The 57,671-nt window shown below is 74.2% G+C and carries 48 protein-coding genes (1 of these 48 running past the window's edge); 32 read left to right on the forward strand and 16 right to left on the reverse strand.

Features of this window, described 5'->3' with window-relative positions:
• The 8 genes from ACL03H_RS10505 to ACL03H_RS10540 all read left to right on the forward strand — a co-directional run.
• Positions 1–376: the final stretch of a hypothetical protein gene (locus tag ACL03H_RS10505; RefSeq protein WP_412810961.1), read on the forward strand. It extends 587 nt beyond the left edge of the window; 376 of the gene's 963 nt are visible here — the last part of the coding sequence; its start codon lies off the left edge, out of view; its stop codon occupies positions 374–376.
• Between the two features lie 182 nt (positions 377–558).
• Positions 559–2,040: an aldehyde dehydrogenase family protein gene (locus tag ACL03H_RS10510; protein ID WP_412811041.1), complete on the forward strand. Its 1,482-nt coding sequence runs from the start codon at positions 559–561 to the stop codon at positions 2,038–2,040.
• A gap of 194 nt (positions 2,041–2,234) precedes the next feature.
• Complete coding sequence (dhaK, locus tag ACL03H_RS10515) at positions 2,235–3,230, forward strand: dihydroxyacetone kinase subunit DhaK (protein ID WP_412810962.1); 996 nt, start codon at positions 2,235–2,237, stop codon at positions 3,228–3,230.
• 34 nt (positions 3,231–3,264) lie between these two features.
• Positions 3,265–3,900, forward strand: a complete 636-nt coding sequence (dhaL, locus tag ACL03H_RS10520; protein ID WP_412810963.1) for a dihydroxyacetone kinase subunit DhaL — start codon at positions 3,265–3,267, stop codon at positions 3,898–3,900.
• Complete coding sequence (gene dhaM, locus ACL03H_RS10525) at positions 3,897–4,574, forward strand: dihydroxyacetone kinase phosphoryl donor subunit DhaM (RefSeq protein ID WP_412810964.1); 678 nt, start codon at positions 3,897–3,899, stop codon at positions 4,572–4,574. The genes dhaL and dhaM overlap by 4 nt, the downstream gene beginning before the upstream one ends.
• Before the next feature lie 101 nt (positions 4,575–4,675).
• Positions 4,676–5,644, forward strand: coding sequence for a DUF3558 domain-containing protein (locus tag ACL03H_RS10530; protein ID WP_412810965.1), 969 nt, complete (start codon positions 4,676–4,678; stop codon positions 5,642–5,644).
• Between the two features lie 29 nt (positions 5,645–5,673).
• On the forward strand, positions 5,674–5,991 hold the full coding sequence (locus ACL03H_RS10535) for a hypothetical protein (protein WP_412810966.1): 318 nt from the start codon (positions 5,674–5,676) through the stop codon (positions 5,989–5,991).
• A gap of 204 nt (positions 5,992–6,195) precedes the next feature.
• Complete coding sequence (locus ACL03H_RS10540) at positions 6,196–6,945, forward strand: alpha/beta hydrolase (RefSeq protein WP_412810967.1); 750 nt, start codon at positions 6,196–6,198, stop codon at positions 6,943–6,945.
• Positions 6,946–6,980: 35 nt separating this feature from the next.
• Here the strand turns inward: ACL03H_RS10540 and ACL03H_RS10545 are convergent, their stop codons facing one another.
• The 6 genes from ACL03H_RS10545 to ACL03H_RS10570 form a co-directional block, all read right to left on the reverse strand.
• Complete coding sequence (locus ACL03H_RS10545; protein ID WP_412810968.1) at positions 6,981–8,159, reverse strand: class I SAM-dependent methyltransferase; 1,179 nt, start codon at positions 8,157–8,159, stop codon at positions 6,981–6,983.
• Positions 8,160–8,269: 110 nt separating this feature from the next.
• Positions 8,270–9,052: an enoyl-CoA hydratase/isomerase family protein gene (locus ACL03H_RS10550; protein WP_412810969.1), complete on the reverse strand. Its 783-nt coding sequence runs from the start codon at positions 9,050–9,052 to the stop codon at positions 8,270–8,272.
• A gap of 207 nt (positions 9,053–9,259) precedes the next feature.
• The gene (locus ACL03H_RS10555; RefSeq protein ID WP_412811042.1) at positions 9,260–10,024 is read right to left on the reverse strand and encodes an ABC transporter ATP-binding protein; all 765 of its coding nucleotides are present in this window, start codon (positions 10,022–10,024) and stop codon (positions 9,260–9,262) included.
• Positions 10,025–10,373: 349 nt separating this feature from the next.
• Positions 10,374–10,877, reverse strand: coding sequence for a rhodanese-like domain-containing protein (locus tag ACL03H_RS10560; protein WP_412810970.1), 504 nt, complete (start codon positions 10,875–10,877; stop codon positions 10,374–10,376).
• A complete protein-coding gene (locus ACL03H_RS10565) occupies positions 10,874–11,464 on the reverse strand; it encodes a cysteine dioxygenase (protein ID WP_412810971.1) in 591 nt (196 codons plus the stop codon). The genes ACL03H_RS10560 and ACL03H_RS10565 overlap by 4 nt, the downstream gene beginning before the upstream one ends.
• Before the next feature lie 284 nt (positions 11,465–11,748).
• A complete protein-coding gene (locus tag ACL03H_RS10570; RefSeq protein WP_412810972.1) occupies positions 11,749–13,020 on the reverse strand; it encodes a neutral zinc metallopeptidase in 1,272 nt (423 codons plus the stop codon).
• Between the two features lie 94 nt (positions 13,021–13,114).
• Here ACL03H_RS10570 and glgP point away from each other — a divergent pair, with 94 nt between their 5' ends.
• The gene (gene glgP / locus ACL03H_RS10575; RefSeq protein ID WP_412810973.1) at positions 13,115–15,664 is read left to right on the forward strand and encodes an alpha-glucan family phosphorylase; all 2,550 of its coding nucleotides are present in this window, start codon (positions 13,115–13,117) and stop codon (positions 15,662–15,664) included.
• Between the two features lie 19 nt (positions 15,665–15,683).
• Here glgP and ACL03H_RS10580 read toward each other — a convergent pair whose 3' ends face one another.
• Entirely contained in the window at positions 15,684–16,841 is a 1,158-nt protein-coding gene (locus ACL03H_RS10580) for a hypothetical protein (RefSeq protein WP_412810974.1), read from the reverse strand.
• Positions 16,842–17,068: 227 nt separating this feature from the next.
• Between ACL03H_RS10580 and ACL03H_RS10585 the strand changes: the two genes are divergently transcribed.
• The 3 genes from ACL03H_RS10585 (at position 17,069) to hrpA (ending at position 23,333) form a co-directional block, all read left to right on the forward strand.
• Complete coding sequence (locus tag ACL03H_RS10585; protein ID WP_412810975.1) at positions 17,069–18,529, forward strand: neutral zinc metallopeptidase; 1,461 nt, start codon at positions 17,069–17,071, stop codon at positions 18,527–18,529.
• A 43-nt stretch (positions 18,530–18,572) separates the two neighbouring features.
• Positions 18,573–19,307 (forward strand): tyrosine-protein phosphatase, encoded by a 735-nt coding sequence (locus tag ACL03H_RS10590; RefSeq protein WP_412810976.1) that lies wholly within the window; start codon positions 18,573–18,575, stop codon positions 19,305–19,307.
• Positions 19,308–19,379: 72 nt separating this feature from the next.
• On the forward strand, positions 19,380–23,333 hold the full coding sequence (hrpA, locus tag ACL03H_RS10595; RefSeq protein ID WP_412810977.1) for an ATP-dependent RNA helicase HrpA: 3,954 nt from the start codon (positions 19,380–19,382) through the stop codon (positions 23,331–23,333).
• 7 nt (positions 23,334–23,340) lie between these two features.
• Here the strand turns inward: hrpA and ACL03H_RS10600 are convergent, their stop codons facing one another.
• Positions 23,341–24,186, reverse strand: a complete 846-nt coding sequence (locus tag ACL03H_RS10600) for a DegV family protein (RefSeq protein ID WP_412810978.1) — start codon at positions 24,184–24,186, stop codon at positions 23,341–23,343.
• Between the two features lie 303 nt (positions 24,187–24,489).
• Between ACL03H_RS10600 and ACL03H_RS10605 the strand changes: the two genes are divergently transcribed.
• On the forward strand, positions 24,490–25,272 hold the full coding sequence (locus ACL03H_RS10605; protein ID WP_412810979.1) for an electron transfer flavoprotein subunit beta/FixA family protein: 783 nt from the start codon (positions 24,490–24,492) through the stop codon (positions 25,270–25,272).
• A gap of 27 nt (positions 25,273–25,299) precedes the next feature.
• Complete coding sequence (locus tag ACL03H_RS10610; protein ID WP_412810980.1) at positions 25,300–26,259, forward strand: electron transfer flavoprotein subunit alpha/FixB family protein; 960 nt, start codon at positions 25,300–25,302, stop codon at positions 26,257–26,259.
• 157 nt (positions 26,260–26,416) lie between these two features.
• Here the strand turns inward: ACL03H_RS10610 and rnhA are convergent, their stop codons facing one another.
• Positions 26,417–26,878 (reverse strand): ribonuclease HI, encoded by a 462-nt coding sequence (rnhA, locus tag ACL03H_RS10615; RefSeq protein WP_412810981.1) that lies wholly within the window; start codon positions 26,876–26,878, stop codon positions 26,417–26,419.
• 475 nt (positions 26,879–27,353) lie between these two features.
• On the opposite strand from rnhA, the gene ACL03H_RS10620 reads away from it, so the two are divergent.
• From ACL03H_RS10620 to mnmA, 3 genes are read left to right on the forward strand one after another with little or no spacing between them, the layout of a single operon-like run.
• Positions 27,354–28,751, forward strand: coding sequence for an MFS transporter (locus tag ACL03H_RS10620; protein WP_412810982.1), 1,398 nt, complete (start codon positions 27,354–27,356; stop codon positions 28,749–28,751).
• A 37-nt stretch (positions 28,752–28,788) separates the two neighbouring features.
• Positions 28,789–30,018: a cysteine desulfurase family protein gene (locus ACL03H_RS10625; RefSeq protein ID WP_412810983.1), complete on the forward strand. Its 1,230-nt coding sequence runs from the start codon at positions 28,789–28,791 to the stop codon at positions 30,016–30,018.
• 3 nt (positions 30,019–30,021) lie between these two features.
• Positions 30,022–31,110 (forward strand): tRNA 2-thiouridine(34) synthase MnmA, encoded by a 1,089-nt coding sequence (gene mnmA / locus ACL03H_RS10630; protein WP_412810984.1) that lies wholly within the window; start codon positions 30,022–30,024, stop codon positions 31,108–31,110.
• A 103-nt stretch (positions 31,111–31,213) separates the two neighbouring features.
• On the opposite strand, the gene ACL03H_RS10635 is transcribed toward mnmA, so the two are convergent.
• Positions 31,214–32,179 carry an ABC transporter substrate-binding protein gene (locus tag ACL03H_RS10635; RefSeq protein WP_412810985.1) on the reverse strand — a complete coding sequence of 322 codons (966 nt, stop codon included), beginning with the start codon at positions 32,177–32,179 and terminating at the stop codon, positions 31,214–31,216.
• A 128-nt stretch (positions 32,180–32,307) separates the two neighbouring features.
• Between ACL03H_RS10635 and ACL03H_RS10640 the strand changes: the two genes are divergently transcribed.
• From ACL03H_RS10640 to ligA, 4 genes are all read left to right on the forward strand, one after another.
• Complete coding sequence (locus ACL03H_RS10640; RefSeq protein WP_412810986.1) at positions 32,308–33,339, forward strand: methionine synthase; 1,032 nt, start codon at positions 32,308–32,310, stop codon at positions 33,337–33,339.
• 91 nt (positions 33,340–33,430) lie between these two features.
• Positions 33,431–34,480 carry a DUF6461 domain-containing protein gene (locus ACL03H_RS10645; protein ID WP_412810987.1) on the forward strand — a complete coding sequence of 350 codons (1,050 nt, stop codon included), beginning with the start codon at positions 33,431–33,433 and terminating at the stop codon, positions 34,478–34,480.
• Positions 34,481–34,570: 90 nt separating this feature from the next.
• Entirely contained in the window at positions 34,571–35,254 is a 684-nt protein-coding gene (locus ACL03H_RS10650) for a hypothetical protein (RefSeq protein WP_412810988.1), read from the forward strand.
• 119 nt (positions 35,255–35,373) lie between these two features.
• Positions 35,374–37,581 (forward strand): NAD-dependent DNA ligase LigA, encoded by a 2,208-nt coding sequence (gene ligA, locus ACL03H_RS10655; protein ID WP_412810989.1) that lies wholly within the window; start codon positions 35,374–35,376, stop codon positions 37,579–37,581.
• Positions 37,582–38,064: 483 nt separating this feature from the next.
• Here ligA and ACL03H_RS10660 read toward each other — a convergent pair whose 3' ends face one another.
• Positions 38,065–38,718 (reverse strand): ACT domain-containing protein, encoded by a 654-nt coding sequence (locus ACL03H_RS10660; protein WP_412811043.1) that lies wholly within the window; start codon positions 38,716–38,718, stop codon positions 38,065–38,067.
• Between the two features lie 355 nt (positions 38,719–39,073).
• Between ACL03H_RS10660 and gatC the strand changes: the two genes are divergently transcribed.
• From gatC to gatB, 4 genes are read left to right on the forward strand one after another with little or no spacing between them, the layout of a single operon-like run.
• The gene (gatC, locus tag ACL03H_RS10665) at positions 39,074–39,373 is read left to right on the forward strand and encodes an Asp-tRNA(Asn)/Glu-tRNA(Gln) amidotransferase subunit GatC (RefSeq protein ID WP_412810990.1); all 300 of its coding nucleotides are present in this window, start codon (positions 39,074–39,076) and stop codon (positions 39,371–39,373) included.
• Positions 39,373–40,908 (forward strand): Asp-tRNA(Asn)/Glu-tRNA(Gln) amidotransferase subunit GatA, encoded by a 1,536-nt coding sequence (gatA, locus tag ACL03H_RS10670; protein WP_412810991.1) that lies wholly within the window; start codon positions 39,373–39,375, stop codon positions 40,906–40,908. The genes gatC and gatA overlap by 1 nt, the downstream gene beginning before the upstream one ends.
• Positions 40,908–41,111 carry a hypothetical protein gene (locus ACL03H_RS10675; RefSeq protein ID WP_412810992.1) on the forward strand — a complete coding sequence of 68 codons (204 nt, stop codon included), beginning with the start codon at positions 40,908–40,910 and terminating at the stop codon, positions 41,109–41,111. Before gatA ends, ACL03H_RS10675 begins: the two co-directional genes overlap by 1 nt.
• Complete coding sequence (gene gatB / locus ACL03H_RS10680) at positions 41,108–42,613, forward strand: Asp-tRNA(Asn)/Glu-tRNA(Gln) amidotransferase subunit GatB (protein WP_412810993.1); 1,506 nt, start codon at positions 41,108–41,110, stop codon at positions 42,611–42,613. Before ACL03H_RS10675 ends, gatB begins: the two co-directional genes overlap by 4 nt.
• A 200-nt stretch (positions 42,614–42,813) precedes the next feature.
• On the opposite strand, the gene ACL03H_RS10685 is transcribed toward gatB, so the two are convergent.
• Both ACL03H_RS10685 and ACL03H_RS10690 read right to left on the reverse strand, forming a co-directional pair.
• Complete coding sequence (locus ACL03H_RS10685; RefSeq protein ID WP_459561773.1) at positions 42,814–44,304, reverse strand: potassium/proton antiporter; 1,491 nt, start codon at positions 44,302–44,304, stop codon at positions 42,814–42,816.
• A gap of 105 nt (positions 44,305–44,409) precedes the next feature.
• Entirely contained in the window at positions 44,410–45,588 is a 1,179-nt protein-coding gene (locus tag ACL03H_RS10690; protein WP_412810995.1) for a PQQ-dependent sugar dehydrogenase, read from the reverse strand.
• A 387-nt stretch (positions 45,589–45,975) separates the two neighbouring features.
• Here ACL03H_RS10690 and ACL03H_RS10695 point away from each other — a divergent pair, with 387 nt between their 5' ends.
• Complete coding sequence (locus ACL03H_RS10695; protein ID WP_412810996.1) at positions 45,976–46,689, forward strand: DoxX family protein; 714 nt, start codon at positions 45,976–45,978, stop codon at positions 46,687–46,689.
• A 93-nt stretch (positions 46,690–46,782) separates the two neighbouring features.
• Here the strand turns inward: ACL03H_RS10695 and ilvD are convergent, their stop codons facing one another.
• Positions 46,783–48,627: a dihydroxy-acid dehydratase gene (gene ilvD, locus ACL03H_RS10700; RefSeq protein WP_412810997.1), complete on the reverse strand. Its 1,845-nt coding sequence runs from the start codon at positions 48,625–48,627 to the stop codon at positions 46,783–46,785.
• Positions 48,628–48,770: 143 nt separating this feature from the next.
• A complete protein-coding gene (locus tag ACL03H_RS10705) occupies positions 48,771–49,565 on the reverse strand; it encodes a PH domain-containing protein (protein ID WP_412810998.1) in 795 nt (264 codons plus the stop codon).
• Positions 49,566–49,956: 391 nt separating this feature from the next.
• Between ACL03H_RS10705 and ACL03H_RS10710 the strand changes: the two genes are divergently transcribed.
• The 3 genes from ACL03H_RS10710 (at position 49,957) to ilvC (ending at position 53,554) form a co-directional block, all read left to right on the forward strand.
• On the forward strand, positions 49,957–51,789 hold the full coding sequence (locus tag ACL03H_RS10710; RefSeq protein ID WP_412810999.1) for an acetolactate synthase large subunit: 1,833 nt from the start codon (positions 49,957–49,959) through the stop codon (positions 51,787–51,789).
• A 136-nt stretch (positions 51,790–51,925) separates the two neighbouring features.
• A complete protein-coding gene (gene ilvN / locus ACL03H_RS10715) occupies positions 51,926–52,432 on the forward strand; it encodes an acetolactate synthase small subunit (protein WP_412811000.1) in 507 nt (168 codons plus the stop codon).
• Between the two features lie 126 nt (positions 52,433–52,558).
• Complete coding sequence (gene ilvC, locus ACL03H_RS10720) at positions 52,559–53,554, forward strand: ketol-acid reductoisomerase (protein WP_412811001.1); 996 nt, start codon at positions 52,559–52,561, stop codon at positions 53,552–53,554.
• A gap of 116 nt (positions 53,555–53,670) precedes the next feature.
• On the opposite strand, the gene ACL03H_RS10725 is transcribed toward ilvC, so the two are convergent.
• The gene (locus ACL03H_RS10725; protein ID WP_412811002.1) at positions 53,671–54,531 is read right to left on the reverse strand and encodes a LysR family transcriptional regulator; all 861 of its coding nucleotides are present in this window, start codon (positions 54,529–54,531) and stop codon (positions 53,671–53,673) included.
• A 68-nt stretch (positions 54,532–54,599) separates the two neighbouring features.
• On the opposite strand from ACL03H_RS10725, the gene ACL03H_RS10730 reads away from it, so the two are divergent.
• The 3 genes from ACL03H_RS10730 (at position 54,600) to serA (ending at position 57,652) form a co-directional block, all read left to right on the forward strand.
• The gene (locus tag ACL03H_RS10730; protein WP_412811003.1) at positions 54,600–55,577 is read left to right on the forward strand and encodes an EamA family transporter; all 978 of its coding nucleotides are present in this window, start codon (positions 54,600–54,602) and stop codon (positions 55,575–55,577) included.
• 10 nt (positions 55,578–55,587) lie between these two features.
• Positions 55,588–55,848, forward strand: coding sequence for a DUF397 domain-containing protein (locus tag ACL03H_RS10735; RefSeq protein WP_412811004.1), 261 nt, complete (start codon positions 55,588–55,590; stop codon positions 55,846–55,848).
• Positions 55,849–56,062: 214 nt separating this feature from the next.
• Positions 56,063–57,652 (forward strand): phosphoglycerate dehydrogenase, encoded by a 1,590-nt coding sequence (gene serA, locus ACL03H_RS10740; RefSeq protein ID WP_412811005.1) that lies wholly within the window; start codon positions 56,063–56,065, stop codon positions 57,650–57,652.
• The last annotated feature ends 19 nt before the right edge of the window (positions 57,653–57,671 follow it).

A 57,671-nucleotide genomic window follows, 5' to 3' on the forward strand; every position in this document is an offset into this window, starting at 1 on the left:
CTCGATGCTCACCCCGGTGGAGGCCCGCGACGCGCTCGCCGGGGTCACCTCGCCCGCCGAGGCGCGCGGGCTGTTCCGCTGCGGCTGGTCCGGGGACAACGGGATGTCCGCCGCGGTCCGCTTCGACGCGGGCCGGGTGGAGACAGGGCCGGTGCCGCCCGCCGACCTCGGCGGCGGGACGTTCGGCTCGGTGCTGCCCGGCAGCATCCCCGGCGGCTGCCGGGTGCAGTGGGTGCACCGGGGTGACACCACCCCCGCCCGGGACGACGAGCTCGCCGAGGTGTCGATCATCAACTCCGGTCGGCTTCCCCTGGACCCCTGCGCGCACGCGATCGGTGCCGCCCGCGCGGCGCGCGCCAAGCTCCCCCGGGGCTGAGCGCCGTTCCCGGCCGGTTCGCGGCGGGGTGCGGAACTTCGCGTCGTTCACTTGCCCCGCCCCGCTTTCCCCACCGGTATCTGCCGCGGGACGCGGGATTTCCGTAGGCTGCCGACTCACAACGACCATTGCAACGGTGGGAGGCAGCCATGACCCGGACCGCCGGCGGAGACGCCGACACGATGGCCGCGGCGCACCCCGAACGCGCCGCGTTCGACTCGCTCGATCCGCGCACCGGGGAAGTCGTGGGCCGGCATCCGCTGCACGATGCCGCGGAGGTCGCGGAGATCGTCGAGTCCGCCAGGGTGGCCGGCCGGTGGTGGTCGGAGCTGGGCTTCGCCGAACGCCGCAAACGCCTGGACCGCTGGCGGGTCCGGCTGGTCCGCGGCCTCGACGAGCTCGCCCAGGTGATCTGTTCGGAGACCGGCAAGCCGCTCGACGACGCCCGCCTGGAGCTCGTCCTCGTCATCGACCACCTGCACTGGGCGGCGAACAAGGCGGAGAAGGTGTTGCGGCGACGCAAGGTCGCTTCCGGGTTGCTGATGGCCAACCAGGCCGCCACCGTCGAGTACCACCCCTACGGCGTGGTCGGGGTGATCGGCCCGTGGAACTACCCGGCGTTCACGCCGATGGGTTCGATCGCCTACGCGCTCGCCGCGGGCAACTCGGTGGTCTTCAAACCGAGCGAGCTGACCCCCGGCGTCGGTCGCTGGCTGGTGGACAGCTTCGCGGAGGTCGTCCCGGAACACCCGGTGCTGGCGCTGACCACCGGATTCGGTGAGACGGGCGCCGCGCTGTGCGCGTCCGGCGTGGACAAGGTGGCGTTCACCGGCTCCACGGAGACCGGCAAGCGGGTGATGACGTCCTGCGCGCAGACGTTGACGCCGGTGCTGGTGGAGTGCGGCGGCAAGGACGCGCTGATCGTGGACGCCGACGCCGACCTGCGCGCCGCGGCGGAAGCCGCGGTGTGGGGCGGCATGTCCAACGCCGGGCAGACCTGCATCGGCGTGGAGCGGGTCTTCGTCGTCGAGGCGGTCGCGGACCGCTTCCTGGAGCTGCTGACCGAGCGCGCGAAGAAGCTGCGACCCGGTGGTGAGCCCGGCGCCGACCTGGGGCCGATCACGATGCCCTCGCAGGTCGAGGTGATCCGCGGGCACGTGGACGAGGCGCTGGACGCGGGAGCGCGGGCCGTGGTGGGCGGCAAGGACTCGGTCCGGCCTCCGTTCGTGGAGCCGGTGGTGCTCGTGGACGTCCCCGCCGGTGCGGCGGCTGCCGTGGAGGAGACCTTCGGCCCGACCCTCGTGGTGGAGCGGGTGCGCGACGCCGAGGAGGGCGTCGAACGCGCCAACGCGGGTCGCTACGGGCTGGGCGGCACGGTGTTCTCCCGTTCCCGGGGCGTGGAGCTGGGGCGGAAGCTGCGCGCGGGGATGGTGGCGGTCAACTCGGTCATCTCCTTCGCGGCGGTGCCCGCGCTGCCGTTCGGCGGGGTCGGGGACTCGGGTTTCGGGCGCATCCACGGCGAGGACGGGCTGCGCGAGTTCGCCCGCTCGCAGTCGATGACCAGGACCAAGTACCGGATGCCGCTGAACCCGATGACCTTCGCCCGGACGAAGGGGACCGTCGCCGCGCTCACCCGCCTGGTCCGGCTCGCCCGCGGTCGCTGACGCGCACCGGCGCCGCGCGTGGTCGTGGCGTCGCGCCGCGGCGCCCGCGCCGCGTAACCTGCCCGCTCGGGCCGGTCGGGTGTGCGCGGTCGCCGGGTGGGGATGCGATGAAGCCGCCCTTGCGGGCACATTCGATCGGAGTCCCCACCGCGCACGCGGTGCGGGGGTGTGAACCGGCGGCGAGGAGGCCCACGGTGAAGAAGATCATCAACGATCCGTCGACGCTGGTCGCGGACGCGTTGAACGGCATGGCCGCCGCGTACCCGGAGCTGCTGCGGGTCCGGACCGATCCGGCGCTGGTCGTGCGCGCCGACGCGCCGCTGAGCGGGAAGGTGGCGCTGATCTCCGGCGGGGGCTCCGGGCACGAACCGCTGCACGGCGGGTTCGTGGGCGCGGGGATGCTCACGGCCGCGGTGCCGGGGGCCGTGTTCACCTCGCCGACCCCGGACGCGGTGCAGGCGGCGATCACCGAGACGGAGTCCGGTGCGGGGGCGCTGCTGGTGGTCAAGAACTACACCGGTGATGTGCTGAACTTCGAGACCGCCGCGGAGCTGGCGGGGCTGGAGGGCACCGACGTCCGGGCGGTCATCGTGGACGACGACGTGGCCGTGAAGGACTCGACGCACACGGCGGGCCGCCGCGGCGTCGGCGGCACCGTGCTGGTGGAGAAGATCGTCGGCGCGGCCGCCGAGCGCGGCGAGGACTTGGAGCGGTGCGAGGCCCTCGCCCGGCGCGTGGTCTCCCAGGTGCGCTCGATGGGCGTGGCGCTGACCGGTCCGACGGTCCCGCACGCGGGTGAGCCCAGCTTCACGCTCGCCGAGGACGAGATGGAGATCGGCATCGGCATCCACGGCGAGCCCGGCAGGCAGCGGCTGCCGCTGGAGCGCGCCGACGGCATCGTCGCGAAGCTGCTCGAACCGGTCCTGGAGGACTTGCCGTTCGGCGCGGGCGACGACGTGCTGCTGTTCACCAACTCGATGGGCGCGACGCCGCTGATCGAGCTGTACGCGGCGCACGGGATCGCCGAGCGGTTGCTGGCCGACCGCGGGGTGCGGGTCCGCCGGCGGCTGGTCGGCCCGTACACGACGAGCCTGGACATGCAGGGCATGAGCCTGACGGTGCTGAAGCTGGACGAGGAGCTCACCGAGCTGTGGGACGCGCCGGTGCGCACCGCCGCCCTGAACTGGTGAGACGACGGGTCGCAGACGAGGACGGGTGAACGGGATGGGCTGCACGGCAGAGGACGTGGTCGCCGCGGTGCGGGCGGGCGCGGCGGTGATGGCCGAGCACCGCGACGAGTTGATCAACTTGGACCGGGTGATCGGGGACGCCGACCACGGCGAGAACATGGATCGCGGTTTCCGCGCGGTTCGGGTCAAGCTGGACGAGGTGGAGCCGGAAACGCCGGGCGCGGTGCTCAAGCTGGTCGCCACCACGTTGATCTCCACGGTGGGCGGCGCCTCGGGACCGCTGTACGGCACGGCGTTCCTGCGCGCGGCCACCGCCGTGGGCGCGGCCCCCGAGCTGGACGGACCCGCGGTGGCGGCGGCGCTGCGGGCCGGGCTGGAGGGCGTCGTGGCCCGCGGCAAGGCCGTCGCGGAGGACAAGACGATGGTGGACGCGCTGATCCCGGCGGTGGGCGCGGCGCGCGCGGGCGCCGAGGAGGGCGCCGGGCCCGCCCGGGTGCTCGCGGTGGCGGCCGAGGCCGCGCACGCCGGGGCGGCGGCCACCGAACCGCTCGTGGCCCGCAAGGGGCGGGCCTCCTACCTGGGCGAGCGCAGCGCGGGGCACGTCGATCCCGGTGCGCGCTCGACCGCGTTGCTGCTGTCCGCCTTCGCCGATTCGAGGTCGCCGGAATGAGCGTCGGACTGGTCATCGTCTCGCACAGCGAGCGGCTCGCCGCCGGGGTCGCGGAGCTCGCCGCGCAGATGGCCCCGGACGTGCGGGTGGTCCCGGCCGGCGGCCTGGCCGGTGGCGACATCGGCACCGACTTCGAGAAGGTGACCGCCGCGCTCTCCGATGCCGACACCGGTTCCGGGGTGGTGCTGCTCTACGACCTGGGCAGCGCGCAGATGACCGCGGAGATGGCGGTCGAGGCCCTGGGCGATCCCGGTACCGCCGTCGTCGCGGACGCCCCGCTGGTCGAGGGCGCGGTGGCGGCCGCGGTGGCGGCGCAGGGCGGCAAGGACCTCGACGCGGTGACCCGGGCCGCGACCGGAGCCGGAGTGGGTTCGGAGGCGGAGCAGGCCCTCGCGGCCGAGGAGGGCGAGCCGATCACCGAGGAGTTCGAGCTGCGCAACGAGGTGGGGCTGCACGCCCGTCCCGCCGCGATGCTGGCCCGCTGCCTGGCCGGGCTGCGGGCCGACGTGCGGGTGCGGGTGCGCGGTTCGGAGGCGGACGCCGCGAGCGTGCTCGGCCTGATGGGGCTCGGGGCCCGCAAGGGTGACCGGGCGACCCTGGTGGCCACCGGGGCCGACGCGGAGGAAGCGGTGCGACGCATCCTCGCCCTGGTCGCGGACGACTTCGGCGAGTAGGTCCACTGCGGACCGCTCGTCGCGGAGCGGGGCCGCCGCGCGGGTGCCGCGCCCGGCCCGCCGTGCGCGACGGCGTTGCCGGGGGCATCTAGGGTGGGGCGATGCCGCCGCGCTTCCGCTTCCCGGGTCTCCTGGTGCTGCTGTCGTCGCTGCTGGCCGCCGGTTGCACCGGGCTCGCGCAGCCGAGGCCGGAACCGCCGCGGCCCGGCCCGGCCACCGCGGCGGAGGCGCTCGGCGATCCGCGCACCGCGGACCCCTGCTCGCTGATCGACCCGGCGGCGCTGTCCGGGTTCGGCGAGGTGCGCGACGCGGGCACCGTGTCGCTGGACTACTGCCTGCTGCGGGTGCACCGCCCGGACGGATCGCTGGCGCAGCTCAAGGTCGGGGAACTCGCGCGGGAGACCGGGGACGAGGCCGATCCGGTGGTCGAGGCGGGGTCGCTGCGGATCGCCCGGGAGGCGCCGCTGCCGGGCCACTGCACCCGCCGGGTCCTGTTCGGCGACGACACCGCGGCGCTGGTCAGCGCCGACCAGCTCACCGGCGGACCGGGCTCGGAGCTGTGCGGGATCGCGGAGGCCGGGGCGCGCGGCGCCGTGGCCGCGATCGATTCCGGGCGGGTGCGCCACCGCGACTACCCGCCGAACTCGCTGGCGCTGCTCGACCCCTGCCGGACGTTGCCCACCGAGGTGGTGCGCGAGGTTCCCGGACTGGAGCGGGCCGAACCCGTTGCCTCCCCGGCCGGTCACCAGTGCCAGTGGGGGCCGGACGACGCCACCGCGCCCCGGGTGCGGTTGGTGCACGCGGCCGGTGATCCGCCCGCGGTGCTGCACGGTTCGGCGGTGCGGGAGGAGATCGCGGGCCGGAGCACCGTGACGAGCGTCGTCGGCGGCGATCCTCGGATCCCGCTGTGCTCGGCGGAGACCGGGCACCTGCCGTTCGGCGAGCCGGGCAGCGGGCAGGTCGAGGTGGCGATGCTGGTGGTGGCCTACCCGGACGGCGACGGCCTGGAGGCCTGCGAGTTCGCCCGCGGTCTCGCCGAGCGGGCCTGGCCGGGGTTGCCGAAGCCCTAGCGCTGGTGGCGGCCCGTTACGGTGGTGGTGTGCCGCGCCGCAACCGCCAGCAACGCCCGACCGGCAGCTCCGCGCCGGGGCGCGAGTTCCGCTCTCCGGGGCCCGCGTACGGCTGGTCGCGGGTGGAGGAGGGGCCGGACGGCGAGTGGCTGGTGCGCACCGTGCCCGCCGCGCAGGCCGGGAAGACCTACCGCTGCCCCGGCTGCGATCACGAGGTGCGGCCCGGGGTGGCGCACGTGGTGGCGTGGCCCGCCGACGAGCAGGGCGATGTCGCCGACCGGCGGCACTGGCACAGCGGCTGCTGGAAGGCGCGGGCCCGCAGGGGCCCCACCCGCCGCTGGTCCTGACCGGCTCCGCCCGCGCGGACCGGTTCGTGGAAGCCGCTGCTCGGCGCGCCTCGGGATCGGTTCCCGGTGCGGGGCGGCCGTCGTGCTCGGGTCCGCGCCGCGGTCGGCGGGACGGGGACGAGAACCGCCGGTGCTGGACCCCGGGCGCGGGCGACGGGGATCTCACAGCGGTGCGAGCGCGGCGGCGTGGCAGGATCGGGGGTGATGAGCACCGAGATCCGCGCCAACACCGCGCTGCCCGCGAAGCGGGAGCAGATCACCTTGCACACCGCCGACGAGCTGCGGCTGATCGGTGAGCTGGCGCTGCCGGAGAGCGGTGCTCCGCGGGCGACGCTGGTCTGCCTGCACCCGCTGCCGACGCACGGCGGCATGATGGACTCGCACCTCTACCGCAAGGCCGCGTTCCGGCTGCCCGCGCTCGCGGACCTCGCGGTGCTGCGGTTCAACACCCGGGGCACCGTCAGCGAGGCGGGGCGCAGCGAGGGCGAGTTCGACGCGGGGAACGCGGAGCGGTTCGACGTGGCCGCGGCGCTGGAGTTCGCCGAGTTCCACGACCTGCCGAACGTGTGGCTCCTCGGCTGGTCCTTCGGCACCGACCTCACCCTGGTGCACGGGCTGGACCCGGTGGTGCGCGGGGCGATCCTGCTCTCGCCGCCGCTGCGCTGGAGCACCGAGGAGCACCTGCGCGCCTGGGGCGAGTCGGGCAAGCCGGTGCACGCGCTGGTGCCGGAGTTCGACGACTACCTCCGCCCGGAGGAGGCGCGCCGCCGGTTCGCGGCGATCCCGCAGGCCGAGGTCAGCGGTTTCGCGGACACCAAGCACCTCTGGGTGGGCAAGGCCGAAGCGGCGCTGGACGCCATCGTGGACATCGTGGCTCCCGAGGTGGCGACGCCCTTGCCGCGCACCTGGGACGGCCCCTGCGAAACCCGCCAGGTCACCATCGTCAACCAGTAGCGGGCCCGCCCCGGAACCGCGGCGGGCCGGGGCGGTCAGCCGCGTTCGGCCCGGCAGAGGTAGGCGCGCGGGGTGCTGCCGATGCGGGTGAGCACGAGGGTGGCCTCGGCGCTGCCGCGGGGCTTGAGCCTGCGGCGCAGCGCGTCGGGATCGACGTCCACCCCGCGCGCCATGATCTCCAGCCGCCCCACGTCGTGCGCGCGCAGCAGGGCCCGCAGCGCCTTCTCCGAGTGCTTGCCCTGGTCCAGCACGCGGAACGCGCGGATCCCGGCGGGCGGGGCGTCGCCGGTGAGGTAGGCGATGCGCGGGTCCAGCTGCCCGAGCCCGTGCCGCGCGGCGTAGTGGCGCACCAGGCCCGCCCGCACCACGGCGCCGTCCGGGTCGACCAGCCACTCCCCGGCCTCCCGCACCGGGCAGTCCTCCGGGTCGCGGTCGGTGAGCTGCTCCCCGCCGCCGTCGGCGCGCAGCACCGTGGCGCGCCTGCGCACCCCGGGCTCGGCGAGCCCGCCCAGCCACACCGCCGCCTCGCGGACCTGCCCGGCCAGCGACACGATCTCGACCTCGGCCCGCTCGGGCACGGCGTCGAAGTCGAGGCCCGGGGCGCACTTCACGACCAGGTCCCGCCCGGCGTAGACGTCGAGCAGCTCGTCCAGCGGGGGCACCAGGTCGGCGGGGTTCCAGCGGCGGCGGCCGCTGCCGTCGCGCCGGGCCGGGTCGGCGACGATCGCGGTCCCGGTGCTGGTGGGGCGCAGCGCGTCGGCGCGGGCGAACGCGGCGGGCAGGCCGTCCGCGGCGAGGTTGTGCCGCGCCATCGCGAGCCGGACCTCGTCGAGGTCGGAGCCCAGGCAGCGCTCGGCGACGCGGGCGATCTCCCGGAGGTCGGCCCCGATCGAGCAGGTGACGTCGTGCACGGTGCGCCCGGCGAGCCGCCGCGCGCGGTGCCGGGCGACGGCGGCCGCGGTCGCCTGCTGCAGGGCGTCCCCGGTGAACAGCCAGTCGGCGACATCGTCCAACTTGGACTCCGCCTTGCCGCGCAGCACCGCGGTCTCCAGCACGGCCGCGGCGAAGCGCGTGCCGGCGGCGGCGCGGGCGGCGGCGACGTCGGCGAGCCGCGAATCGGCGGTCAGGGCGCGCCCGGTGAGCGCGGCGACGGCCTCGGTTCCGGCGGGGGAGCGCAGGAACGCGACGTCGTCGAGGTCGAAGGCGTAGGCCACCCGGTCTCCCCACCAGCGCGCGCGTTCCGGACGCGCAGCACTCTAGCCCGGGTCAGCCCGCGCTCCGGCAGCGCGTCCGCCGGAGCGCGGGGTCCCGGGCGAGGATCGGCTCAGCGGCCGGTGAACTCGGCCTTGCCGGGCCCGTTGTCGATGAACGAGCGCATCCCGATCTTCTGGTCCTCGGTGGCGAACAGGCCGGTGAACAGGTTCGTCTCCAGCCGCAGGCCGTTGTCCAGGTCCACGTCCAGCCCGCCGTCGATGGCGGCCTTGGCGGCGGCGAGCGCGCGGGCCGGTCCGTTCGCGAACTGCTCGGCCCAGCGCTTCGCGGCGGCGTAGACGTCCTCGGCGGGCACGACCTCGTCCACCATGCCCAGCTCCAGCGCCTCGGCCGCCTTGACGAAGCGGCCGGTGTAGATGATGTCCTTGGCCTTGCTCGGGCCGATGAGCCGGGCGAGGCGCTGGGTGCCGCCCGCTCCCGGGATCACGCCGAGCAGCACCTCCGGCTGCCCGACCTTCGCGGCGTCGGAGACGATCCGGCGGTCGCAGGAGAGCGCGAGCTCGAAGCCGCCACCGAGCGCGTAGCCGGTGATCGCGGCGACGGTCGGCTTCGGGATGGCGGCGACCGCGCTCATCGCCGCCGTGAGCCCGTCCTGCTCCTTGACGGCCATGTCCGAGTAGGACTGGTCCGCCATCTCCTTGATGTCGGCGCCGGCGGCGAACACCTTCTCGCCGCCGTAGACGATCACGGCCCGCACCTCGGGGTGCTGGGCCGCCTCGGTGGCGGCGGCCTTCAGCTCCTGCTCGATCTGGCGGTTCAGGGCGTTCATCGGGGGCCGGTCCAGCCGGATCGTGCCGATGGCGCCTTCCACTTCGAGCCTGATGAACTCGCCCACGCCGCAACCTCCTCGTCGCCCTGCACGTCAGTGCCCGAAGGCTATCCCGGCGGCCCCCGGCCGTCAGTGTCCTCGATCTCACTCGCTCCGGCGGACGGGTGAACCGCGGGCGGGATCCCGGTGGTGGAACCCCGGCGGAGGTGCCGCGCGCCCGGCGGGTCTCCGCTCAGCGGCTTCGCGGTGGGATCCGGGTCCGGGTGCGGGAGCTCAGCGGCGCCGGGCGAAGTACCGGTCCCCGCTGCGCTGGAGTTCGAGGTCCTGGTCGAAGGTCTTGGAGAGGTTGTCCTCGGTCAGGACGTCCTCCAGCAGGCCCTGCGCCACGGCGGTGCCCTCGCGCAGCAGCAGGGCGTGGGTGAAGCCGGGCGGGATCTCCTCGACGTGGTGGGTGACCAGCACCGAGGCGGGGGCGTCGGGGTCCAGCGCCAGCGCGGACAGCCGCCCCACCAGGTCCTCGCGGCCACCCAGGTCCAGCCCGGCGGCGGGCTCGTCGAGCAGCAGCAGCTCGGGGTCCGTCATGAGCGCGCGGGAGATGAGGGTGCGCTTGCGCTCGCCCTCGGACAGCGTGCCGAAGGCTCGGTCGGCCAGGTGCGCGACGCCGAGCAGGTCCAGCAGTTCGGCGGCGCGGTCGGTGTCCATCTCGTCGTACTCCTCGCGCCACCGGCCGAGGACCGAGTACCCGGCGCTGACGACGACGTCGCGGACGAGCTCGTCCCCGGGGACCCGGGAGCCCAGGGCCGCCGAGGACAGGCCGATGCGCGGGCGCAGCTCGAACACGTTGACGCGGCCCAGGCGCTCGCCGAGCACGTCCACGGTGCCGTCCGACGGGTGCAGCTCGGCGCCCGCCAGCTTGAGCAGCGTGGTCTTGCCCGCGCCGTTCGGTCCCAGCACCACCCAGCGCTCGTCGAGCTCGACGGACCAGCTCACGCCGGACACCAGCGCGTTACCACCCCGCCGGACTCCGACGCCGTCCATCCGGATGACCAGGTCGTCCACGTCCACTCTCCCCGCCGTTCCCGGCCGCTCCGCGGTTCCGGCACCGTTCGGACCTCTCCGGCCGGTCGACCGGCCGGTCCACTCCGGCACTCATTGTTCCGGTCCCGCACCACGTGCTCGCGGCCGGGCCGGTTCCGCCGCGCGACGGCCCGCCGGGCGGGTGCCCGGCGGGCCGTGGCAGGCGCGGTCGGGGTGGCGGGCGAACTCGGCCCCCCGGGGCGCGCTCGGCGGTTCCGCCCGGCACCCCGCACCGGAGAGCGCCCCGCCCGCGTCGGCGCGGCCGGGCCGGCGAGACGCCCGCCGGGCGATCCCGGGGCGCTTTCGGGGATCAGCCGACCGGGGCCCGGCCGCCCTCGATGACGGGCAGCCCGGCGGCGGCCCAGGCGCGGAACCCGCCGATCAGGTCGGTGGCCCGGCCCAGCCCGAGCTCCCGGGCCTGCGCGGCGGCGAGGCTGGACGAGTAGCCCTCGTTGCAGAACAGCACGACCGGCTGGTCGACCCGCAGGCCGTCGAGGCGGTGCGGGCTGGACGGGTCCAGCCGCCACTCCAGGACGATCCGCTCCACCACCAGCGAGCCGGGGATCTCGCCCTCGGCGAGCCGGTTCGACTGCGGCCGCAGGTCGATGAGCAGCGCGCCGTCCCGCTGCAACCGGGCGGCCTGCTGGGAGTCCACCCGCTCCAGCCCGTCCCGGGCATCGGTGAGCAGGTGCTCGATGCCGTAGGGGCCGGTGTGCGGGGCCTCCTCGGGCTGGGGTCGCTGCGCTGGCACGGCCACCTCGCTGATCGGTCGGGCGCTCGTCGGTCCGGAGCCGGTACCGGGATCGTGGCTCATCGGTTCCGCTCCCGCAGCGGGCCCGCGGGCCGCGGGGCGACGGGCGGGACGTCGGCCAGGTCCGCGTAGTGGCGGACCGGCAGCAGCGGCGGCGAGTAGGCGTGCACGCTGGCGGAGTTCGCGGTGCCGGTGTTGCGGACCTGGTGGGCGCGACCAGCGCCGAAGCCGATCGAGGCGCCCGCTTCGTGCCGCGCGCCGCGGATCGGGCCCGCCGGGTAGCGGTAGTCCTCGCGCAGCTCGCCGAACAGCACGGCGAACGAGCCGGAGGCGCCGCCGTGGTCGTGCGGTTCGGTCCCCTGACCGGGGGCCCAGGACAGCAGCCAGAGCTCGACGCCCGCGGTGAGGCCGAGGCGGGCCCACCAGCGCTGCCCCTCGTGGACCTCGACGACGTCGAGCAGCGCGCCGGTGAACTCGGTGATGGCCAGCGTGGTGAGGTCGCGCAGTTCGCGCGGCGCCCACAGGTCGTGCTCGGGCCGGAGCGCCTCGCGCAGCGGTGGCAGGTCCAGGGCGGGGTGCAGTTCGAGGGCGCCGGGCTCCGGGATCTCATCCGCGGGGGTGTACTGCGAGACGTGCGTGGGTGCGGACATGCGTTCTTCCGTTCCTCGATCGAGTGGGCGAGTTGGGAACGGGTCGTCCGGCGCGCTGGCCGGCGCCGCGCGGTGCGCGGGCGGGTGGGGCGGAATCGGGCCGCCGCGCCGTCGACCCGGTCGGGCCACGGGGGTCGGGTCAGCGACAGGCCGACGTGGCGACCAGGTAGAGGTCGACGACGCGATCGCGGGTCAGCGTGAATTCCGGCACAGCCCGGATCCTGGCACGCCCGGGGGTGCCGAGGCCAGGCCTCCCGCGATGTGGAAGAGCGCCGCCCGGTGGCTCAGCCGCAGGCGTCGGGACCGCGCAGCAGCCCGGTGCGGAACGCGGCGACCCGCTGCGCGCCGGTGATCACCACCGCGCCCCGGGCGTCGCGGCCGGCGGCGTCCTCGGTGAGCAGCGCCTCCACGGCTTCGTCCAGGTCGCCCGCGGAGAGCCGGGGTTCGCCGGCGGTGTAGGCGCCGGTGAGACAGCTGATCGCGTTCCCGGCGGCGGGCCCGGTGTTCGGCCGTCCGAGCGCGGTGCGCGCGGCGAGCGCGTAGCGCGACGCCAGCAGCGTCGCGGTCGCCTGGTCGCCGATGTCGTGGTGCACCGCGCCGAGCCGCTCCGGGTCGAACGCCGTGGCGCCGTCGCACAGCCCGACCGGCGCGGCGGCGCAACCGCCGGGGCGCGGTGCGGGCGTGGACCAGCTCCGCCCGCCCGCGGTGACCAGCCCGCCGAAGAACTCGGCCGCGCGCCGCCCGGTGGCCTCGACGGTCCCGGGGAAGGTCTCGGTGGCGTCCTCCCCCGTCTCGGTGGTGGGCGCTCGAACGGGGGAGACCGCGGCGCAGTCCGCCGGACCGTCCTGGAAGCCCTGCTGGAAGGCGGTGATCCGGGCGAAGGAGGTGCCGTGCGCGTCGGCGGCGGCCGGTTCGGTGCCGATCGGGTCGCGGAACACGATCAGCGCGTGCAGCGCCCGGTCCAGCTCCCCGGGCCCGACCCGCAGGTGCGCGGTGCGGCCGTCGGCGGCGGTGCGCAGGAACGCGCCCGCGTAGCAGTCCGCGCCCGCCTCGATCGCCGCCGCGTCCGCGCCGCCGCCGACGGCCATCCCGAGTCGCTGCTGCACGGCGTGCCCGAACTCGTGGGCGAGGACCACGGCGACCGCCGCGTCCCCGTAGTGCTCCCGCAGCACCGGCAGCAGCGCCGCGCGGTCCCAGGCGATCGCGTCCACCGAGGCGCAGTAGTAGGCGTTGCCCTCCAGGTTCGCCACGTCGCCGGAGCACGGCGGTGGCCGGTCGCCGCCGCGGGCGGTGTCCACCGAGAAGAACCCGCCGTCCAGGTCGCGCCAGGGGTGCCCGGACAGGGGCGGGAAGGTCGCCGCCCAGTAGTCCTGGACGTCGCCGATGACGGCGGCCGCGAGCCGGTCGGTGGCACCGCCGTCGGTGCCGTGCACGAATCCCGGGTCCGCCCCGACCGGTTCGGGGGCGGGCGTCTCCGGCCCGGTGGGAGCGCAGCCCGCGAGGACGGTGAGGGCGAGCAGGGCCGCGAGCAGGGGGCCGATCCGCCGGGTGCGCACCCCGCCAGCTTCGCATCCCGGGCGATCGCCCCGGCGCGGCCTCGCCGTCCTGCCGCCGAGTCCGCGCCCCGGCCGGGCGATAAGGTCAGCCGCCGTGAGAGCCGTCCACCGATTCACCGTCCGGGCACACCTGCCGGAGCAGCTGGCCGCCCTGGGGACGTTGGCGACGAACCTGCGCTGGACCTGGCATCCGCCGACCCAGGACCTGTTCGCCGCGGTGGACCCGCGGGTGTGGTCGCGGGTGGGCGGCGATCCGCTGCGGTTGCTGGAGGAGGTCCCGGCGCAGCGGTTGCGCGCGCTCGCGCAGGACGAGGACTTCCTGGCCCGCACCCGCGCCGTGGACGACGACCTGCGGCACTACCTGACGGTCCCGCGCTGGTACCAGCAGCGGCAGGCCGAGGGTGCCGAGCTGCCGTCCTCCGTGGCGTACTTCTCGATGGAGTTCGGCGTGAGCGAGGCGCTGCCGAACTACTCCGGGGGGCTCGGCGTGCTGGCCGGGGACCACCTGAAGTCGGGCTCGGACCTGGGCGTCCCGCTGCTCGGGGTGGGGCTGTTCTACCGCTCCGGTTACTTCCGGCAGGCGTTGTCGGCGGAGGGCTGGCAGCAGGAGCACTACCCGGTGCAGGACCCGAAGGGGCTGCCGCTGGAAGTGCTCACCGAACCGTCCGGGGAGCCGATCCTGGTGCGGGTGGCGATGCCGGGCGACCGGGTGCTGCGCGCGCGGATCTGGAAGGCGCAGGTGGGCCGGGTTCCGCTGCTGCTGCTCGACACCGACCTGCCGGACAACGACGACGACCTGCGCGGCACCACCGACCGGCTCTACGGCGGCGATTCCGACCACCGGATCCGGCAGGAGATCCTCGCCGGGATCGGCGGGGTGCGGGCGGTGCGCGCCTACTGCGAGCTCACCGGGCACCCGGAGCCGGAGGTGTTCCACACCAACGAGGGCCACGCCGGGTTCCTCGGCCTGGAGCGGGTCCGCGAGCTGCAGGGCGGTCCCGGGCTCGACTTCGACGAGGCCGTGGCGGCGGTGCGCGCGGGCACCGTGTTCACCACCCACACCCCGGTTCCGGCGGGCATCGACCGGTTCCCGGTGGACCTGGTGCGGCACTACTTCGGGGACGGCTCCTCGCGGGCGCTGCTGCCGGGCGTGCCGACCGAGCGGGTGCTGGCGCTGGGCGGCGAGGACAAGCCCGGCATGTTCAACATGGCGCACATGGGCCTGCGGCTCGCGCAGCGGGCGAACGGCGTCTCGGCGCTGCACGGCGGGGTGCTGCGCACCATGTTCCGCGGGCTGTGGCCCGGGTTCGGCGTCGAGGAGGTGCCGATCGGCTCGGTGACCAACGGGGTGCACGGGCCGACCTGGTCGGCGCGCGAGCTCGGCAAGCTGCTCGGGGAGTCCGAGATGGACAGCGGTGCCGGGTTGCGCGGCATGGAACCGGTGAGCGATCCGCTGCTGTGGGAGTTGCGCAGCTCGCTGCGGCAGCGGCTCGTGCACGAGGTGCGGCGCAGGCTGCGGCAGGCGTGGTTGCAGCGCGGCGCTTCCGACCTGGAACTCGGCTGGTGCGATTCGGTGTTCGACCCGGACGTGCTCACCATCGGTTTCGCCCGCCGGGTCCCGACCTACAAGCGGCTCACGCTGATGCTGCGGGACACCGGGCGGTTGCGGCGGCTGCTGCTGGACCCGGAGCGTCCGGTGCAGCTGGTGGTGGCGGGCAAGTCGCACCCGGCCGACGAGGGCGGCAAGGCGATGATCCAGCAGATCGCGCGGTTCGCCGACGATCCCGAGGTGCGCCACCGCATCGTCTTCCTGCCGGACTACGACATGTCCCTGGCGCGCTACCTCGTCTCGGGTTGCGACGTGTGGCTGAACACCCCGGTGCGGCCGCTGGAGGCGTGCGGGACGTCGGGGATGAAGGCGGCGCTGAACGGGGCGCTGAACCTGTCGGTGCGGGACGGCTGGTGGGACGAGCTGTTCGACGGCGAGAACGGCTGGGCGATCCCGAACGCGGACGGGGTCACCGACCAGAACCGGCGCGACGACCTGGAGGCCGCTGCGCTCTACGAGCTGATCGCGACCGACGTGGCGCCCGCGTTCTACGAGCGCAGCGCGGACGGGGTCCCGCGCAAGTGGATGTCGATGGTGCGGCACGTGCTGGCGACCCTGGGCCCCCGGGTGCAGGCCTCCCGGATGGTCCGGGAGTACGTGGACCGCTACTACGGCCCGGCGGCGCGCTCGGTGCGGGCGATGACCGGCCAGCAGCACCGGGGCGCGAAGGAGCTCGCGGAGTTCGGCGCGCGGATCGCGGACGCCTGGTCCCGGGTGCGGATCGGGGCGACCCGGATGACCGTGGCGGACGGGGCGACTCCGCTGCTGGGCGGGCGGATCACGGTGCGGGCGCAGGTGGATCTCGCCGGGCTGGATCCGTCCGATGTGGACGTCGAGGTGGTGGTGGGCCGGGTGGACGACGACGACCGGCTGCACGAGTTCATCACCGAGTCGATGAGCCCGGCCGCCGACGGCGGCTACGAGGCCGTCCTCACCCTCCCGCACGCGGGCCCGGCCGGGTACACGGTCCGGGTGCTGCCCAAGCACCCGCTGATGTCCGGGCCGGCCGAGCTGGGCCGGATCGCGCTGGCCTGACCTGGTCCCCGGCGCCGGTTCAGGCGACGGTGAGGCGGTCCCGGACCTCGCGGACCCGGGGCCACCAGGAGGCGTGGTGCTCGGCCCGCGCCAGGGCCTCGCGGGCGGCGGCGTTGTCGCGGCGGGCCATGTGCGCGCGGGCCAGGGTGGCGAGGTCGTCGGCCTTCGACAGCGGCGAGGTGGTGTGGTCGGCGCCGATCGCCGCCAGCCGCGCCGCCTCCTCCGCGTCGCCCTCCAGCAGCGCGAGCACCCCCTTGGTCCCGCTGAGCTGGTAGGCGGGGTAGCCGAGGGCGATCGCGTCGGCCAGCGCCTTCTTCGCCACCGGGACGACCTCGTCGGCGGGCAGCTGGCCCGCCTCCACCGCGCAGAACCCGAGCCCGGCCAGTCCCGCCAGGGTGTAGGACATGTCCCTGGCCTCCAGGTCGGCGGCGGCGATGTGGCCCACCAGCACCAGCACGGCCTCCGCGTACTCCCCGGTGGCCTCCAGCATCGCGACCCGGCAGTGCACCGTGGCGTTGAGCTCCGGGCAGGTGCCCCCGAGCCGATCCACGATCTCCCGGGCGCGCGTCAGGTCCCCGGCGCGCAGCGCTTCGTGCGCCCGCGCGGCCAGCGGGGCGGCGCGGAACTCCGCGCGCTTCTCCTCCGGCAACCGGGGGAGGCCGAACAGCAGCCAGCCCGTCGAGGTGCTCAGCGGCGCGCGCTTCGGCCACAGCTTGTGGAGCATCAGCGGGGTCGCGGCCAGCAGCACGCCGCGCCCGAACGGCCCCTCGGCCAGCAGCCAGCACGCGGCCACCGCCCCGATCCCGGAGAGCGCCGAGACCAGCCCGGCCAGCCAGCAGCGCAGGATCACCGGGCTGCGCCACGGGCCGATCTCGGAGGCCAGCTCCAGCGGCAGCGCCCGCAGCGTCACCTCGGTGCGCCCGACCCGCCAGGTGGCGACACCGCGCAGCGAGCCGATCACCACGTGCCGGATCCGCAACCCGAACAGCGCCGCCCCGGTCAGCAGGCCCAGCTGCGTGATCATCGGCAGCAGCACCACCCCGGCCAGCGCCCCCAGCACGGCCGGCCCGAACCCGCCGACGCCGTCCCCGGCGACCCCCTCGACGATCCCCGCGGCGACCAGCCCGGCGATCCCGATCAGGAGCCACGGCCGCAGCCACCGACGCATCTTCCCCATGAGCGGGCAACTTACGGGACCGCGACCGGCGGCCGGGGCGCTTCGCGCGATCTCGCGACCGCGCGCCGGAGCGTCCCTCGACCGGCGACGAGCAGGTGAGCGGGGGCGGCAGTGAGGCCGGGAACCCGCCGCGCGCCACCCGATAGGCTGATCACCTGCGGCCGGTGGGCGAGTTCGGGGGCGGCCCACCGCCCCGATCGGCGACCTTCGGAACAGGACGGGATCTCTTGGCACCGGTTTCAGGCGTTCGGCGCGGCCTCGGCGCGGTCCTCGCGCTGCTCACGTGCACCGCTGTGCTCGGCGGCTGCTCCCGCGTCATCAGCGGCACCCCCACCACGGCGGGCGGACCCGCCACCCACGACGTCGCCGGGCTGCCCGCGAGCAACGGCCCCACCGGGCCGATCGCCGGGGCGCCCGACGCGGACCTCCCGGTGGAGGGCACCGACGGCGGCGAGGTCGACGCGCTCGCCCGCAACGCGATCGCCGACGTGCAGGCGTACTGGCGGGAGGTGTTCCCGGACGCCTTCGACGGCGCGGAGTTCGAACCGGTGCCCCGGCTGGTCTCCTACGACTCGACCGCACTCGGCGGGACGCTCTGCGAACAGCGCACCCAGGGCCTGTCCAACGCCTTCTACTGCGGCGGGGAGAACCTGATCGCCTGGGATCGCGCCGACCTGCTGCCCAGGCTGAACAACAGCTTCGGTCCGATCGCCTCGGTCACCGTGCTCGCGCACGAGATGGGCCACGCCGTGCAGCACCGCGCGGGCACCACCGGGCGCGATGCCCCGACGCTGGTGCTGGAGCAGCAGGCGGACTGCTTCACCGGCTCCTTCTTCCGGCACGCCGCCGAGGGCGGCGCCGAGCACTTCCAGGTCTCCACCGGGGACGGCCTGAACAAGGTGATGGGCGTGCTCAACTACATCCGCGACACCCCGGGCGACACCGACTTCACCGGTGCCGACGCCCACGGCAGCGCCTTCGACCGGGTCACCGCGTTCCAGTACGGCTTCAGCGAGGGTCCGCAGCGCTGCGCGCGGATGGACGCCGAGGACGTCAAGCGCCGCACCACCCAGTTCCAGTTCTGGAAGCAGGCGCAGGAGACGGACCTGCCGGTGGACGAGAAGAACCTCGCGGCCGTGCGCTCCAGCCTGGAGCAGGTCTTCGCCGACACCGGGGCGCTGCCGCCCGAGCTGACGACCGAGCCGCTGCCCTGCGACGGCGTTCGCGGCACCGAACCCGCGGCCTACTGCCCGGAGACGAACACGATCTCGCTGAGCCTGGACGACCTGCAGCGGATCGCGAACCCGCCCGCGAAGGAGGCCGCCGACTCCGGGTACGGCGACTTCGCGGCCTACGCCCAGGTCGCCTCCCGCTACGCGCTGTCCGTGCAGGAGGCGGCGGGGCTGCCGCTGACCGGGGAGAACGCGGGCCTGCGGACCGCCTGCCTGGTGGGGGCGTGGAGCGGGCTGCTCGTCGAGGACCCCATCGGGCAGCGCAACCCCGTCGGCGAGCTGCGGCTGGCGCCCGGCGACATCGACGAGGGCGTGGCCGCGCTGCTCGGCGACGACAGCCTCATCGCCGCCGACGTCAACGGCGACCAGGTGCCCGCGGGCTTCGCGCGGTTGGAGGCGTTCCGGATGGGCTTCCAGGACGGATTCGGGCCGTGCAGCACCGAGTACGGCGAGTGATGCCGGGCGCGCAACGGCGCGGGTTCCCGCGCGTCCTCCGGACATGCACGGAGAACGCGAACTCCACTGGGACGGGTTGATCAACGGCCGGGAGCTGGGCGGGCTGCCGGTGCGCGGTGGGCGGGTGCGCCGCGGCGCGGTGGTGCGGTCGGGGAACCCCGCGTTCCTGCGCGCCGCGGGCTGGGACGCGCTGCTCGCGCACGGGGTGCGCACGGTCGTGGACCTCACCGGCGGCACCGAGGACGGCGCGGACCGGGCGGCCCGGCCCGCCGAGCTCACCACGCTGCGGCTGCCGCTGGACGACCCCGCCGCCACCGCGTTCCGGGCGGAGTGGGGCGGGCCGCTCTCGTGCACCCCGCTGCACTACCCGGCCTTCGCGGCGCGCTTCCCGGGAGCGCTGGCCGAGGCGGTCCGGGCCGTGGCCTCCGCCGCGCCGGGCGGGGTGCTGGTGCACTGCGGCAGCGGCCGCGATCGCACCGGGCTGGTGGTGCTCGTGCTGCTGGGGCTGCTGGGCGCTTCCGCCGAGGTCATCGCCGCCGACCACGCGCTCAGCCACGAGCCGCTGCGACGGGTCGCGGCGGCCCGGGGGCGGGCCGACGACGCGCCGGAGATCCGGCGGCTGCTCGCCGAGCGGGGCACCAGCACCGTCGAGCTGGTCCGCGCGGTCCTCGGCCCCGGCGACCTGGCCGCGCGCCTGGAGCTGCCCGGCACCGACGTCGACGCCCTGCGCCGCCGGATGTGCGAGAGCACCGTCGACACCCCGTTCCTGCACGGGTAACGGCGACGTCGGGGGCGTCACGGGCTCACCGGCGGAAAACTCGTGGCGGCGCCCTCTATCCTGGAACGAAGTATGGGTACGTCACCTGTGAGCTCCACGCTGGCCGAGCTGCGCGGCCGCCTGACCGAGCTGATGTTCAACGACCAGCGCAGGCTCCGCCGCCGCATCGAAGGCGCCCGCAAGATCAAGGACGCCGCCGCGCTGGAGTCCGCCACCGGAGAGATCGCCGCCGACGTGGCCGCCGCCGAGCAGCGGGTCGAGCGCCGCCGCGCCGCGGTCCCGCGCATCGGCTATCCCGAGCAGCTGCCGGTCAGCGCCCGCCGCGAGGACCTGCTCGCCGCCATCCGGGACAACCAGGTGGTGATCGTCGCGGGCGAGACCGGCTCCGGCAAGACCACCCAGATCCCCAAGATGTGCCTGGAGCTCGGGCGGGGCGTGCAGGGCGTCATCGGGCACACCCAGCCGCGCCGCATCGCCGCGCGCACCGTCGCCGAGCGGGTCGCCGAGGAGCTCGGCACCGAGCTCGGCGAGGCCGTCGGCTACCAGGTCCGGTTCACCGAGCGGGCGGGCGAGTCCACGCTGGTGAAGCTGATGACCGACGGCATCCTGCTGGCCGAGATCCAGCGGGACCGGCTGCTGCGCCGCTACGACACGCTCATCATCGACGAGGCGCACGAGCGCAGCCTCAACATCGACTTCATCCTGGGCTACCTCAGGCAGCTGCTGCCGCGCCGTCCCGACCTCAAGGTCATCATCACCTCGGCGACGATCGACCCGGAGCGGTTCTCGCGGCACTTCGGCGACGCGCCGATCGTGGAGGTCTCCGGCCGCACCTACCCGGTCGAGGTGCGCTACCGGCCGCTGGTGGAGGAGTCCGCGGACCCCGACGAGCCCGTCGTCGAGCGCGACCAGGTGCAGGCCATCTGCGACGCCGTCGACGAGCTCGGCGCCGAGAGCGGCGGGGACGTGCTGGTGTTCCTCAGCGGGGAGCGGGAGATCCGCGACACCGCCGACGCCCTCGAACAGCTCAAGCTGCGCAACACCGAGGTGCTGCCGCTGTACGCGCGGCTCTCGGCCGCCGAGCAGCACCGCGCGTTCCAGCCGCACACCGGCAGGCGCATCGTGCTGGCCACCAACGTCGCCGAGACCTCGCTGACGGTGCCCGGCATCAAGTACGTCATCGACCCCGGCACGGCGCGCATCTCCCGCTACAGCTTCCGCACCAAGGTGCAGCGGCTGCCGATCGAACCCGTCTCGCAGGCCTCGGCGAACCAGCGCAAGGGCCGCTGCGGCCGCGTGTCGGAGGGCATCTGCGTCCGGCTGTACTCCGAGCAGGACTTCGAATCCCGCCCGGAGTTCACCGATCCGGAGATCCTGCGCACCAACCTCGCCTCGGTGATCCTCCAGATGACCTCGCTGGGGCTGGGCGACGTGGCGGAGTTCCCGTTCCTGGAGCCGCCGGACCGCCGCCAGATCACCGACGGCGTGAACCTGCTGCACGAGCTCGGCGCGCTGGAGGCGGCGGGCGCGGACGAGCGGCGTCGGCTCACCCCGATCGGGCGCACCCTCGCGCAGCTGCCGATCGATCCGAGGCTGGCGCGGATGGTGCTGGCCGCCGAGAGCAACGGCTGCCTGCACGAGACCCTCGTCATCGCCTCGGCGCTGTCCATCCAGGACCCGAGGGAACGCCCGGCCGAGCACCAGCAGGCGGCGGCCGAGAAGCACGGCCGGTTCACGGACGAGAGCTCCGACTTCCTGGCCTTCCTGAACCTGTGGAACCACCTGCGCGAGCAGCAGCGCGAGCTCTCCTCGAACCAGTTCCGCAAGCGGTGCAAGGCGGAATTCCTCAACCACCTGCGGGTGCGGGAGTGGCAGGACCTCTACGCCCAGCTGCGGCAGCTGGTGAAGTCGCTGGACATGTCGCTCAACGACAACCCGGCCGCGCCCGAGCTGGTGCACCGCTCGTTGCTGGCGGGGCTGCTCTCGCACGTCGGGCTCAAGGACGTGGAGAAGAAGTCCGAGCGCTCCGGGCCCCGCCAGCGCGGCGCCGGCGAGTACCTGGGCGCGCGCGGCGCCAAGTTCGCGATCTTCCCCGGCTCGGCGCTGTTCAAGAAGCAGCCCCGGTTCGTGGTCGCGGCCGAACTGGTGGAGACCTCCCGGCTGTGGGCCCGGGTGAACGCCCGCGTCGAACCGGAGTGGGTCGAGCAGCTGGCCGGGCACCTGGTCAAGCGCGCCTACAGCGAGCCGCACTGGGAGAAGAACCGCGCCGCCGTGGTGGCGAAGGAGAAGGTCACGCTCTACGGCGTGCCGCTGGTCGCCGAGCGCAAGGTGAACTACGGCAGGGTGGACCCGGAGCTGTGCCGGGAGCTGTTCATCCGGCACGCCCTGGTCGAGGGCGACTGGGACACCCACCACCGCTTCTTCCACGACAACCGCGCGCTGCTGGCCGAGGTGGAGGACCTGGAGGAGCGCGCCCGCCGCCGCGACATCCTGGTCGACGACGAGACGCTGTTCGAGTTCTACGACCAGCGACTCGGCGCCGAGGTCGTCTCCGGCAGGCACTTCGACACCTGGTGGAAGCGGACCCGCCGCGAGCAGCCGGACCTGCTGCACTTCGAGAAGTCCATGCTCATCAACCGGGAGTCGGCCCGGGTCACCGACCACGACTACCCGGACGCCTGGCAGCAGGGCGGGCACCGGCTGGAGCTGACCTACCAGTTCGAGCCGGGCTCGGACGCCGACGGCGTCACCGCGCACCTGCCGCTGGCTGTGCTCAACCAGCTGGAGCCCACCGGCTTCGACTGGCAGATCCCGGGCCTGCGCGAGGAACTCGTCATCGCGATGATCAAATCGCTGCCGAAGACCCTGCGCCGCAACTTCGTCCCGGTGCCCGATCACGCGAAGGCCGCGCTGTCCCGGATGCCCGCGCTGGAGGGGGAGCTGGCGGACGCGCTGGCCGAGGTGCTCAAGCGGATGACCGGCGTGACCGTGCCGCCCGGTTCGTTCGACCCGGACGCGCTGCCGGAGCACCTCAAGATGACCTTCCGCGTGATCGACGGGAAGGGCGCGAAGCTCGCCGAGTCCAAGGACCTCGACGCCCTCAAGCAGCGGCTCCGCCCGAAGCTGCGCGCGGAGATCTCCGCCGCCGCGGGCACGGTGGAGCGGGCCGGGCTCAGCTCGTGGAGCTTCGGGGAGCTGCCGCGCACCTTCGAGCGGGAGCGCGGCGGCAACGCGGTGAAGGCCTACCCGTCCCTGGTGGACGAGGGCGATTCGGTCGCGGTCCGGATGTTCGACACCGAGGCCGAGCAGCGCCGCGCGCTCTGGGACGGCACCCGCCGGCTGCTGCTGCTCAACCTGCCCTCGCCCGTGAAGTCCTTGCAGCGCGGCATGAACGCGCGGACGAGGGTGGTCCTCGGCACCGCGCCGCACGGCGACCTCGGGGCGCTGCTCGCGGACTGCCTGACCTGCGCGGTGGACAAGCTCGTCGCCGACGCGGGCGGGCCGGTGTGGAGCCAGGACGGGTTCGCCGCGCTGCAGGAGAAGGTGCGCGCCGGGCTCGGCCCGGTCACGGCCGACACCACCGCGAAGGTCGAGAAGGTGCTCACCGCCGCGCAGCAGGCCCGCACCGCGCTGGCGGACCGCAGGAGCGGGATGCCCGCGGACTCGCTGGCCGACGTCTCCGAGCAGCTCGACGGGCTGCTGCGCCCCGGTTTCGTGACCGAGGCGGGCTGGGAGCGGCTGCCGGACGTGGCGCGCTACCTGCGGGCGGTGGAGCAGCGGCTGGAGAAGGTGCAGCACCACCCGCAGCGGGACCGGCAGTGGCTGGCGGAGATCCGCGACGTGCGGGACCGCTACCAGGACCTGCTGGACGAGGTCCCCGAGGGCCGTGCGCCGAGCGCGGCGCTGCTGGAGGTCGGCTGGATGATCGAGGAGTTCCGCGTCTCGCTGTTCGCGCAGTCGCTGGGCACCCCGCGCCCCGTCTCGGCGAAGCGGATCCACCGCGCCCTGGACAAGGCCGCGCGCTGACCGCCGGTCACGTGGCGGGGGAGACCGTCAGCCCGAGGGCGCCGGGGCCGGCGTGCGCGCCGATGATCGCGCTGGTCTCCGCGACGACGATCCGGCGGACCTGGGGGAGCTGGTTGCGCAGCTGACCGGCGACCTCCTGGGCGCGCTCGGCGTACTGGAAGTGCTCGATGCCGACGTCCACCGGACCGTCCCCGGCGCGGGCGACGGCCTGCTGGACCGCCTTCTTCAGCGCGCGTTCCGGTCCGAGCCCCTTCACCAGCGGTTCCAGCACGCCTTCGCGCAGCACCAGCACGGGCTTGATGGACAGCGCCTGGCCGAAGAACGCCTGCGCCCGGCCGACCCGGCCGCTGCGGCGCAGGTACTCCAGGGTGTCCACGTAGATCATCTGGGTGGTGCTGCGCAACCGCTTGTCCAGCACGCCGAGCACGCCCTGGGTGCTGGCTCCCGCGGCGGCGGCCTCGGCCGCCGCGATCACGGGGAAGCCCATGCCGAGCCCGCACAGCCGGGAATCCACCACGAACACCGGCAGGTTCACCTCCTCGGCCGCGCTGCGAGCGGAGGCGCAGGTCTGGGAGAGGCCGTCGGAGATGTGCACCGAGATGATCGACTCCGCGCCGGAGGCGGCCGCGTCGTGGTAGTTCCAGAAGAACGCCGGCGGCGGTGGGGGCGAGGTCTCCACCGGAGTTCCCTCGCGCATCGCCTGCGCGAGTTCCTCGTGCGGCACGCGGCGCTCGTCGTCCTCTCGCTCGCCGATCTTCAGTTCCAGCTGGATGACGCAGATCCTGAGCTGCTCGGCGACGTCGGTGGGGATCGAGGCGGTGGAGTCCGTCACGATGGCGACGTGATGGTTCATGGCGTGCAGGCTAGCGCCGGATGAAAGTTTTCAGATCATGCCGGGTCGGCCCGGTCCGGATTTCGCGACGAGGCGGCCGAGGGCGTCGCCGCGGACGTGAGTACCGTCACCGGAGGGCGTGTTCCACCCCTGGCTACCGGCAAGTAACATCGGGGGGTGGTTGGCGTCACTGTGCCACCGGCACTGTCTCATGGCAAGGTCGAACTCCTCCGGTAGCGGGGCGATCGCGCCGACCGGAACCCGCGCGAGCAGCGCGGCAGCAAGCTAAGCCACCCGAAGTCCGCAGGAGGTCGAAGAGGACCCATGAACATCGTCGTCCTGGTGAAGCAGGTGCCCGACACGTGGTCCGAGCGCAAGCTCAAAGACTCCGACCACACGCTCGACCGCGAGTCGGCGGACGCCGTGCTGGATGAGATCAACGAACGTGCGGTGGAAGAGGCGCTGCTGATCAAGGAGGCCCAGGGCGGCGAGGTCACCGTCGTGGCGATGGGTCCGGATCGCGCCACCGACGCCATCCGCAAGGCGCTCTCGATGGGTGCGGACAAGGCCGTGCACCTGTCCGACGAGGCGCTCGCCGGGTCCGACGCGGTCTCCACCGCGAAGGCCCTCGCGAAGGTCATCGGCACCGTCGACTCCGTCGACCTGGTGCTCGCGGGCAACGAGGCCACCGACGGCCGCGTCGGCGCCGTGCCCGCGATGCTGGCCGAGCTGCTGGACCTGCCGCAGCTGACCTACGCGCGCAAGGTCACCACCGACGGCTCCACGATCAGCATCGAGCGGGAGACCGACGCGGGCATCATCACCCTGGAGGCGAACCTGCCCGCCGTCGTCTCGGTCACCGAGAAGATCAACGAGCCGAGGTACCCGTCCTTCAAGGGCATCATGGCCGCCAAGAAGAAGCCGGTTTCCGCGCTCAGCCTGGCCGACGCCGGGATCGACGCCTCCGAGGTCGGCCTCGCCGGTTCCGGGTCGCAGGTCGTCGAGTCGGCGCCGCGGCCGCCCAAGGAAGCCGGTCAGCGCGTGAACGACGAAGGCGACGGCGGCACCAGGGTCGTGGAGTTCCTGGCCGGTCAGAAGCTCGTCTGAGTCACAGGTTCGCGAGGAGGAATAGACATGTCCGAGGTCCTGGTCCTCGTCGACCACTCCGGCGGCGAGGTCAAGAAGGTCACGCTGGAACTGCTCACCGCGGCGCGCCGCCTCGGCGAGCCGTCGGCCGTCGTCGTCGGTGAGCCCGGTGAGGCCGCCAAGCTGACCGAGGTGCTGGCGTCCTACGGCGCCGAGAAGGTGTACGCGGCGGAGTCCGCCGACGTCGCCTCGTACCTCGTCACGCCCGCCGTCAACGCGCTCGCCGCGCTGGTCGGTTCGGCTTCCCCGGCCGCCGTGCTGGTACCGGGTTCGATCGACGGCAAGGAGGTCGCGGGCCGCCTGGCGGTGCGCCTCGGCTCCGGGCTGCTGTCCGAGGTCGTCGACATCGACGGCGACGGCGTCGGTTCGCACTCGCTGTTCGGCGGCACCTACAACGCCAAGGCCAAGGTCACCACCGGCACGCCGGTCGTGACGGTGCTGCCGGGCAGCGTCGAGGCCGAGCAGGCCTCCGGCGCCGGTGCCCAGGAGACCGTCGAGGTCCCCGCGGTCGACGGAGCGAAGAACGCCAAGGTCACCGGCGTGCAGCCCGCCGAGGCCGGGGACCGCCCCGAGCTAACCGAGGCCTCCGTGGTCGTCTCCGGTGGCCGCGGCGTCGGTTCGGCCGAGTCGTTCGACGTGGTCGAGAAGCTGGCCGACTCGCTCGGTGCCGCGGTCGGCGCTTCGCGCGCCGCCGTCGACTCCGGCTACTACCCGCACCAGTTCCAGGTCGGGCAGACCGGCAAGACCGTGTCGCCGCAGCTCTACATCGCGCTGGGGATCTCCGGCGCGATCCAGCACCGCGCCGGGATGCAGACCTCGAAGACGATCGTCGCCGTCAACAAGGACGCCGAGGCGCCGATCTTCGAGATCGCCGACTTCGGCGTGGTCGGCGACCTGTTCAAGGTCGCCCCGCAGCTGACCGACGAGGTCGCCAAGCGCAAGGGATGAGCCCCCGCGCGAACGGGCCGCACCCCCTGGCGGGGTGCGGCCCGTTCGTCGTTCGGGGCGGGTCGCCCGGCCGCGAACCTCGCCGCGGGGTCCGGTGGAGCCGCCGAGCGGCGACCCGCCCGCACCGCCGCTCCGTCGCCCGGCAGGCCGAGGGAGGTCAGCCCCGCGCCTCGTCGCGGCCCCGGCAGGCGAGCTTGTCGGCCCGCTCGTTCTCGGGGTGGCCGCTGTGGCCCTTCACCCAGTTCCACTCGACCTGGCCGTGCCGCCGCACCTCGGCGTCCAGGCGCTGCCACAGCTCCGCGTTCTTCACCGGCTGCTTCGCGGCCGTCTTCCAGCCGTTGCGCTTCCAGCCCCGCATCCACTCCGAGATGCCCTTGAGCACGTAGGTGCTGTCGCTGAACACCCGCACGTGCGGCAGCGGCCGGTTCAGCGCCGCCAGACCCTCGATGACGGCGGTGAGCTCCATCTTGTTGTTCGTGGTGGCGGGATCACCGCCGTGGAGCTCGCGCTCGTGGTCGCCGTAGCGCAGCACCACGCCCCAGCCGCCCGGACCGGGGTTGCCGCTGCACGCGCCGTCGGTGAACAGCTCCACGAGCTTCTCGTCTGCAGGCTCTGACATCGGGCCAACCTAGCTGGCCGCCTCGGGCCCGGCCCGCGTCGGGGCGCGCCCCCGTGGAGGCCCGCGCCCGGACTCGGAGACCGGCGGAGCCGACGCCGACGGCGGGCGGGTGAGCACGTCCGGGCGGGTGCGCGCGGCCGGGACGGGTGATCGGGCACCGGTGGTCCGGCACCGGGCGTTCACCGGAAGCTCTCGCCGCGGGTCCTCGGTCGATCCGCCGCGCTCCGAGCGCACGGCGACACACCTGCCGCGCGCCGGAGACGCGGCTGCTCGCCAGCGCCGCGCCCGCCGGAGCGACCACCCCCGGCGGGGCCCACCGCTCACCGCTGGTGGCCAGGTGCGCGCCGACCGCGGCTGCTCCTCCCGCGTTCCGCGTCCTCCGGCGCCCGGCACGGCCGCGAAACCCTCGATCGGACAGGGCCGATCGGTGGACCCGGGTGGACTCGCACCGGGGTGGAGGTTGCAGGCTCTGCTGGTGACCGTCGACGACGAGACCCCCGGAACGGCCGCCTCCACCAGCGCGCTGTGGAGCCCGCAGCGGCGGAGCTTCACCCTCGGGCTGATCCTCGTCATCACCCTCGCCGCCTTCGAGGCGATGGGCATCGGGACCGCGCTGCCGACGATCGTGCGCGAGTGGGACGCCGAGCAGTGGTACTCGTGGCCGTTCACGATCTTCATGGCGGCCAGCGCCATCGGCACCGTGGTCGCGGGCCGGATCAGCGACCGGCGCGGGCCAGCCGTCCCGCTGCTGGCCGCGATGCCGACCTTCGCCGCCGGGCTGGTGCTCGCCGGGATCGCCCCCGGCATGACCGCGCTGCTCGTGGCCCGCGCGCTGCAGGGCCTCGGTGCCGGAGCGCAGATCGTCGCGCTCTACGTGCTCATCGCCCGCGTCTACCCGGAGCGCGACCGGCCCGCCGCGTTCGGCGCGCTCTCGGCGGCCTGGGTGGTGCCCGCGCTGGTGGGGCCGCTGATCGCCGGGGCGCTGACCGAGCACGTGGGATGGCGCTGGGTGTTCCTCGGGCTCGCCCCGCTCATGGTCGTCGGGGCGCTGCTGCTGGTGCCCTCGGTGCGCAGGCTCGGCGCCGGGGGCGGGAGCGACGGGCCGGCCTCGCCGCGGCTGCCGCTCGCGGCGCTCGGCGCGGCCGGCGGCGCGGTCGGGTTGAACTGGGGCGCCCAGCAGGTCTCCGGCAGCGGTTCGGTGACCTGGCCGGTGCTGCTCGCCGGGGCCGCGGGCCTGCTGCTGCTCGTGCCGTCGCTGCGGGTGCTGCTGCCGCGTGGCACCGGCACCGCACGACCCGGCATCCCCGCCATGGTGTTCTCCCGGGGGCTGCTGGCCGGGGTGTTCTTCGCCGCCCAGGCGTTCGTGCCGCTGACGCTGTCCGTGGTGCACGGGTACTCGCCCACCGCGGCCGGCATTCCGCTCACCGTCGGCTCCCTGGGGTGGAGCGTCGGGGCGCTGTGGCAGAGCCGCCGCCCCGAGGTGCGCCGCGAGCTCGTGGTCACCGCCGCGCTGGTGCTGGTGGCCGTGGCCGTCGCCGGTCTGGTGCTCATCGCGCCCGCGCGGGGCCCCGCGTGGGTGGTGTTCCTGCTGTGGTCGATCGGCGGGGCCGGAATGGGCATCGGCATCGCCAGCACCTCGGTGCGGGTCCTGTCGCTGTCCGAACCCGGGCAGCGCGGCTTCCACTCCTCGGCGCTGCAGATCTCCGACATGCTCGGGCAGGCGCTGCTCGTCGGCCTCGGCGGCGTGGTGGTGGCGGCGCTGGCCGGTCCCGGGTCTCCCACCCGGGGGGTGGTGGTGTTGAACCTGGTCCTGGCCGCGATGGCGCTGCTCGGCGCCCTCCGGGTGCACCGCAGCGGCCGCGCCGGTGGCTGAACCGGGCGCGGTGGCGCTGCATTACCCTGGGGCGGCGATGACTTACCTCGACCACGCCGCCACGACGCCCATGCGGGCCACCGCGGTCGCGGCGATGAGCGAGGCGTTGGCCCGGCTGGGCAACGCCTCGTCCCTGCACACCTCGGGCCGCCGGGCCCGCCGCGCGGCGGAGGAGTCCCGCGAGAGCATCGCGGCGGCCCTCGGCGCCCGGCCCTCCGAGGTGCTGTTCACCGGCGGCGGCACCGAGAGCGACAACCTGGCGGTCAAGGGCATCTACTGGGCCCGCCGCGCCGAGGACCCCGCGCGCCGCCGGGTGCTCGCCTCCGCCGTGGAGCACCACGCGGTGCTCGACACCGTGGAATGGCTCGTCGAGCACGAGGGCGCCGAGGTCACCTGGCTGCCCGTCGACGAGCACGGCCGCGTCCTCCCCGAAGCCCTCGACGAGGCGCTGCGCCGCGCGCCGGAGGACGTCGCGCTGGTCAGCGTGATGTGGGCCAACAACGAGGTCGGCACCGTCAACCCGATCCCCGAGCTCGCCGCCGTCGCCGAGCGCTACGGCGTCCCGCTGCACACCGACGCGGTGCAGGCCGTGGAGACCGTGCCCGTCGACTTCGCCGCCTCCGGCGCCGCCGCGCTCACCATGACCGCCCACAAGGTCGGCGGGCCCTACGGCTCCGGCGCGCTGCTGCTCGCCCGCGACGTCGCCTGCACCCCGCTGCTGCACGGCGGCGGCCAGGAGCGCGAGGTCCGCTCCGGCACCCTCGACGTCCCCGGCGTGATCGGCCTCGCCAGCGCGACGGCCGAGGCCGTCCGGCTGCGCCCCGGCCACGTCCCGGCGGTCGCCGCGCTGCGCGACGAGCTCATCGCCGGGGTGCGCGCCGCCGTGCCCGACGCCGTCCTCAACGGCGATCCCGAGCTCGGCGTCGACGGCCCGGTCCCGGCGCGGCTGCCCGGCAACGCGCACTTCACCTTCCCCGGTTGCGAAGGCGACAGCCTGCTCATGCTGCTCGACGCGCAGGGCATCGAGTGCTCCACGGGGTCGGCCTGCACCGCCGGGGTCGCCGAACCCAGCCACGTGCTGCTGGCGATGGGCGCCGAACCGGGGGACGCCCGCGGCTCGCTGCGGTTCTCCCTCGGGCACGACTCCACCGCCGCCGACGTGCGCGCCCTGACCGGGGCCATCGGCCCGGTGGTGGACCGAGCCCGCAACGCCGGGCTGACCGGACTGCGCCGGGCCGCGGCCTCGGCGCCCGCGACGGAGGTGTGAGCAGTGCGAGTACTGGCCGCCATGAGCGGGGGCGTGGATTCCGCGGTCGCCGCCGCCCGAGCCGTCGACGCCGGGCACGACGTCACCGGTGTGCACCTGGCGCTGTCGGCGAAGCCCGGCACGCTGCGCACCGGGGCGCGGGGCTGCTGCACCGTCGAGGACTCGCACGACGCGCGCCGCGCCGCCGACATCCTCGGGATCCCGTTCTACGTCTGGGACTTCGCCGAGCGCTTCACCGAGGAGGTCATCGAGACCTTCGTCGGGGAGTACGCCGCCGGCCGCACCCCGAACCCCTGCCTCACCTGCAACGAGAAGATCAAGTTCGAGGCGCTGCTGGAGAAGGCGATCGCCCTCGGCTTCGACGCCGTGTGCACCGGGCACTACGCCCGCCTCGTCGTCCGCGACGGCGTGCCCGAGCTCCGGCGCAGCCGCGACGAGGGCAAGGACCAGTCCTACGTGCTCGCCTCGCTCACCGCCGAGCAGTTGCGGCACTCCTTGTTCCCGCTCGGCGACTCGCACAAGAGCGAGGTCCGGGAGGAGGCCGAGCGGCGCGAGCTCGCCGTCGCCCGCAAGCCCGACAGCCACGACATCTGCTTCATCCCCGACGGCGACACCCGGGCCTTCCTGGAGAAGAAGCTCGGCCAGAGCCCCGGCAAGCTCGTCGACGCCGACAGCGGGGCCGTGCTCGGCGAGCACACCGGGGTGCACGGGTTCACCGTCGGCCAGCGCAAGGGGCTCGGCATCGACGCTCCCGCCGCGGACGGGAAGCCGCGGTACGTGCTGTCGCTGGAACCCGTGTCCGGGACGGTCAAGGTCGGCTCCGCCTCGTCGCTCGGGGTGACCGGGATCTCCGCCCGGCGGGTCATCTGGCCCTCCGAGCGGCCGTTGGCCGGGGAGACCGAGTGCGTCGTGCAGGTCCGGGCGCACGGGGGGACCGCCTCCGCCGTGGCCTCCGTCGCCGAGGACGGACTGCGGGTGGAGCTGTCCTCGCCGCTGCGGGGAGTCGCCCCCGGGCAGGCGATCGTGCTGTACCAGCCCGCTGCGGAGGGGGACCTCGTGCTGGGCAGCGGGTTGATCTCCGCCACCCGGTGACGGGCCTGCCCGCTCCGGCCGGCCGCGTCGCCGGCGGCGTGCTTCCACCGCTGGTGACGCGCGGCGGACCGCCTCGGCGGACGCGGACCGCCGCGCGGCCGGGTCAGCGGGTCCTGAGGACCGCTTCCAGCTCGTCCAGGGCTCCCCGGGCCTGGGAGTAGCCGAAGACGTAGAGGTTCTTGAACGGCACCGCCCGGGACTCCCGGACCACCGGGAGGTTCTGGTAGGGGGCCTGGTCCAGCAGCGCCCGCATCGCCTGGTCCACCGAGCCGTCGGGGTTCGTCTGGTACAGCAGGACGTCGGTGTCGTTGAGAGCGCCCAGCTGCTCGTAGGACTGCTCCACCGCGCTGCCCGTCCTGCCCTCCGCCGCGGTGCCGAAGCGGCAGCCCGCCTCCGCCAGGACCACGCCGCTCCACGAGTCGGGCAGGCACAGGTTCCAGCTGCCGGACTTGAACGAGGCCACCAGGTTGAAGCGGGTGCGCCGCAGCGCGGGCGCGTAGGTCTCGCGGATGTCCGCGGCCCGCGCCAGGTACTCGTCCCGGAGGCGGTGCATCTGCTCCGGGCGGTTCACGATCTCCGCGGCCCGCAGGGCCATCTCCTGCCACTCGCCGGACACCCGGGAGGTCAGGATCACCGTCGGCGCGATGCCGCTGAGCTGCTCGTAGGTGCTGCCGCCGCTGAGCGTGAACGCGCTGTTGCCGATGATCAGGTCGGGGCGCACGGACAGCACCCGCTCGAACTCCGGCTGGTAGCCGCCCACCCGGGGCAGCGAGCGGTAGGCCTCCAGGTGTTCGGTGGGCATCCAGTCGTCCAGGCCGTCCACCGTGGCCGCCGGGCGCACTCCCACGTCCAGCAGCGCGATCGTCGCGTACTGGTCCAGGCACACGACCCGCCGCGGCTGCGCCGGGATCCGCACGGGGCCCAGGTGCGAGTCCACGGTGCGGGTCGGGCCCTCGGGCCGGGCGGCGCCGCCTCCCGCGCACCCCGCGGCGCCGAGCACGGCGAGCGCCGAGGCGGCCTGCAGCAACCCGCGGCGGGACAGCGCGGAAGACCCGGACGGCAGGGGCATGGGAACTCCTTCACAGGATCGGTACCGCCCGAGCGGGTGACACCGAAAGGCGGAATGCATGGTTAGCCTAACCTATGGTGCGGATCCCACCTGGCGCTCCGCCCGACCGCGCAGCCGATAATGGTCGGGTGAGTGACGCAGCGTGGAACCCCGGGATCGCGACCGCCCTCGGATCGATGCCGGGCACGGACCCGGTGGAGGCGGCCCGCGTCGTGCTCGGCGAACTGCCCGAGCTGATGCCCTTCCCCGAACTCCCCGCTCGCGGCGTCGGCGCCGACGTGCTCGGCCGGACGGCGGGTCTGCTCGTCGACCTCGCCGTGGAGGTCGTCCCCTCCGGCTACCGCGTAGCCGGACGGCCCGGCCGCGACCACCGGAGGGCGCTGGACCTGCTGCGCTGGGACCTGGACGCGGTGGAGCAGGCCGTGGCCGAGACCGGGCCGCCCCGCGCGGTGAAGGTGCAGGCCGCGGGCCCGTGGACGCTGGCGGCGGGGATCGAGCTGGAGCGCGGTCACCGGGTGCTCACCGACCCGGGCGCGCTGCGCGACTTCGCCGCCTCGCTCGTCGAAGGGCTCCGCGCGCACGTCGCGCAGGTGGCCGCGCGCACCGGCGCGCCCGTGGTGGTGCAGCTCGACGAGCCGACGCTGCCCGCCGTCCTCGCCGGGGGCCTGCCCACCCCGTCCGGCTACGGGCAGGTCCCCGCGGTGCCGGGACTGGAGGCGCAGCGGCTGCTGGGTGAGGTGATCGAGCCGCTGGCGGCCGTCTCCGGCAGCCCGGTCGTGGTGCACTGCTGCGCCCCGCGCCCCCCGGTCCGGCTGCTGCGGCAGGCGGGCGCGGGAGCGGTGGCGCTGGACGCCACCCGGCTCGGTTCGGTCTCCGGTGACTTCGCCGACGAGCTCGGCGAGGCGTGGGAGGAGGGCACCCGGCTGCTGCTCGGGCTGGTGCCGAGCACCGATCCGCCCGGACGCCCGGATCCGCGCGACCTGGCCCGGCCGGGCCTGGAACTGGCCGCCCGGCTGGGCTTCGGGCCGCGGACGCTGCTGGAGCGCGCGGCGGTGAGCCCGACCTGCGGCCTGGCCGGGGCCTCCCCGGCGTGGGTTCGCCGGGCGCTGGCGGTGGCCGGTGAGGTGCTCGAGGTGTTCGGCGAGGCGGCAGCGCGCTGAGGCGGCGGACGGGCCGGGACATCTTCAAGATCATGTTTTCCCGTTCGGTCCCCGCCGCCGCGGCGGCGGTGGTAAGAAACCAGGCGTGTCGATGACCGGGGAAGTCGAGCGCTTCGGGTGGGTGCACCGCAGCACCGTCCAGGACGCCGCCTGCCTCACCTTCGTCCGCGGCACCGATCTCGACGAGCTCGCGCGGCGCTGCGGCGCGATCACCGAGCACGCGCGGGTGCTCGATTTCGACGAGTACTGCGAGGAGGCCTACGCCCACCAGGACCGCTACCCGGTGATCGGGCTGCGCTCGGTGGGCGGGTGGACCCTGATCGCCGAGGACGGCGGGTTCCAGGGCAGCAGGCCCGAGGTGCTGCGCCGGGTCAGCCACCGCACGGAGGCGGTGTCGGCGTTCTGGAACGTCAACGCCCTCACCCAGTTCGCGCACGCCGCGCACGGCGAGGTGCGCACCAGCTTCGAGGCGCTGATGCCGACCTTCCGCCAGGGCACCCGGCCGGACGGGCTGGAGGAGCTGCGCGCCGGGCTGCCCTGGCCGGGCGCCGAACCGGGGGAGCGGGGCGCGAACACCGTCGACCTGATGCTCGCGCTGGCCGCCCGGGTCACCGGCGAGCCGCTGACCCCCGAGTGGTTCGAGGGCGACTTCACCACTTACCCGGTCGCGGCCTGGCCGGCGGACCTGCCGGGATCGGCCGAGGCGCTGCTCGACGAGGTCGGCCTGGACCAGGTCGGCATCCGGCTCGCCACCGACGGCACCGGGGCGGAGCTGCTGGAGCTGGTGCGGCGAGCGGGGCCCGATCGCTGCCGGCGGGCCGCGGCGAGGCTGGCCCGGCACGTGCTCGACGTCACCGCTGGGCACGACCAGCCCGTCGTCGGCGAGACGCTGCGCGCTCTGGAGCGCGGTGCGGCGCTGGACGGCACCGCGATCGGGGAGGTCGTCCGGCTCCGCAACTGGGAGCTGCACCGCGCCCCCGCGACCAGCCGGGAGCGCGCCCGGGTGCGGGCGCTGGAGGTGCTGCGGCAGGCGACCAACCCGGATCCGCTCACCGGCCTGCTGGGCGCCCTGGCCGAGGCGGGCCGGCTGCGGATCGAGCGCCGCGACCTCACCGACCTGGTCACCGCCGCCCTGACCTGACCTCCCCCCGGCGACGGGCGGACCGGGAGCCGGGGAGCGATCCGCTCGATCCGCCCCGGCGGCCCGACCCGGCCCGGCACAATGGGCGGCATGGTGAAGTTCTTCCGCCGCCGCGGCGAGCGAGGCGCTCCGGACGCGGGCGGGGCCGACGTGACCGTCGTGGCGCGGGAGCGGGCCGAGGCGTTCTGGCGGCGCTGGGACGAGCTGCTGCCGGAGGTGGCCGCCGCGCTCGGTGAGGGCTCGCCGCAGCGGGTGGACCACGACCTCGCGACCGCCGTCGCGGGCGTGCACCCGGAGCTGACCTTCGCGGTGGAGCGGGGGGAGCGCACGCCCTACGCGCTGGTGCTGAGCGGGCAGGCGAACCCCGAGGTCCGGCCCTACACCGACGCCTGGCTGGCCGCCGCGCCGCGCGGCGACTCGCTGTTCGAGTTCCACGACGCGGTCCCGCCGGTGCCGGATCCGACGAAGGTGACGGTGAACCTGCGCGGGGAGCGCTACCCGCTGTCCGAGGTGCGGGTCCACGCGCAGGTCGACGAGGCCGAGGGCCTGGTCGACGTCGCGGTGTACCACCCGTCCTTCGAGGGCATGGAGTCCGCGGCTCGCGCCGCGCTGACCTTCCTGCCGCTGGACGCCGCCCTCGGCGAGCGGCTCGCGGCGGACCGGCTCGGCCGGGTGGAGACCGCCGACCGGGAACCGGCGGGAGCGGTGGGGCTGCTGGAGTTCCGGGAGCTGGTGCGCGAGGTCGCGGCTGGCGCGCCGGGCGACGCCGGGTGATCATGCGCGCCACCCGTCCCGGCGGTTCCCGGCCGGTCGGTCGCGCACGGTGACCCCGGCTCGGCCGGGGGTGAGGTGATCCGCGCGCGCTGTCGGGGGCGCTGGTTAGGCTTCGGGGCGTGAGCAGCACGAACCGCGCCGGTGCGGCCCCCGGCGAACAGACCGAGCCCGCCCCCGCCGAACCGCCGGACGAGGAACTCCCCGGTGATCCCGCCGCCGAGCGGGCGGAGGGCGTGGAGGACGTGCCCGCCGAGGTGCGGGAGCGCTACCTGGCGCTGGCCGAGGAGGTCCGCGGCCACCAGTTCCGCTACTACGTGCTCGACTCGCCGACGATCGCCGACGCCGAGTTCGACGAGCTGTTCGCCGAACTCCAGCGCATCGAGGCCGACCACCCCGCGCTGCGCGGCCCGGACTCGCCGACCCAGGTGGTCGGCGGCACCTTCTCCACCGAGTTCACCGCCGTGGACCACCTGGAGCGGATGCTCAGCCTGGACAACGCCTTCGACACCGAGGAGTTCCGGGCCTGGGTGGACCGGGTGGAGCGGGAGGTCGGCTCCGACGCCCACTACCTGTGCGAGCTCAAGATCGACGGGTTGGCCATCAACCTGCTCTACCGGGACGGGAGGCTGGAGCGGGCGCTCACGCGCGGCGACGGGCGCACCGGTGAGGACGTGACCCTCAACGTCCGCACCATGGGGGACGTGCCGACCGAGCTGCGGGGCAGCGAGGAGTACCCGGTGCCGCACCTGGTCGAGGTGCGCGGCGAGGTGTTCTTCCGCGTCGAGGAGTTCGCCGAGCTCAACGCCGCCCTGGTCGACGCGGGCAAGTCGCCGTTCGCGAACCCGCGCAACGCCGCCGCCGGATCGCTGCGCCAGAAGGACCCGAGGGTCACCCGCAGGCGCCCGCTGCGGCTGATCTGCCACGGCCTCGGCAGGCGCGAGGGCTTCGAACCGAGCAGGCAGTCGGAGTCCTACGCCGCCCTGAAGTCCTGGGGCCTGCCGGTCTCCCGGCACACCCGGGTGCTGTCCGAGGTGGACGAGATCGTGCGGCACATCCAGTACTGGGGCGAGAACCGGGACACCGCCGAGCACGAGATCGACGGCGTGGTGGTCAAGGTCGACGAGGTCCCGCTGCAGCGCAGGCTCGGCACCACCTCGCGCGCGCCGCGCTGGTCGATCGCCTACAAGTACCCGCCGGAGCAGGCCACCACGACCCTGCGCGACATCAAGGTGAACGTCGGCCGCACCGGCCGCGTGACGCCGTACGCCGAGATGGAGCCGGTGAAGGTCGCCGGGTCCACCGTCTCGATGGCCACCCTGCACAACGCCGACGAGGTGCGGCGCAAGGGCGTGCTCATCGGGGATCGCGTGGTGATCCGCAAGGCGGGCGACGTGATCCCCGAGGTGCTGGGCCCCGTCGTCGACGTCCGCGACGGCCGGGAGCGCGAGTTCGTGATGCCGACCGAGTGCCCGGAGTGCGGCGCGACCCTGCGCAGGCAGAAGGAGGGCGACGTCGACATCCGCTGCCCGAACTCCCGCTCCTGCCCGGCGCAGCTGCGCGAGCGGCTGTTCCACCTGGCCGGGCGCGGGGCCTTCGACATCGAGGCGATGGGTTACGAGTCGGCGGTGGCGCTGCTGTCCTCCGGGGTGCTGGTCGACGAGGGCGACGTGTTCGACCTCGACGAGGACCAGCTGCTGGAGACGGACCTGTTCCGCACCAAGGAGGGCAACCTCTCCGCGAACGGCGCCAAGCTGCTCAAGAACCTGGCCGCCGCCAGGCGGAAACCGCTGTGGCGGGTGCTGGTGGCGCTGTCGATCCGGCACGTCGGCCCCACCGCGGCGCAGGCGCTGGCCCGGGAGTTCGGCTCGCTGGAGCGCATCGAGGAAGCGGCCGAGGACGACATCGCGGCCGTCGACGGGGTCGGCCCCACCATCGCCACCGCGGTCCGCGAGTGGTTCGAGGTGGACTGGCACCGCGAGGTGGTGCGCAAGTGGCGCGCGGCCGGGGTCCGGATGGCCGATGAGCGGGACGAGTCGGTGCCGCGCACGCTGGCCGGGTTGTCCGTCGTGGTCACCGGTTCGCTGGAGAGCTACTCCCGGGACGAGGCCAAGGAGTTCATCATGGCCCGCGGCGGCCGGGCGGCGGGCTCGGTCTCCAAGAAGACCGCCTTCGTCGTCGTCGGCGACGCGCCGGGCTCCAAGTACGACAAGGCCGTGCAGCTCAAGGTCCCGGTGCTGGACGAGCGGGGATTCCGGGTGCTGCTGGAGCAGGGGCCGGAGGCCGCGGCCGAGGCGGCGCTGGACACCGGCGCGGACGCGGCGGGCTGACCCCGGCGCCACCGGTCACCGGGGAGGGCGCGCCGGCGATCCGCCGGGTGCGCCCGGGCGGTCGCGCGGCGGCCGGGGAGGGCGGCCGGGGAGCTGAGTCGTCCGGACTCCTCGCCGACGAGGGTCACCTCGCCGCGGACGACGCCTGCGCGACGCGGTGACCCGGGTGTCCGGCACCGAGGTGCCGATGGCGGCCCGGGGCGCGGAGCCGCGCGCCGTCACCGCATCCGGCCGGACGAGTCGTTCGCGGCTCAGCGGCCAGCACGAGCGGGGAGTTCCGGACGGCGGCGGTGGATCCGGGAGCTGGTGCGCGACCGGGCGACCGAGCGGCCGCCGGGCGGTCCCGGGGGCCCGGACTCCACGACCGCGCTCCGGCGCCTCCGCCTGGCGCTGGGCTTCCGGCGCGAACCGCCGCTGGATCGCGGCCCGCCGGAGCGGTCCCGCGCGACCCGTCGCCGGCGCGCCGATCCGGGCGCCGCGAGATCAGCCGTCGAGGACGACCGAGACGATGCCCGCCAGGTGCGCGAGGCGGGCGACCTCGGCGGCGCGGAACATGGGGCCGCCGGGGCGTCCGGCGAGCAGCACGCGGTCCGGCTTGCCGATCGGGGTGGCGGCGAGCTCGGTTCCCAGCTCCTGCCAGGTCTCCGGCACCCAGCCCTCATCACCGTCCAGGATGGTGGCGCGCGGCAGCGGTAACCAGGGCAGTTCGAGGTAGCCCTGCTGCGGGGCGGAGGAGCTGGCGGCCAGCTGCTCGGCGCCGCCGGAGTGGTGGCCGAACACGATCGCCCAACCCGAACGAATGATCTTGGGAACGCCTTCGGCGAAGATCTGCAACCCGTTGCCCGGCTCGGCGGCGATGTCCTCGACCAGCTCCAGCTCGCGGTGGGTGTCGAGCACGCCCGCGTAGGGCCGGACCGCGTCGACCTCGACGCCGTCCACGGACTCCGCGGCGGTGATCAGGACGTCCGGCAGGCGACCCGACGGCAGTTCCACCACCAGGTCGTCGATCGCCACGTCCCCGCCACGTTCGACGACGTTGACGCTGAGGATGTCGGCGCCGATCTCGCCCAGCGCGGTGGCCACCGCGCCGAGCACGCCCGGACGGTCCGGTATCTGCACCCGGATCAGGAAGGACACCGGACTCCACGCCTCCAGCTTCGTGCGCGGCACCTCGCCGTCCGCGCTCCCCGCGCCGCACGGCCGCACGCGGAGGCCACCGTGCGCCCGGCAGGCGGGGCAAATTGTGGCAGATCCCGCAGCCTATCGGTGAGACCGGCGTTCGTGTAGTGGAATGCGCTGGAGGTTCTTCCGGTCGCCCAGCGTGACCGGCGGGGCGGCGCCCGCACCGCGGCGCGCGGGAGCCCGGCCGCGCCGGGTGACCGGACCCGCACCCACCGCGCGCGGCCCTCGTTCGCCCCCCGGACCGGCTGCGACGAGTCCGCCATAGACTGAGGGCAACCGTGATACCGGACATGACCAGGGAGCCTTCGTAGTGTCCAAGATCTCCCGCGACGAGGTCGCGCACCTCGCCGGCCTGGCCAGGCTGGCGGTCACCGAACAGGAGCTCGACACGTTCGCCGGGCAGCTCGACGTCATCCTGGAGTCGGTGGCGAGGGTGGGTGAGGTCGCCGCCGGGGACATCCCGCCGACCTCCCACGCGGTCCCGGTGACGAACGTGTTCCGCGACGACGTGGTGCGGCCCAGCCTGCCGCGCGAGGCCGCGCTCGACGGCGCGCCCGCGGCCGAGGACAACCGGTTCCGCGTGCCGCGGATCCTGAGCGAGGAGGCGTGATGACCCAGACCGCGACCGGCGGCGACCCGGCCCTGACCGGCCTGACCGCCGCGGCCCTCGCCGACCGCCTCGCCTCCGGCGAGGTGACCTCGGTGCAGGCCACCCAGGCCCACCTGGACCGCATCGCGGCCGTGGACGGCGAGGTGCACTCCTTCCTGCACGTCGACGCCGAGGGGGCGCTGGCCGCCGCCCGGAAGGCCGACGAGGACCGCGCCGCGGGCGGGGCCGCCTCGCCGCTGGCCGGGGTGCCGCTGGCGCTCAAGGACGTCTTCGCCACCAGCGACATGCCCACCACCTGCGGCTCCAAGATGCTGGAGGGCTGGCGGCCGCCGTACGACGCGACGGTGACCCGGCGGCTGCGCGAGGCGGGCGTGGTCATCCTCGGCAAGACCAACATGGACGAGTTCGCGATGGGCTCCTCCACGGAGAACTCCGCCTACGGCCCGACCCGCAACCCGTGGGACACCGGTCGCATCCCCGGCGGCTCCGGCGGCGGCTCCTCCGCCGCGCTGGCCGCGTTCGAGGCGCCGCTGGCGATCGGCACCGACACCGGCGGATCCATCCGCCAGCCGGGCGCCGTCACCGGGACGGTCGGCGTGAAGCCGACCTACGGCGGGGTGTCCCGCTACGGCCTGGTGGCGTTCTCGTCCTCGCTGGACCAGCCCGGCCCCTGCGCGCGCACGGTGCTCGACGCCGCGCTGCTGCACGAGGTGATCGCCGGGCACGACCCGATGGACTCCACCTCGATCAGCTCGCCGGTCCCGCCGGTGGTGGCCGCCGCGCGCGAGGGCGCCGCCGGTGACCTCACCGGGGTGCGGGTGGGCGTGGTCCGCGAGTTCGCCGGGGACGGCTACCAGCCGGGCGTGGAGCGCTCCTTCCGCGCCGCCGTCGAGCAGCTCGCGAAGCTGGGCGCGGAGGTCGTCGAGGTCTCCTGCCCTCACTTCGAGTACGCGATGGGCGCCTACTACCTGATCGCGCCCAGCGAGTGCTCCTCGAACCTGGCCCGGTTCGACGCGATGCGCTTCGGCCTGCGCGTCGGCGACGACGGCGACCGCAGCGCCGAGGAGGTCATGTCGCTGACCCGCGAGGCCGGGTTCGGCCCCGAGGTGAAGCGGCGCATCATGCTCGGCACCTACGCGCTGTCCTCGGGTTACTACGACGCCTACTACGGCCAGGCGCAGAAGGTGCGGACGCTGATCACCCGCGACTTCGCCGCCGCGTTCGAGCAGGTGGACGTGCTGGTTTCGCCGACGACGCCGACCACGGCGTTCGAGATCGGCGAGCGCACCGACGACCCGCTGGCCATGTACCTGGCGGACCTGTGCACCATCCCGTCGAACCTGGCGGGCAACGCCGCCATGAGCGTCCCCAGTGGACTGTCCGATGAGGACGGTCTTCCGGTGGGGTTGCAGATCATGGCCCCCGCGCTGGCCGACGACCGGCTCTACCGGGTCGGCGCGGCCTACGAGACCGCCCGCGAGGCCGCCCAGGGCGGCCCGCTGCTCGACCGTGTCCCCGCCCTGGAGGTTGCGTGATGAAGATGAGCCCGAAGATCAAGGCACTGATCCAGCTCGCGTCGGTGGTCTCCGCGGCGGTCGGGCTGCGCACGAGCCTGCGCGAGGCGCGGGCGAACGAGGACCGCCTCGCGATGGCCGACTCGATCATCACCGCGCTGGGGCTGATCACCGGCACCGCGCTGGCGATCCGCGCGCTGCGCAAGGGGGAGGACGGCAAGTGACCGCGGTCGCCGAGATCATGGACTACGAGGAGGTCCTGGAGCGGTTCGACCCGGTCCTCGGCCTCGAGGTGCACGTGGAGCTGTCCACGGCCACCAAGATGTTCTGCGGCTGCGCCAACGTGTTCGGCTCCGAGCCGAACACGCAGGTGTGCCCCGTCTGCCTGGGCCTGCCGGGCGCGCTGCCGGTCGTCAACGGCAAGGCGGTGGAGTCGGCGATCCGCATCGGGCTGGCGCTGAACTGCCAGGTCGCCGAGTGGTGCCGGTTCGCGCGGAAGAACTACTTCTACCCGGACATGCCGAAGAACTTCCAGACCTCGCAGTACGACGAGCCGATCGTCTTCGACGGTCACCTCGACGTGGTGCTCGACGACGGTGAGGTCTTCCGCGTCGACATCGAGCGGGCGCACATGGAGGAGGACACCGGCAAGTCGCTGCACGTCGGCGGTGCCACCGGCCGCATCCACGGTGCCGAGCACTCGCTGCTGGACTACAACCGGGCGGGCGTGCCGCTGGTGGAGATCGTCACCAAGCCGATCGTCGGCGCGGGGGAGCGCGCGCCCGAGGTGGCGCGGGCCTACGTGGCCGCGCTGCGCGATCTGCTGCGCTCGCTGGACGTCTCCGACGTGCGGATGGACCAGGGGTCGCTGCGCTGCGACGCCAACGTCTCGCTGATGCCGAAGGGCTCGGCGGAGTTCGGCACCCGCACCGAGACGAAGAACGTCAACTCGCTGCGCAGCGTGGAGCGCGCCGTGCGCTACGAGATGCGCAGGCACGCCGCGGTCCTCACCTCCGGCGGCGAGATCCTCCAGGAGACCCGGCACTTCGACGAGTCGACCGCGTCGACCTCGGCGGGCCGCAAGAAGGAGACCTCCGAGGACTACCGGTACTTCCCGGAGCCGGACCTGGTGCCGATCGCGCCCTCCCGGGAGTGGGTCGAGGAGCTGTCCCGCACCCTGCCGGAGCTGCCCTGGGAGCGCCGCAAGCGCGCTCAGGAGGACTGGAATCTCTCCGACGAGGAGCTGCGCGACCTGGTCAACGCCGGGGCGCTCGACCTGGTCGCGGCCACCGTGGACGCCGGGGCGCCGCCCGCCGAGGCCCGCTCCTGGTGGGTGGCCTACCTGTCGCAGCAGGCCAACACCCGGGGCGTCGAGCTCACCGGGCTGGCGATCACCCCGGCCCAGCTGGCGCGGGTGATCGCGCTGGTGACCGAGGGCAAGCTGACGAACAAGCTCGCCCGCCAGGTCGTCGACGGCGTGCTCGAGGGCCGGGGCGAGCCCGACGAGGTGGTCGCCGCGCAGGGGCTGGAGGTCGTCTCGGACGACTCGGCGCTGCAAGCGGCGATCGACGACGCGCTGGCCGCGCAGCCGGACGTGGCGGACAAGATCCGCGGCGGCAAGGTGCAGGCGGCGGGCGCCGTCGTCGGCGCGGTCATGAAGGCCACCAGGGGGAAGGCCGACGCCAAGCGCGTCCGCGAGCTCGTCCTCGCCGCCTGCGGCCAGTGATCCGGTGCGCTGCTCGTCCCGCCCGGCGGGACGGGTGGCGGAACCGCGGCGGCTTCCTCGCCGCGGGCTCCCGTTCCGCTGCGCGCGTCCGATGCGCGGCTGAGGGGGTGTCCTCGCGGGGAAGCCGCTGAGCACCCGCGGCGGTGCGGGCCGCGCCCGCTGGTCGCCGCTCAGCGGTTCCGCGCACGAGGTGGTGCTGGTCAGTCGGGGTCGCCGTACTCGCCGAACCAGTGGGCGAGGCGGCCCCTGCGGCTCACGGCGCGGAGCCTGCGCTCGGTCGCGGCGCGGGAGCGGGCGTTCGTCATGATCAGCAGCTCGTCGCCGGAGCTGAGCCGGGTGGCGGGCTCCGGCACGAACGACCGGCCGGCGCGGATGATCAGCGTGATGGCGCTCGGTTCCGGCAGCCGCAGCTCGCGCAGCATCACGTAGTGCAGCTGCGAGCCCGGCGGGACGGCCACCGTGAGCAGCTCGGCGTCCAGCACGTCCAGCGGTGCCACCTCGACCTGGATCTCCCGCGCCGCGTCCGCCCGCACCAGCCCGAGCAGGCGCGCCAGCCGCATCAGTCCCGGCCCCTGCACCAGCGTGAACACGGCGACCAGCACGAAGACCACGTTCAGCACGCGGTCGCTGCCGGGCACGCCCGCCACCACCGGGAAGGTGGCCAGCACGATCGGCACCGCGCCGCGCAGGCCCGCCCAGGACATGAACAGCTGCTCCCGCAGCGGTACCCGGAACGGCGTCAGCGCCAGCAGCACCGAGACCGGCCGCGCCACCAGCAGCAGCACCAGACCGACGAGCAGGGCGGGCAGCAGTTCCGGCACCAGCTCGTGCGGGGTGATCAACAGGCCGAGCAGCACGAACAACCCGATCTGCGCCAGCCAGCCCAGCCCCTCCGCGAAGGAGCGCAACGAGGCCCGGTGCGGCAGGCCGGAGTTGCCCAGCACCAGGCCGGACAGGAACGCGGCCAGGAACCCGGACCCGCCCAGCGCTCCCGCCGCGGCGAACGCGACCACGCCGAACCCGAACATCGCCAGCGGGTACAGGCCGGAGGCGGGCAGGTCGATCCGGCGCAGCAGCCACACCCCGCAGCGGCCCAGCAGGAGCCCGGAGACCGTGCCGACCGCGAGCTGGTAGAGCACGTCGCCGGTCAGCTCCCACGGATCGAACTCCAGCGGGACCGAGCTGAACAGCAGCACCAGGATCACGGTCGGCGCGTCGTTGAGCCCGGACTCCGCCTCCAGCATCCCGGCCACCCGCCGGGGCAGCGGGAGGGTGCGCAGCACGGAGAAGACCGCCGCCGCGTCCGTGGAGGACACGATCGCGCCGAGCAGCAGCGCCGCCTGCCACGGCAGCCCGATGAGCAGGTGCGCGCCCGCGGCGGTCACGGCCACGCTCACCGCCACCCCGAGCGTCGCCAGCACCCCGCTGGGCGCCAGCAGCGGGCGCACGTCGGCCCAGCGCGTGGTGAGCCCGCCCTCGACGAGGATCACCGCCAGCGCGGCCGTGCCGAGGTTCTGCGCGAGCTGGGCGTCGTCGAAGCGCAACCCGAGCCCGTCCTCGCCGATCGCCACGCCCACCGCGAGGAACAGCAGCAGCGCGGGCAGCCCGAACCGGGTGGCGGCGCGGATCGCGACGATGCCGGCCAGCAGCACCAGCCCGCCCGCCAGCAGCGCCGCGTAGAGCTGCGGCAGCGTCATTCCCATCCCCCCGGCCGCCGGGACGCCCGGCGGCGCGTCCTCAGTGGACCACGCAGGGGCCGCCGGCGTCGTCCGGCGCGCGCGAGCAGCGGGGGGAGCTCAGTCCTTGCCGCTCTCGCCCGAGGGCGGTTCGATGCGCAGCACGCGGTCGTCGCTGGGGACCGGGACGCCGCCCGCCTTGTTCGCCGTGCCCAGCCACAGCAGGCCGTCCGGGCCTCGGGAGGCGGCGGAGAAGCGGCCGTAGGTGCCCTCCATGACCTTGGAGGGCTGGCCGGTGAAGCCGCCGCCCGGGCCGGGGCTGAGCGAGTACAGCGCGGCCGCGTCGGTCAGCGCCACCACCACCGCGGTCCCGCTCGCCGCGCAGCCCGACACCCCGGGCCGGTCCGGCCAGCTCCAGGCCGGGCCGCCGAGCGTCCCGCCGAACTCCAGCCGGTGCAGCGCGTCCCGGTCGCCGCCGCGATCGGTGAGCCAGTAACCGCCGGTGCCGACGGCACCGCACAACCCGCCGGGGTCCGACACGCCCGACACCACCACCCGCGAGGACGGGTCCGGGTTGCCCGGCGCCGGCGCGCCGAAGCCGTCGATGCGCAGCACCTTGCCCGCCAGCGAACCCGGATCGGCCGCGCCGGAGCGGCTCCCGGCGTCGCCGGTGGCGACCAGCAGCGCGCCCCGGCCGTCGTCGAGCAGCGCTCCCGCGTTGCCGGAGCCGCCCTTCGGGATGCCGGTGAGCACCGGTTTCGGGTTGTCGCCCGGCGCGATCCGCAGCACCCGGTTCTCACCCGAGGTGCTCGCGTAGGCGTAGACGAGCTCGTCCTCCTGGTAGCTAGGGGAGAGCGCGAGCCCGGTGAGCCCGCCCCCGGCGGAGGCGTCCACGGAGATGCGGGCGATCTCCACCGGATCGGCGCCCTGCTCGACCCGCAGGATCCGGCCGGTGGTGCGCTCGCCGACGAGCGCGCCCTGCCCGTCGGGCAGCACCGCGATGGCGCCGACCGGGTCCAGGCAGGTCGCCACGACCGCCGGGTCCGGGTCGACGCAGCCGACCGGTCGCGTCGGCGGCTGCTCCGTCGGCTGACCCGGCTCGGGCGGGGGCGGCGGCGGTTGCTCGACGGACGGCTGCGGCCCGGCCTGCGGCTCCAGCGAGGGCTGGTCGCGCCACGCCCCGGGGTGCTCGTCCGGGAACTGCGCGCAGCCGCTGAGCACCAGCGCCCCGGCGGCCAGCAGCGCCCCCGCCCGCGCGCGCGGGCGCCGGGGGAGTCGGGTGCTGCGGTGGGCTGCCACGCGGCGAGCCTAGCGGCCGTGCCGTGAACCTCCGGTGAGCACCCGAACGGCCGCCCGGCGGTGTCGCCGCGCGGACGGCGGGGCGCGCGGACCGGCCTCCGCGTTCGGTCGTCGGCGACCGAATGCAGCAATTCCGGGTGAGCCACGGGCCGGGCACCGGGACGCGGGCGGCGCCGCGGTTCGCGGCCGAGCGCGGTCCCGAACCGCTCCCGCCTCGCGATCCCGCGTCCGGTGCCTGCGCAAACGATGAATTCGCGGCTCGTTCGGGGGAGAACCGGAGCGTTCTGCCGAATGCCGGAACGGCGAGATCTCCGGCGAACAGGGGGAAGAAGACCTTCACTCGAAAGGGTCGCTTCCCCGGTGTGCGATGCCTTAGCCTTCACCGCCGTGACCAATCACGACGACCGCCCGGGCAGCGCGAGCGGAAACCGCGACGACCGCGCGCGACGCGGCGGCAACGAGCCTGCCGAGGGACCGACGGGAACCCAGGGCCTCGGCGTGCGGGACTACGACTACTACGACGACGCCGCCTACGACGCGCCCACCTCGGTGGTGGACCGCAGGGACGACTTCTACGAGGACATCGACACCCGCAAGCCGTTCGGCTGGAACGCCGGGGCCGACCTCGGCCTGCTGGCGTTGCGCCTGGTGATCGGCGGCATCTTCGCCGTTCACGGCGCGCAGAAGTTGTTCGGCGTCCTCGGCGGCCCCGGCCCGGAGACCTTCGCCCGGACCCTCTCCGAGGCCGGGTTCCAGCAGGCCTCGGTGCTCTCGCTGGTGACCGGCGGGACCGAGCTCGGGGCGGGCGTCCTGCTCGTGCTGGGCCTGTTCACCCCGCTGGCCGCCGCGGGCATCGTCGGCGTGATGGCCAGCGCCGTCGTGTCGATGAAGCTGCCCGGGCCGTTCTTCGACCAGGAGGGCGGTTACGAGTTCCAGGTCGTGATCGTCGCCGCCGCGCTGTGCCTGATGTTCGCCGGACCCGGCCGGGTCGCGCTGGACAACGGGCGGGCCTGGTTCCGGCACCCGCTGGTGACCGGGTTCAGCTGCCTGCTCATCGCGGGCGGGGCCTCGGCCGCGGTGCTGATCCTGCTGCGCTCCTGACGGAACGCGTTCCCGGCTCAGGCCCGATTCCCGGCGGGACGCGGGCGGCCCCGGACCCGCCGGGCCCGCCCGCGTCCGCTCACCGGGAACGGATCACGGGGAGACGTCGCGGACCGCGCCGTACGAGGCCGAGGTCGCCAGCCGCGCGTAGGCGCGCAGCGCGGTGCTCACCGTCCGCTGCCTGCCGACCGGCTGCCACGGGTGCTCGGAGCTCTCCATCTTGGCGCGCCGCTCGGCCAGCACGTCCGGCTCCACCAGCAGCTGCAGGCTGCGCTCCCGGACGGAGATGCGGATCTGGTCGCCGTCCTGCACCAGCCCGATCGCCCCGCGCCCGGCGGCTTCCGGGGAGATGTGGCCGATGGACAGCCCGGAGGAGCCGCCGGAGAAGCGGCCGTCGGTGATCAGCGCGCACTGCTTGCCCAGGCCGGAGCCCTTGAGGAACGCGGTCGGGTGCAGCATCTCCTGCATCCCGGGGCCGCCCGCCGGGCCCTCGTAGCGGATCACCAGCACGTCGCCCGGCTCGATCTTCTTCTGCAGGATCGCGGCGACCGCCTGCTCCTGGCTCTCCAGCACCCGCGCCGGGCCCTGGAACTCCCAGAGCTCCTCCTCGACGCCCGCCGTCTTGACGACGGCGCCCTCCTCGGCGAGGTTGCCGCGCAGCACGGCCAGGCCGCCGTCGGCGGTGTAGGCGTGCTCGAAGTCGCGGATGCAGCCGCCCGCCGCGTCCGTGTCCAGGGAGGACCAGCGGTTCTCGGTGGAGAAGGCCTGCGTGGTGCGCACCCCGCCCGGGGCCGCGTGGAACAGGTCCAGCGCCTCCTGCGACGGGGACTCGCCCCGCACGTCCCAGCGCGACAGCCACTCGGTGAGGCTGGCGCTGTGCACCGAGGAGACGTCGCGGTGCAGCAGCTCCGCGCGGTCCAGCTCGCCCATGATCGCCGAGATGCCGCCCGCCCGGTGGACGTCCTCCATGTGGTAGTCGGAGTTCGGCGCGACCTTCGACAGGCAGGGCACCTGGCGGCTGATGCGCTCGATGTCCGCGAGCTTGAAGTCGATCTCGCCCTCGCGGGCGGCGGCCAGCGTGTGCAGCACCGTGTTCGTGGAGCCGCCCATCGCCATGTCCAGGGCCATCGCGTTCTCGAAGGCCTTCTTGTTCGCCACCGAGCGCGGCAGCACGGACTCGTCGTCCTCCTGGTACCAGCGCTTCGAGATCCGCACGACGGTGCGCCCGGCCTCCTCGAACAGGGCCCGGCGGGCGGCGTGCGTGGCCAGCGTGGAGCCGTTGCCCGGCAGCGCCAGGCCCAGCGCCTCGGTGAGGCAGTTCATCGAGTTCGCGGTGAACATGCCCGAGCAGGACCCGCAGGTCGGGCAGGCCGAGCGCTCGACCTCGCTGAGCCCGTCGTCGTCGACGGCGGCGTTGGCCGAGGCGGAGATCGTGGTGATCAGGTCGGTCGGCGCCTGCGCGACGCCCTCGACGACCACGGCCTTGCCGGCCTCCATCGGCCCGCCGGAGACGAACACGGTCGGCACGTTGAGCCGCATCGCGGCGTTGAGCATCCCCGGCGTGATCTTGTCGCAGTTCGAGATGCACACCAGCGCGTCGGCCTGGTGCGCGTTGACCATGTACTCCACCGAGTCCGAGATGATCTCGCGCGAGGGCAGCGAGTAGAGCATCCCGCTGTGGCCCATCGCGATGCCGTCGTCCACCGCGATCGTGTGGAACTCCCGGGGGACGCCACCGGTCTCGCGGATCGTCTCGGCCACCACGTCGCCGAGATCGCGGAGGTGCACGTGACCGGGCACGAACTGGGTGTAGGAGTTGGCGATGGCCACGATCGGCTTGCCGAAGTCGTCGTCGGTCATGCCGGTGGCACGCCACAGCGAACGGGCGCCTGCGGCGTTCCGTCCGTGCGTGGTGGTGCGGGAGCGCAGCTGGGGCATGGTCCTTCTCGATCTCTCGCTGGAGTCCGCGCCGGGCGCGGCGGACTGCGTCCACCTCGTGAGTGGGGGACGTGTGCGGTGCCCCCGACGCTACTCCTGCCCGCCCGCGTCCGGCCCGACCGGTGCGAGGTCCCCGGCTCGGATCAGCTCTCGGGGCGCGCGGTGCCGCCGTCCTGACCGGGCTCGTCGGGGGACTCCCCAGCCGCCGCGTCCTCGGACCCGTCCCGCGCCGCCGGGTCGCCCTCGGCCGGGGCCGCGGCGTCCTCGGCCCGCTCCGGGGACCCGGTGTCCTCGGCCCGCTCCGGGGCCGGGGCGGCCTTCGGGTCGGGCAGCCTGCCGCCGCTGAGCTCGGCGAGCCGGGGCACGTCGCGCACCCGGATCGCGGGCAGCACGACCTCGGCTCCCGAGACGAGCACCGCCCGCGCCCAGCGCTTCTCGTCGAGCCGGATCGAGGCCAGCTCGTCCCAGCCGAAGGAGCGCCGCCGGAACAGGCCCCGAGCGGTGATCCGCTCGGCCGTGACCGAGGTCTGCGGGCGCACGATCGCGAAGGTCAGCGCGGCCGGGAGGAGGTAGGTGGGCAGCAGCAGCGGGAACGGCTGGGCGAACGCGATGGGCGTCACGCCGATCGCCACCCCCAGCACGGCCAGCAGCGCGGTGCGGGTGAGGCGGAAGGTGAGCGACTTCGGCAGCTCCTTCGCCCGGCCCGCGGCCCCGGGCGCGCCGGCGGGAGCGGGGGCGGCGGTCTCCGGCGCCGGGCTTCCCGCGGCGTCCGCCCCGGCGGCGTCTCCCGGCTCCTCGCGGGTCGCCGTGCCGGTGCTGCCGTTCTCCTCGCCGGTGCTCACGTCGCGGGTCCCCTCTGCGTCGGCGCGTTCCGAGACCGCCGGGTCCGCGTCCCGGTCCTCGGGACGTCCGCCGGACTCGGGCGGGTGCTCGCTCATCCTCCGATGCTCTCACCCGCGAGAACGCGACCCGCAGCGTGCCGCCGCCCCGCGCCGCGCCGAGAGCGACGTACGCCACACCGCGTTCCGCCGAATGCGCCGGTGATCGCCCTGAGCTGCGCCGACGTCAACCGGAGGGGTGCGCCTGGAGTCCCGGGAGTGTCCATCATCCGGGAAATTCATCCCGCATGGTTTGACCGCGCGGTGTCGGCGGCGTTAACGTCCAGGTCATGCTGCGACTGAACGACATCCTCGTACTTCCCCGGCGCGTCGACGCCTGAGGAAGTCCCGCAGCGTCGACGCGCTCACCCTCGTACGGTCCGCAATGACCGGCGGGGGTTTTTTCGTGCCCAGCTCACCGGCCACCACCGTTCCGACAGAGGCGAACTCGATGACCAGCGCCCACACCAGGCAGAGCCCGGTCCCGGCACCCCCGCCGGGACACCGTCCCAAGCCCGCCCCGCCGCACGACGCCCCGGTGCAGGTCACCGGCGCGCAGTCGCTCGTCCGGTCGCTGGAGTCGGTCGGCGCCGAGATCGTCTTCGGCATCCCGGGCGGGACGATCCTGCCCTCGTACGACCCGCTGCTGGACTCCACGAAGGTCCGGCACGTCCTGGTCCGCCACGAGCAGGGCGGCGGGCACGCGGCCACCGGTTACGCGCAGGCCACCGGCAAGGTCGGCGTCTGCATGGCGACCTCCGGCCCCGGCGCGACGAACCTCGTCACCGCGCTGGCCGACGCGCACATGGACTCCGTCCCGATCGTCGCGATCACCGGCCAGCAGGCCACCAACCTGATCGGCACCGACGCCTTCCAGGAAGCCGACATCTGCGGCATCACGCTGCCGATCACCAAGCACAACTTCCTGGTCACCAAGGCCGAGGACATCCCGCGCACCATCGCCGAGGCGTTCTACATCGCCGCTTCGGGTCGTCCCGGGCCGGTCCTGGTCGACATCCCGAAGGACGTGCAGAACGCGACGACCACGTTCTCCTGGCCGCCGGAGATGAAGCTGCCGGGTTACCGGCCGACCAGCAAGCCGCACGGCAAGCAGGTCCGCGAGGCGGCGAAGCTGATCACCGCTGCCCAGCGGCCGGTGCTCTACGTGGGTGGTGGCGTGCTCAAGGCCGAGGCGACCGAGCAGCTGCGCGCCCTCGCGGAGAACACCGGCATCCCGGTCGTCACCACGCTGATGGCGCGCGGCGCCTTCCCCGACTCGCACCCGCTGCACCTGGGAATGCCCGGGATGCACGGCACGGTCTCGGCGGTCGCGGCGATGCAGCGCTCCGACCTGCTGATCACCCTCGGCGCCCGGTTCGACGACCGCGTCACCGGCCAGCTGTCCTCCTTCGCCGCCGACGCGAAGGTCGTGCACGCCGACATCGACCCGGCGGAGATCTCCAAGAACCGCACCGCGGACGTCCCGATCGTGGGCGACTGCAAGGAGGTCATCGCTGAGCTGATCGACGCCGTGGCCACCGCCACCGCGGACGGCGGCACCGCCGACCTCACGCCGTGGTGGTCCCAGCTGAGCAGCTGGCGGGAGACCTTCCCGCTGGGCTACGAGTGGCCCGCGGACGGCACCCTCTCGCCGGAGTACGTCATCGAGCGGCTCGGCGCGATCGCCGGACCGGACGCGGTCTACTGCGCGGGCGTCGGCCAGCACCAGATGTGGGCCGCCCAGTTCGTGAAGTACGAGAAGCCGCGGACCTGGCTCAACTCGGGCGGCCTCGGCACCATGGGCTACGCGGTGCCCGCCGCGATGGGCGCCAAGGCCGGGATGCCGGAGAGCACGGTCTGGGCCATCGACGGCGACGGCTGCTTCCAGATGACCAACCAGGAACTCGCGACCTGCGCGATCGAGGGACTGCCCATCAAGGTGGCCGTCATCAACAACGGCAACCTGGGTATGGTCCGGCAGTGGCAGAGCCTCTTCTACGCCGAGCGCTACTCACACAGTGACCTCGGCACCCACAAGCACCGCATCCCCGACTTCAAGCTGCTCGCCGAGGCGCTGGGCTGCGCGGGCCTGCGGTGCGAGTCCCGGGAGGACGTCGACAGCGTCATCCAGCGGGCCATGGAGATCGACGACCGACCCGTCGTGATCGACTTCGTGGTGGGCGAGGACGCGCAGGTGTGGCCGATGGTGGCCGCGGGCACCGGCAACGACGAGATCATGGCGGCACGCGGCATTCGCCCGCTGTTCGAGGAGGACGAAGGATGATCAGCCCTGTTCTCGCGGTGGGCCTGGTCCACCGCACCGCAGGGGGCCGTGCCGCGAGCCAGCCGCGATCAGTCCGGGCGCGGGCGACCGAGCGGGACACGACCCCATCCACGACTCGCGGAGAGGCGGGACTGCCATGAGCCGACACACGCTCAGCGTGCTGGTGGAGAACGTCCCGGGCGCGCTGGCCCGCGTCTCGGGGTTGTTCTCGCGCCGCAGCTTCAACATCGAGTCGCTGGCCGTGGGGCCGACCGAGCACCCGGAGATCTCCCGGATGACGATCGTCGTCGCCGTCAGCGACCAGCCCCTCGAACAGGTCACCAAGCAGCTCAACAAGCTGGTCAACGTGATCAAGATCGTGGAGCTGGAACCGGACGCCGCCGTGCAGCGCGAGCTGCTGCTGGTGAAGGTCCGCGCGGACGCCTCGGTGCGCAGTCAGGTGCTGGAGACCGTCCAGCTGTTCCGGGCCAAGGTCGTCGACGTCTCCCCGGAGGCGCTGACGGTCGAGGCCACCGGCGACGGCGAGAAGCTCAACGCCCTGCTGCGGATGCTGGAGCCCTACGGTATCCGGGAGATGGTGCAGTCCGGGGCCATCGCCATCGGGCGCGGCCCCCGCTCCATCACCGCCACCGCGGTCCGCTGATCCGGCGCCCCGGCAGCGCCGCCGGGGACGCGCTCCGGCCGAGGCGGGGACCCGCGGCCGGTCCCGCCCGGCCCGGGTCGCCGGGGAAACAAGTCAAGAAGTCCCGAAAGGAACACGGAACCCATCATGGCAACTGAGATCTTCTACGACGCCGACGCCGACCTGAGCATCGTCCAGGGCCGCAAGGTCGCGATCATCGGCTACGGCAGCCAGGGCCACGCCCACGCGCTGAGCCTGCGCGACTCCGGGGTGGACGTGCGCATCGGCCTGCCCGAGTCGTCGAAGTCCCGCGCCAAGGCCGAGGAGGAGGGCCTGCGCGTGCTGACCCCGGCCGAGGCCTCCGCCGAAGCCGACCTGATCATGATCCTGGCGCCCGACACCAAGCAGCGCGAGATCTACGCCAACGACGTCGCGCCGAACCTCAAGAGCGGCGACGCGATCTTCTTCGGGCACGGCTTCAACATCCGCTACGGCCTGATCCAGCCGCCGTCGGACGTCGACGTCGCGATGGTCGCCCCGAAGGGCCCGGGTCACCTGGTCCGCCGCCAGTTCGTCGACGGCAAGGGCGTGCCGTGCCTGATCGCCATCGAGCAGGACGCCTCCGGCAGCGCGCAGGCGCTGGCGCTGTCCTACGCCGCGGGCATCGGCGGGGCGCGCGCGGGCGTCATCAAGACCACCTTCAAGGAGGAGACCGAGACCGACCTGTTCGGTGAGCAGGCCGTCCTCTGCGGTGGTGCCAGCGCCCTGGTGCAGACCGGGTTCGAGGTGCTCGTCGAGGCCGGTTACCAGCCGGAGATCGCCTACTTCGAGGTGCTGCACGAGCTCAAGCTGATCGTGGACCTGATGTGGGAGGGCGGCATCGCCGGGCAGCGCTACTCCTGCTCGGACACCGCCGAGTACGGCGACCTGACCCGCGGGCCGCGCGTCATCGACGCCCACGTCAAGGAGTCCATGCAGAAGATCCTGGGCGAGATCCAGGACGGCACCTTCGCGAAGGAGTGGGTGGCCGAGGACGAGGCGGGCCGCCCGAACTTCACCAAGCTCCAGCAGGCCGGCAACGACCACCAGATCGAAGAGGTCGGCAAGAAGCTGCGCGCCCTGATGTCCTGGACGAACAAGTGATCACGCACGCGTGAGCTGACTTCCCGCCGCGCCGCCTGATCGGCGGTGCGGTGCGGTCGGAAGGCCCGGCGGTCCTCACGAGGGAACGCCGGGCCTTCGGCGTGCCCGGGGCGGGTTCAGCGCTCCGGTTCCCGGTAGAGCTCGGTCAGCAGCTCCACGGCGGTCTCCGTGGCCGGGTGCGGGTCGTGGCGGCGCCAGACGAGGTGCACCGGCACCGGGTCGGCGTCCCGCACCGGCCGGTAGGTGATCCCGTCGCGGCGGTACTGCGTCGTCGTGCCGTGCGGCGTGATCCCCACGCAGCGCCCGGTGGCGATGGCCGCGAGCCAGTCATCGATGTCCCTGGTGCGCTCCAGCTCGGGGCCCTCGCCCGGCGCCCACAGCTCGGCGGTGGTGGTCCCGGTGCGCCGGTCCACCACCAGCACCCGCTCGCGCACCTCCGCGAGCGACACCGAGCGCCGCCGCGCCCACGGATCGTCGGTGGCCAGCGCGCAGTAGCGGCGCTCGTGGCCGACGATCGCGCTCTCGTAGCGCCGGGAGTCGAAGCCGACCCGGACCACGGCCAGGTCGCAGGCGCCCTCGGCGAGCCCGCCGGTCTGGGTGGCGGTGCGGATCAGGTGCAGCTCGACGTCCGGCTGCCGCCGGGCCCAGCGGCGCTGGAACTCCTTGGTGTGGCGGCCCATCGCGGACCAGGCGTGCCCGATGCGCAGCCGGGTGTGCCCGGTGGTCACCTCCCGCACCAGGTCCTCCGCCTCGGCGAGCAGGTGCCGCGCGCGGGCGAGCACCTGCACGCCCGCCGTCGTGGGGGCGATGTTCCGGCTGGTGCGGTGCAGCAACCGCGCGCCCAGCGCCCGCTCCAGCGAGAGCAGGGTGCGCGAGACCGCCGCCTGCGAGCAGCCCAGCTCGATCGCGGCGTCGGTGAACGTTCCGCTGTCCACGATCGCGACCAGGCACCGCAGGTGCCGCAGCTCCAGTTCCATGACCACAGCGTATGGATGGTCGGGCCGGTGCATTTTGCGGTGCTGGTCCGCGGGGCGATTCTCGTGCCATGACAACGCGAATCGAGGACGTGACCGTCGACACCGCCCGGCGCGGAACCGCACCGGGCGGTCGCGCGACCGGCGTGGCGCTGATGCTCGGCGGCGGTCTGTCCAACCAGGTCGGTGCCGCGCTCGGCGCGCTGGCGTTCCCCGTGCTCGGGCCGGCCGGGGTGGTCGCGGTGCGGCAGTGGGTCGCGGGGGCGGTGCTGCTCGCGGTCGGGCGGCCTCCCTGGCGCGCGCTGACCGCCCGGCAGTGGCGGCCGGTGCTGGGCCTGGCGGCGGTGTTCGCCACCATGAACCTCTCGCTGTACTCCGCGATCGACCGGATCGGCCTCGGTCTCGCGGTCACGCTGGAGTTCCTCGGGCCGCTGGCGGTGGCCCTGGCCGGTTCGCGGCGCGCGCTCGACCTCGGGTGCGCGCTGGTGGCGCTCGGGGCCGTCGGGGTCCTGGCCCGGCCGCAGCCCAGCACCGACTACCTCGGCATCGGCCTGGCCCTGCTGGCCGCGCTGTGCTGGGGCAGTTACGTGCTGCTCAACCGCGCGGTGGGTAGCCGGGTGCCCGGCGTGCAGGGCTCCGCCGCGGCCGCCGGGGTCTCGGCGCTGCTGTACCTGCCGATCGGTGCGGTGGTGCTCTGGCAGCACCCGCCGCACCCGGCCGCCCTCGGCCTGGCGGTCGCCGCCGGGGTGCTGTCCTCGGTGGTCCCGTTCCTCGGCGACCTGCTGGCGCTGCGCAGGGTGCCCGCGCACGTGTTCGGGGTGTTCATGAGCGTGAACCCCGTGCTCGCCGCGCTGGTCGGGCTCGTGGTGCTGGGCCAGCCGCTAGGCTGGCCGGAGTGGACGGCGATCGGGGCGATCGTGGCCGCGAACGCGGTCGCGGTGCTCACCACCCGGGCAGCGGCCGGGAAACCGCCCGGGCGCGGGATCCGCGCAGGCACCCGGCCCGCAACACCCGTTCACGCGATCGAGGAGTCGGCCGGACGGCGGTAGGGTGCCCGGCGTGAGCGAAGAGACCCGCACGACAGTGGACGAACCGGTGGACGACAAGGCGCACATCCGGCACAAGCTGGACTTCACCGACGCGGAGTGGATCACCAGCACCGAGGACGACGACGAGCCCGGCGTGGAGATCGCGTTCGTCGACGGTTACATCGGGATGCGCAACGGCGCGGAGCCCGACGGCCCGGTCCTCGTGTTCACGCCCGAGGAGTGGGACGCCTTCGTCGCCGGGGCCAAGGACGGCGAGTTCGACGAGCCGTGATCGCCCGCCGCGCGAACGGCGCGGCGAGCGAGTCGAACGCCCTCACCGTCCGGCCCGGTGGACCTCCGCGCCCCGGGCACCGGACGGCTCGGCGGGGCTTGGGATGCATCACACCCTTGTGAACGCGTTCTCAATCTCCCGTTAAACTGCCTGATCGTCCGGGCACGACGCTGTGCCCAGCTACGACCGTGATCCCTCTCAATGGAGCGCGCCCGTGACCAACCGTCCTGTCGTCCTGATCGCTGAGAAGCTGGCCCCCTCCGTCCTCGACGCGCTCGGAGAAGAGGTCGAGATCCGCCACGTCGACGGCACGGACCGGCCAGCGCTGCTCGCGGCCGTCGCCGACGCGGACGCGCTGCTGGTCCGCTCCGCGACCAAGGTGGACGCCGAGGTGCTGTCGGCGACGAACAAGCTCAAGGTCGTCGCCCGGGCCGGGGTCGGCCTGGACAACGTCGAGGTGCCCGCCGCCACCGAGCGCGGCGTGATGGTCGTCAACGCGCCCACCTCCAACATCGTCTCCGCCGCCGAGCACGCCATGGCGCTGCTGCTGGCGGTGGCCCGCAACGTCGCCGCCGCGGACGCGAGCCTGCGCGCCGGGGAGTGGAAGCGCAGCTCCTTCAGCGGCGTCGAGCTCAACGGCAAGACCGTCGGCGTCGTCGGCCTCGGCAAGATCGGCCAGCTGTTCGCGCAGCGCGTCGCGGCCTTCGGCACCAAGCTCATCGCCTACGACCCCTACGTCTCGGCCGCGCGCGCCGCGCAGCTGGGCATCGAGCTGGTCAGCCTGGAGGACCTGCTCGCCCGCGCCGACGCGATCTCCATCCACCTGCCCAAGACGGCCGAGACGCTGGGCCTGATCGGTTCGGAGGAGCTCAAGAAGGCCAAGCCCGGGATGCTCGTCGTCAACGCCGCCCGCGGCGGTCTCATCGACGAGGAGGCGCTCGCCGAGGCGATCCGCGGCGGGCACATCGGCGGCGCGGGCATCGACGTCTACAAGTCCGAGCCCACCACCTCCAGCCCGCTGTTCGAGCTGGCCAACGTCGTGGCCACCCCGCACCTGGGCGCCTCCACGGCCGAGGCCCAGGACCGCGCGGGCACCGACGTCGCCCGCTCCGTGCTGCTGGCGCTGCGCGGCGACTTCGTGCCGGACGCGGTGAACGTGCAGGGCGGTGCCGTCGGCGAGGAGGTGCGCCCGTACCTGTCGCTGACCCAGAAGCTCGGTCACCTGCTGGCCGCCGTGCTGGGCAGCACCCCCACCTCGGTGACCGTGGAGGCGCGCGGCGAGCTCGCCTCCGAGGACGTGTCGGTCCTGCAGCTGGCCGCGCTGCGCGGGGTGTTCGCCGGGGCCGTGGACAACCAGGTCACCTTCGTCAACGCCCCGCAGCTGGCCGAGGACCTCGGGGTCGGCGTCGAGGTGAAGACGACCTCGGAGAGCCCGAACCACCGCAGCGTCGTCTCGCTGCGGGCCGCGCTCGCCGACGGCCGCTCCGCGGTCGTCTCGGGCGCGCTGTCGGGCACCGACCTCGTCGAGAAGCTGATCGAGGTCAACGGTCGCCACTTCGACCTGCGCGCCGAGGGCAGCGTCCTGCTGCTGGAGTACCCGGACCGCCCGGGCGTGATGGGCACCGTCGGCACCCTGCTGGGCGAGGTCGGCGTGAACGTCGAGGCCGCCACGGTCAGCCAGACCAAGGAGCGCTCCGACGCGATCATGCTGCTCCGGGTGGACCGCCCGGTCGAGGCGGGCGTGCTGGAGCCGATCGGCGCCGCCGTCGGCGCCCGCACGGTGCGCACCGTCGACTTCGAGTGAGTTCGGCGCCTGGTCGAGG

This window comes from Saccharopolyspora antibiotica, assembly GCF_047200635.1.
In the GTDB taxonomy this organism is placed as follows: Bacteria; Actinomycetota; Actinomycetes; order Mycobacteriales; family Pseudonocardiaceae; genus Saccharopolyspora_C.

Bases quoted from the DNA above. Each gene is read 5' to 3' on its own strand.
- ACL03H_RS10510 (WP_412811041.1), top strand. From the start codon at position 559: ATGGCCGCGGCGCACCCCGAACGCGCCGCGTTCGACTCGCTCGATCCG.
- dhaL (WP_412810963.1), top strand. From the start codon at position 3,265: ATGGGCTGCACGGCAGAGGACGTGGTCGCCGCGGTGCGGGCGGGCGCG.
- dhaM (WP_412810964.1), top strand. From the start codon at position 3,897: ATGAGCGTCGGACTGGTCATCGTCTCGCACAGCGAGCGGCTCGCCGCC.
- ACL03H_RS10530 (WP_412810965.1), top strand. From the start codon at position 4,676: ATGCCGCCGCGCTTCCGCTTCCCGGGTCTCCTGGTGCTGCTGTCGTCG.
- ACL03H_RS10540 (WP_412810967.1), top strand. From the start codon at position 6,196: ATGAGCACCGAGATCCGCGCCAACACCGCGCTGCCCGCGAAGCGGGAG.
- ACL03H_RS10555 (WP_412811042.1), bottom strand. From the start codon at position 10,024: ATGGACGGCGTCGGAGTCCGGCGGGGTGGTAACGCGCTGGTGTCCGGC.
- ACL03H_RS10560 (WP_412810970.1), bottom strand. From the start codon at position 10,877: ATGAGCCACGATCCCGGTACCGGCTCCGGACCGACGAGCGCCCGACCG.
- ACL03H_RS10565 (WP_412810971.1), bottom strand. From the start codon at position 11,464: ATGTCCGCACCCACGCACGTCTCGCAGTACACCCCCGCGGATGAGATC.
- ACL03H_RS10580 (WP_412810974.1), bottom strand. From the start codon at position 16,841: ATGGGGAAGATGCGTCGGTGGCTGCGGCCGTGGCTCCTGATCGGGATC.
- ACL03H_RS10590 (WP_412810976.1), top strand. From the start codon at position 18,573: ATGCACGGAGAACGCGAACTCCACTGGGACGGGTTGATCAACGGCCGG.
- hrpA (WP_412810977.1), top strand. From the start codon at position 19,380: ATGGGTACGTCACCTGTGAGCTCCACGCTGGCCGAGCTGCGCGGCCGC.
- ACL03H_RS10600 (WP_412810978.1), bottom strand. From the start codon at position 24,186: ATGAACCATCACGTCGCCATCGTGACGGACTCCACCGCCTCGATCCCC.
- ACL03H_RS10605 (WP_412810979.1), top strand. From the start codon at position 24,490: ATGAACATCGTCGTCCTGGTGAAGCAGGTGCCCGACACGTGGTCCGAG.
- ACL03H_RS10610 (WP_412810980.1), top strand. From the start codon at position 25,300: ATGTCCGAGGTCCTGGTCCTCGTCGACCACTCCGGCGGCGAGGTCAAG.
- rnhA (WP_412810981.1), bottom strand. From the start codon at position 26,878: ATGTCAGAGCCTGCAGACGAGAAGCTCGTGGAGCTGTTCACCGACGGC.
- ACL03H_RS10625 (WP_412810983.1), top strand. From the start codon at position 28,789: ATGACTTACCTCGACCACGCCGCCACGACGCCCATGCGGGCCACCGCG.
- ACL03H_RS10635 (WP_412810985.1), bottom strand. From the start codon at position 32,179: ATGCCCCTGCCGTCCGGGTCTTCCGCGCTGTCCCGCCGCGGGTTGCTG.
- ACL03H_RS10645 (WP_412810987.1), top strand. From the start codon at position 33,431: ATGACCGGGGAAGTCGAGCGCTTCGGGTGGGTGCACCGCAGCACCGTC.
- ACL03H_RS10650 (WP_412810988.1), top strand. From the start codon at position 34,571: ATGGTGAAGTTCTTCCGCCGCCGCGGCGAGCGAGGCGCTCCGGACGCG.
- gatA (WP_412810991.1), top strand. From the start codon at position 39,373: ATGACCCAGACCGCGACCGGCGGCGACCCGGCCCTGACCGGCCTGACC.
- ACL03H_RS10675 (WP_412810992.1), top strand. From the start codon at position 40,908: ATGAAGATGAGCCCGAAGATCAAGGCACTGATCCAGCTCGCGTCGGTG.
- ilvD (WP_412810997.1), bottom strand. From the start codon at position 48,627: ATGCCCCAGCTGCGCTCCCGCACCACCACGCACGGACGGAACGCCGCA.
- ACL03H_RS10705 (WP_412810998.1), bottom strand. From the start codon at position 49,565: ATGAGCGAGCACCCGCCCGAGTCCGGCGGACGTCCCGAGGACCGGGAC.
- ACL03H_RS10710 (WP_412810999.1), top strand. From the start codon at position 49,957: ATGACCAGCGCCCACACCAGGCAGAGCCCGGTCCCGGCACCCCCGCCG.
- ilvN (WP_412811000.1), top strand. From the start codon at position 51,926: ATGAGCCGACACACGCTCAGCGTGCTGGTGGAGAACGTCCCGGGCGCG.
- ilvC (WP_412811001.1), top strand. From the start codon at position 52,559: ATGGCAACTGAGATCTTCTACGACGCCGACGCCGACCTGAGCATCGTC.
- ACL03H_RS10725 (WP_412811002.1), bottom strand. From the start codon at position 54,531: ATGGAACTGGAGCTGCGGCACCTGCGGTGCCTGGTCGCGATCGTGGAC.
- ACL03H_RS10730 (WP_412811003.1), top strand. From the start codon at position 54,600: ATGACAACGCGAATCGAGGACGTGACCGTCGACACCGCCCGGCGCGGA.